General features: G+C 61.0%; 47 protein-coding genes and 2 tRNA genes (2 of these 49 running past the window's edge). 35 read left to right on the forward strand and 14 right to left on the reverse strand.

Features of this window, described 5'->3' with window-relative positions:
- A protein-coding gene (gene cytX / locus BMZ46_RS13835; protein WP_074689621.1) for a putative hydroxymethylpyrimidine transporter CytX crosses the window boundary here: on the forward strand, positions 1-736 show its 3' portion. Its footprint begins 557 nt before the window's first position; the window shows 736 of its 1293 coding nt (coding positions 558-1293); its start codon lies off the left edge, out of view; the stop codon is at positions 734-736.
- On the opposite strand, the gene BMZ46_RS13840 is transcribed toward cytX, so the two are convergent.
- Positions 705-1451 carry an RsiV family protein gene (locus tag BMZ46_RS13840; RefSeq protein WP_074689622.1) on the reverse strand — a complete coding sequence of 249 codons (747 nt, stop codon included), beginning with the start codon at positions 1449-1451 and terminating at the stop codon, positions 705-707. The two genes, cytX and BMZ46_RS13840, sit on opposite strands and share 32 nt — an antisense overlap.
- 221 nt (positions 1452-1672) lie before the next feature.
- Between BMZ46_RS13840 and BMZ46_RS13845 the strand changes: the two genes are divergently transcribed.
- The 9 genes from BMZ46_RS13845 (at position 1673) to BMZ46_RS13885 (ending at position 10979) form a co-directional block, all read left to right on the forward strand.
- Positions 1673-2290 carry an NUDIX domain-containing protein gene (locus BMZ46_RS13845; RefSeq protein WP_007952223.1) on the forward strand — a complete coding sequence of 206 codons (618 nt, stop codon included), beginning with the start codon at positions 1673-1675 and terminating at the stop codon, positions 2288-2290.
- Positions 2281-2733, forward strand: coding sequence for a DUF1249 domain-containing protein (locus BMZ46_RS13850; RefSeq protein ID WP_039766596.1), 453 nt, complete (start codon positions 2281-2283; stop codon positions 2731-2733). The genes BMZ46_RS13845 and BMZ46_RS13850 overlap by 10 nt, the downstream gene beginning before the upstream one ends.
- A 105-nt stretch (positions 2734-2838) precedes the next feature.
- On the forward strand, positions 2839-3654 hold the full coding sequence (cpdA, locus tag BMZ46_RS13855; RefSeq protein WP_074689623.1) for a 3',5'-cyclic-AMP phosphodiesterase: 816 nt from the start codon (positions 2839-2841) through the stop codon (positions 3652-3654).
- A 96-nt stretch (positions 3655-3750) separates the two neighbouring features.
- Complete coding sequence (locus BMZ46_RS13860; RefSeq protein WP_039766600.1) at positions 3751-4359, forward strand: YqiA/YcfP family alpha/beta fold hydrolase; 609 nt, start codon at positions 3751-3753, stop codon at positions 4357-4359.
- A 42-nt stretch (positions 4360-4401) separates the two neighbouring features.
- Positions 4402-6309, forward strand: a complete 1908-nt coding sequence (gene parE / locus BMZ46_RS13865; protein ID WP_039766602.1) for a DNA topoisomerase IV subunit B — start codon at positions 4402-4404, stop codon at positions 6307-6309.
- Positions 6309-7298, forward strand: a complete 990-nt coding sequence (locus BMZ46_RS13870) for an esterase-like activity of phytase family protein (RefSeq protein WP_039766604.1) — start codon at positions 6309-6311, stop codon at positions 7296-7298. The genes parE and BMZ46_RS13870 overlap by 1 nt, the downstream gene beginning before the upstream one ends.
- Complete coding sequence (locus tag BMZ46_RS13875; RefSeq protein ID WP_039766607.1) at positions 7295-7819, forward strand: retropepsin-like aspartic protease family protein; 525 nt, start codon at positions 7295-7297, stop codon at positions 7817-7819. The genes BMZ46_RS13870 and BMZ46_RS13875 overlap by 4 nt, the downstream gene beginning before the upstream one ends.
- A gap of 7 nt (positions 7820-7826) precedes the next feature.
- Positions 7827-10091: a DNA topoisomerase IV subunit A gene (parC, locus tag BMZ46_RS13880; protein ID WP_039766608.1), complete on the forward strand. Its 2265-nt coding sequence runs from the start codon at positions 7827-7829 to the stop codon at positions 10089-10091.
- Positions 10092-10268: 177 nt separating this feature from the next.
- Positions 10269-10979 (forward strand): PqiC family protein, encoded by a 711-nt coding sequence (locus BMZ46_RS13885; protein WP_039766610.1) that lies wholly within the window; start codon positions 10269-10271, stop codon positions 10977-10979.
- 375 nt (positions 10980-11354) lie between these two features.
- Here the strand turns inward: BMZ46_RS13885 and BMZ46_RS13890 are convergent, their stop codons facing one another.
- The gene (locus tag BMZ46_RS13890) at positions 11355-12863 is read right to left on the reverse strand and encodes an AhpA/YtjB family protein (protein WP_074689624.1); all 1509 of its coding nucleotides are present in this window, start codon (positions 12861-12863) and stop codon (positions 11355-11357) included.
- A gap of 134 nt (positions 12864-12997) precedes the next feature.
- Here BMZ46_RS13890 and serB point away from each other — a divergent pair, with 134 nt between their 5' ends.
- On the forward strand, positions 12998-14212 hold the full coding sequence (gene serB, locus BMZ46_RS13895) for a phosphoserine phosphatase SerB (protein ID WP_039766615.1): 1215 nt from the start codon (positions 12998-13000) through the stop codon (positions 14210-14212).
- Between the two features lie 39 nt (positions 14213-14251).
- Here serB and BMZ46_RS13900 read toward each other — a convergent pair whose 3' ends face one another.
- Entirely contained in the window at positions 14252-16006 is a 1755-nt protein-coding gene (locus tag BMZ46_RS13900; protein WP_074689625.1) for a molecular chaperone, read from the reverse strand.
- A 222-nt stretch (positions 16007-16228) separates the two neighbouring features.
- Here BMZ46_RS13900 and BMZ46_RS13905 point away from each other — a divergent pair, with 222 nt between their 5' ends.
- Positions 16229-16630: a lectin OAA family protein gene (locus tag BMZ46_RS13905; RefSeq protein WP_039766619.1), complete on the forward strand. Its 402-nt coding sequence runs from the start codon at positions 16229-16231 to the stop codon at positions 16628-16630.
- 60 nt (positions 16631-16690) lie between these two features.
- Here the strand turns inward: BMZ46_RS13905 and asd are convergent, their stop codons facing one another.
- From asd to BMZ46_RS13920, 3 genes are read right to left on the reverse strand one after another with little or no spacing between them, the layout of a single operon-like run.
- Positions 16691-17551: an archaetidylserine decarboxylase gene (gene asd, locus BMZ46_RS13910; protein ID WP_074689626.1), complete on the reverse strand. Its 861-nt coding sequence runs from the start codon at positions 17549-17551 to the stop codon at positions 16691-16693.
- Positions 17552-17569: 18 nt separating this feature from the next.
- Positions 17570-18385: a rhodanese-like domain-containing protein gene (locus tag BMZ46_RS13915; protein ID WP_039766622.1), complete on the reverse strand. Its 816-nt coding sequence runs from the start codon at positions 18383-18385 to the stop codon at positions 17570-17572.
- A 39-nt stretch (positions 18386-18424) separates the two neighbouring features.
- On the reverse strand, positions 18425-19963 hold the full coding sequence (locus tag BMZ46_RS13920) for an HDOD domain-containing protein (protein ID WP_074689627.1): 1539 nt from the start codon (positions 19961-19963) through the stop codon (positions 18425-18427).
- Between the two features lie 167 nt (positions 19964-20130).
- Between BMZ46_RS13920 and motA the strand changes: the two genes are divergently transcribed.
- Together motA and motB are read left to right on the forward strand one after the other, a co-directional pair.
- Positions 20131-20982, forward strand: a complete 852-nt coding sequence (gene motA, locus BMZ46_RS13925; protein ID WP_007952169.1) for a flagellar motor stator protein MotA — start codon at positions 20131-20133, stop codon at positions 20980-20982.
- 3 nt (positions 20983-20985) lie between these two features.
- Entirely contained in the window at positions 20986-22038 is a 1053-nt protein-coding gene (gene motB, locus BMZ46_RS13930; RefSeq protein WP_074689628.1) for a flagellar motor protein MotB, read from the forward strand.
- Positions 22039-22094: 56 nt separating this feature from the next.
- Here motB and rsgA read toward each other — a convergent pair whose 3' ends face one another.
- On the reverse strand, positions 22095-23126 hold the full coding sequence (gene rsgA / locus BMZ46_RS13935) for a small ribosomal subunit biogenesis GTPase RsgA (RefSeq protein WP_039766628.1): 1032 nt from the start codon (positions 23124-23126) through the stop codon (positions 22095-22097).
- A 107-nt stretch (positions 23127-23233) separates the two neighbouring features.
- Between rsgA and orn the strand changes: the two genes are divergently transcribed.
- Complete coding sequence (orn, locus tag BMZ46_RS13940) at positions 23234-23776, forward strand: oligoribonuclease (RefSeq protein ID WP_065258764.1); 543 nt, start codon at positions 23234-23236, stop codon at positions 23774-23776.
- Between the two features lie 83 nt (positions 23777-23859).
- Positions 23860-24471, forward strand: a complete 612-nt coding sequence (locus BMZ46_RS13945) for a trimeric intracellular cation channel family protein (RefSeq protein WP_039766632.1) — start codon at positions 23860-23862, stop codon at positions 24469-24471.
- Here the strand turns inward: BMZ46_RS13945 and queG are convergent.
- Positions 24453-25532: a tRNA epoxyqueuosine(34) reductase QueG gene (gene queG / locus BMZ46_RS13950; protein WP_074689629.1), complete on the reverse strand. Its 1080-nt coding sequence runs from the start codon at positions 25530-25532 to the stop codon at positions 24453-24455. The genes BMZ46_RS13945 and queG overlap by 19 nt on opposite strands.
- A 63-nt stretch (positions 25533-25595) precedes the next feature.
- Here queG and BMZ46_RS13955 point away from each other — a divergent pair, with 63 nt between their 5' ends.
- The 12 genes from BMZ46_RS13955 (at position 25596) to BMZ46_RS14010 (ending at position 40581) form a co-directional block, all read left to right on the forward strand.
- Positions 25596-27095: a bifunctional ADP-dependent NAD(P)H-hydrate dehydratase/NAD(P)H-hydrate epimerase gene (locus tag BMZ46_RS13955; protein WP_074689630.1), complete on the forward strand. Its 1500-nt coding sequence runs from the start codon at positions 25596-25598 to the stop codon at positions 27093-27095.
- On the forward strand, positions 27083-27553 hold the full coding sequence (tsaE, locus tag BMZ46_RS13960; RefSeq protein WP_007950729.1) for a tRNA (adenosine(37)-N6)-threonylcarbamoyltransferase complex ATPase subunit type 1 TsaE: 471 nt from the start codon (positions 27083-27085) through the stop codon (positions 27551-27553). The genes BMZ46_RS13955 and tsaE overlap by 13 nt, the downstream gene beginning before the upstream one ends.
- Positions 27554-27604: 51 nt before the next feature.
- Positions 27605-28984: an N-acetylmuramoyl-L-alanine amidase gene (locus tag BMZ46_RS13965; protein WP_371855323.1), complete on the forward strand. Its 1380-nt coding sequence runs from the start codon at positions 27605-27607 to the stop codon at positions 28982-28984.
- Entirely contained in the window at positions 28981-30888 is a 1908-nt protein-coding gene (gene mutL, locus BMZ46_RS13970) for a DNA mismatch repair endonuclease MutL (protein WP_074689632.1), read from the forward strand. The genes BMZ46_RS13965 and mutL overlap by 4 nt, the downstream gene beginning before the upstream one ends.
- Positions 30888-31859, forward strand: coding sequence for a tRNA (adenosine(37)-N6)-dimethylallyltransferase MiaA (miaA, locus tag BMZ46_RS13975; protein WP_074689633.1), 972 nt, complete (start codon positions 30888-30890; stop codon positions 31857-31859). The genes mutL and miaA overlap by 1 nt, the downstream gene beginning before the upstream one ends.
- Before the next feature lie 93 nt (positions 31860-31952).
- A complete protein-coding gene (hfq, locus tag BMZ46_RS13980; protein WP_007902656.1) occupies positions 31953-32213 on the forward strand; it encodes an RNA chaperone Hfq in 261 nt (86 codons plus the stop codon).
- Between the two features lie 12 nt (positions 32214-32225).
- The gene (gene hflX / locus BMZ46_RS13985; RefSeq protein WP_074689634.1) at positions 32226-33527 is read left to right on the forward strand and encodes a ribosome rescue GTPase HflX; all 1302 of its coding nucleotides are present in this window, start codon (positions 32226-32228) and stop codon (positions 33525-33527) included.
- Between the two features lie 96 nt (positions 33528-33623).
- Positions 33624-34793, forward strand: a complete 1170-nt coding sequence (hflK, locus tag BMZ46_RS13990; RefSeq protein ID WP_039766653.1) for an FtsH protease activity modulator HflK — start codon at positions 33624-33626, stop codon at positions 34791-34793.
- Positions 34793-35662, forward strand: a complete 870-nt coding sequence (hflC, locus tag BMZ46_RS13995) for a protease modulator HflC (RefSeq protein WP_007950723.1) — start codon at positions 34793-34795, stop codon at positions 35660-35662. The genes hflK and hflC overlap by 1 nt, the downstream gene beginning before the upstream one ends.
- Before the next feature lie 313 nt (positions 35663-35975).
- The gene (locus tag BMZ46_RS14000; RefSeq protein WP_011332186.1) at positions 35976-37163 is read left to right on the forward strand and encodes an ATP phosphoribosyltransferase regulatory subunit; all 1188 of its coding nucleotides are present in this window, start codon (positions 35976-35978) and stop codon (positions 37161-37163) included.
- 54 nt (positions 37164-37217) lie between these two features.
- Complete coding sequence (locus BMZ46_RS14005) at positions 37218-38507, forward strand: adenylosuccinate synthase (RefSeq protein ID WP_039766659.1); 1290 nt, start codon at positions 37218-37220, stop codon at positions 38505-38507.
- 139 nt (positions 38508-38646) lie between these two features.
- The gene (locus BMZ46_RS14010) at positions 38647-40581 is read left to right on the forward strand and encodes a methyl-accepting chemotaxis protein (RefSeq protein WP_074689728.1); all 1935 of its coding nucleotides are present in this window, start codon (positions 38647-38649) and stop codon (positions 40579-40581) included.
- Positions 40582-40622: 41 nt separating this feature from the next.
- Here the strand turns inward: BMZ46_RS14010 and BMZ46_RS14015 are convergent, their stop codons facing one another.
- The 4 genes from BMZ46_RS14015 to BMZ46_RS14030 form a co-directional block, all read right to left on the reverse strand.
- The gene (locus tag BMZ46_RS14015) at positions 40623-42188 is read right to left on the reverse strand and encodes an ABC transporter permease (RefSeq protein WP_074689635.1); all 1566 of its coding nucleotides are present in this window, start codon (positions 42186-42188) and stop codon (positions 40623-40625) included.
- Positions 42188-43198, reverse strand: coding sequence for an extracellular solute-binding protein (locus tag BMZ46_RS14020; RefSeq protein ID WP_074689636.1), 1011 nt, complete (start codon positions 43196-43198; stop codon positions 42188-42190). Before BMZ46_RS14020 ends, BMZ46_RS14015 begins: the two co-directional genes overlap by 1 nt.
- Positions 43199-43389: 191 nt before the next feature.
- Positions 43390-43476 (reverse strand) — tRNA-Leu (locus tag BMZ46_RS14025).
- Between the two features lie 181 nt (positions 43477-43657).
- A tRNA-Leu gene (locus BMZ46_RS14030) sits at positions 43658-43744 on the reverse strand.
- 224 nt (positions 43745-43968) lie between these two features.
- Here BMZ46_RS14030 and rnr point away from each other — a divergent pair.
- The 7 genes from rnr (at position 43969) to dnaB (ending at position 51265) form a co-directional block, all read left to right on the forward strand.
- Entirely contained in the window at positions 43969-46599 is a 2631-nt protein-coding gene (rnr, locus tag BMZ46_RS14035) for a ribonuclease R (RefSeq protein ID WP_074689637.1), read from the forward strand.
- On the forward strand, positions 46596-47360 hold the full coding sequence (gene rlmB / locus BMZ46_RS14040; protein WP_039766671.1) for a 23S rRNA (guanosine(2251)-2'-O)-methyltransferase RlmB: 765 nt from the start codon (positions 46596-46598) through the stop codon (positions 47358-47360). Before rnr ends, rlmB begins: the two co-directional genes overlap by 4 nt.
- A 306-nt stretch (positions 47361-47666) precedes the next feature.
- Positions 47667-48095: a 30S ribosomal protein S6 gene (rpsF, locus tag BMZ46_RS14045; protein ID WP_007950702.1), complete on the forward strand. Its 429-nt coding sequence runs from the start codon at positions 47667-47669 to the stop codon at positions 48093-48095.
- Between the two features lie 28 nt (positions 48096-48123).
- Positions 48124-48354: a 30S ribosomal protein S18 gene (rpsR, locus tag BMZ46_RS14050; RefSeq protein ID WP_002551829.1), complete on the forward strand. Its 231-nt coding sequence runs from the start codon at positions 48124-48126 to the stop codon at positions 48352-48354.
- A 36-nt stretch (positions 48355-48390) separates the two neighbouring features.
- Positions 48391-49281: a YybS family protein gene (locus BMZ46_RS14055; RefSeq protein WP_039766674.1), complete on the forward strand. Its 891-nt coding sequence runs from the start codon at positions 48391-48393 to the stop codon at positions 49279-49281.
- A gap of 19 nt (positions 49282-49300) precedes the next feature.
- Positions 49301-49747, forward strand: a complete 447-nt coding sequence (gene rplI, locus BMZ46_RS14060) for a 50S ribosomal protein L9 (protein WP_003221136.1) — start codon at positions 49301-49303, stop codon at positions 49745-49747.
- Between the two features lie 120 nt (positions 49748-49867).
- Positions 49868-51265, forward strand: a complete 1398-nt coding sequence (dnaB, locus tag BMZ46_RS14065; RefSeq protein WP_011332193.1) for a replicative DNA helicase — start codon at positions 49868-49870, stop codon at positions 51263-51265.
- Between the two features lie 96 nt (positions 51266-51361).
- On the opposite strand, the gene BMZ46_RS14070 is transcribed toward dnaB, so the two are convergent.
- Positions 51362-53944: a hypothetical protein gene (locus BMZ46_RS14070; protein ID WP_254778414.1), complete on the reverse strand. Its 2583-nt coding sequence runs from the start codon at positions 53942-53944 to the stop codon at positions 51362-51364.
- 7 nt (positions 53945-53951) lie between these two features.
- Positions 53952-57671 carry the 3' portion of an NEL-type E3 ubiquitin ligase domain-containing protein gene (locus BMZ46_RS14075; protein ID WP_092163868.1) on the reverse strand. It continues 96 nt past the right edge of the window, so only the last 3720 of its 3816 coding nucleotides appear in the window; the start codon falls outside the window, past its right edge; the stop codon is at positions 53952-53954.

Consider the following 57671-nt stretch of genomic DNA (forward strand, 5'->3'; position numbering starts at 1 on the left):
GTTCGCCAAGGCTGACCTCGCCGCCTTGTGGGCACAGGCCGGGGATGGCTCGATGCCGCTCGCCGTGGGCTTCGACATCGCCATCGCGATGCCGCTGTCGTGGCTGCCGCTGATTGCCGACTACTCGCGTTTCGGCAAGAAGGCGAAGAACGTGTTCGGTGGTACGGCGATCGGTTTCTTCATCGGCAACTTCTGGCTGATGAGCCTCGGCGTGGCCTACACGCTGGCATTCGCGCCGAGCGGTGAAGTCAACGCGCTGCTGCTGGCACTGGCCGGCGCCGGTCTGGGGATTCCGCTGTTGCTGATTCTGCTGGACGAGTCGGAGAACGCTTTCGCCGACATTCACTCGGCAGCGGTTTCCAGTGGGATTCTGTTGCGTCTGAAAGTCGAGCATCTGGCGCTGGCCATCGGGGTGATCTGCACCCTGATCGCCTTGCTCGCGCCGTTGGCGCAGTACCAGAACTTCCTGTTGCTGATCGGCTCGGTGTTCGCACCGCTGTTCGGCGTGGTGCTGGTGGATCACTTCATCCTGCGCAAGCGCAGTGCTCAGGTGGCATCGGCCGCGTTGCGCTGGCCGGCGCTATTGGCCTGGCTGGGTGGCATCAGCACCTATCACTTGTTGGCCAATCTGTATCCGGATGTCGGCGCGACCCTGCCGGCGCTGGTGCTGGCAGGGCTGCTGCAACTGGTGCTCGGCCGGGCTTTCAGTTACGGCCGGGAAACAGCTCGGGCTTGAGAATGCCGTTCAGGCGCGGGTAAGGGATCTTCAGTTCGACGTGGCCCAGCGCATAAGGCGCGATGGTGGTCACGTCGTACTTGAGGATCACGCCGCCGTAGGTCAGCGCCACGTTCGGGGTTTTGACGAACGGCCAGCTCTTCACGAATTCCGGTTCCTGATCGAGCTTGGTGCTGATCAGCCAGCTGTTGTGCGCCACTTGCGCCGCTTTCCAAAATGCCTCTTCCTGACCCGGCAGCAGCATGTCCGCCAAGGTCAGCACCTTGTGTTGCTGACGCGAATAGTTGATGAAACCGCGTCCCGGCGTACCGTGGGCACCGCCGGTGTCCAAATAGCTCGAGGTTTCGATGATCACCAGACCGTCATGCTGCTCGCGTACTTTCGCCTGCAAATAGCTGCTGTTGCGCGGGCCGGCATTGGCCAGGAACTGCTCGCGATACGCTGCCAGCGTCGGCGCCACCGGGGCGTTCGGTGCGGTGCGGGTCATTTGCAGCAGGCGTTTTTCGATGATGCCGTCCAGCGCCGGTTCTGCCGGGAAGCGCAACGTATCGATGTTTACCAACGGACAGTCCTGGTTGGAACAACCGGGTTTCAGCGTTTCCGAGGCGTCGCGGGTGGTTTCCAGCGGCGTGCGCAGGTTGGGCTGGAACAGGCTGGCGCAGGCGCCCAGGGTCAGGGCGATGGCGGCCACGGAGGCAATTTTGAAAAGCGACATGGGCGTCCTTTCTGAAGCAGGGGAAGGCAAAAAGTTACCGCTTCGACTCTCAACGAAGCGGTCAGTTCGCCACTAAGCTAATTAGAGTGGGTTTCGCCTCCACCGTCCATCCCGCTGACAGCAAAGGGGCTGCATCAAACGTCACCGGCGCGTTAGGATGGCGCGAAGTCGAGGTCGCAGGTAAGGCGCCTCGTATTGGATTTGCAGTAAAGAGGATGCTCATGACCGATTTTGCCAAAGCCATTCCGACCGCCGTCGATATCGTGCGACGCGAGCAGTGCTACAAGGGCTTCTACAAGCTCGACCGTCTGCACTTGCGCCACGAACTGTTCGCCGGTGGCATGAGCCGCGAAATCAATCGTGAAGTGTTCGTGCGCCACGATGCGGTGTGCATGCTGCCCTACGATCCGCAGCGCGATGAAGTGGTGCTGATCGAGCAGTTTCGCGTCGGGGCTCTGGGCAAGGCGGACAACCCGTGGCTGGTGGAACTGGTCGCCGGTCTGATCGACAAGGACGAACAGCCGGAAGAAGTTGCTCACCGCGAGGCGCAGGAGGAAGCTGGGCTGGACATCAAAGCCCTGTGGCCGATGACCAAATACTTTCCATCGCCGGGCGGCAGCAACGAATTTGTGCATCTGTATCTGGGGCGTTGCAGCACCGAAGGCGCAGGCGGCCTGCATGGGCTGGAGGAAGAAGCCGAAGATATTCGCGTCACGGTCTGGGCCTTTGAAGATGCCTTGCAGGCCGTACGTGACGGACGGATTGCCAATGCGGCGAGCATCATCGCCTTGCAGTGGCTGGCGCTCAATCGCGCCGAAGTGAGGGGGCTATGGTCGTAAACAAGTTGCGCGATCGCTACCGCGTCGACCTCGCAGGGCTGCAAGCCGCCTGCGAGGCGAACTACGCGCGCCTGATGCGACTCTTGCCGGACATGCGCAGCGACCCCGAAGCGCGGCGCATCGCGGTAACCCAGGGCGACCAGATGCTCGGCGTGCTGACTCTGGAAGTGCTGCAGGCCTGTCCGTACACCACGACTCTGCAGGTGCGTCAGGAACACAGCCTGCCATGGCTGCCGGTGCCGCAACTGGAGGTGCAGGTCTATCACGACGCGCGTATGGCCGAGGTGATCAGTGCCGAGCATGCGCGACGCTTTCGCGGCGTCTATCCTTACCCGAATGCGGCCATGCACCAGCCGGACGAAAAAGCCCAGCTCAATCTGTTCCTGGGTGAATGGCTGAGTCATTGTCTGGCGTGCGGACACGAATACGCGGCAGTCCGATAACCAGCGCAAGTTGTGAACTGCGTCCGGTTCGCCGGTTTCTCTTTGTGGTGTCCCCCCGCATAATTGCCGCACCTATCCAGTCCCGCGATCCCGGGGGAGAACGCCTTGCCGAGCGTATCGACTTTGACCACCGCCGACACGGCGTTGCTGGTGCAACTCTCTGACAGCCATCTGTTCGCCGAGGCGGAAGGAACGCTGCTGGGCATGAACACCCGTGAGAGTCTGCAAAAAGTCATCGAGCTGGTGCTCGAGCAGCAACCGCGGATCGACCTGATCGTGGCCAGCGGCGACCTGTCCCAGGACGGTACGCTGGAGTCCTATCAGCTGTTTCGCCAAATGACGGCACAGCTCGATGCCCCCGCCCGCTGGATCCCCGGCAACCACGACGAACCGCAAATCATGGCGCAGGCGACGGTGAAGAGTGCATTGCTGGAGTCTGTGGTGGATGTCGGCAACTGGCGTGTGACCCTGCTCGATTCGGCGGTGCCCGGATCGGTGCCGGGGTATTTGCAGGATGACCAACTGCAATTGCTCGCCCGCTCCCTGAGTGAAGCGCCGGATCGCCATCATCTGGTGTGCTTTCACCATCATCCTGTGTCGATCGGTTGCGCCTGGATGGAGCCGATCGGCTTGCGCAATCCGGAAGCGTTTTTCGACGTGCTCGACCGTTTCCCGCAGGCCCGCGCCGTACTGTGGGGACATGTCCATCAGGAAATCGACCGCGAACGCAACGGCGTAAGGCTGATTGCCTCGCCGTCGACCTGCATTCAGTTCGAGCCAGGCAGTGAAGATTTCAAGGTCGGCGAGCAGGCACCGGGGTATCGCTGGTTGCGCTTGTTGCCGGATGGGCGGCTGGAGACCGGCGTGGAGCGTGTCACCGGTTTTGATTTTCAGGTGGATTACGGCTCCAACGGTTACTGATTGACGGATGCAGCGCTGATTTCCTCGGGTGCTGGCCCAACATCCCCTGACTCCCTGTAAACTCCGCTTTCTTCAGCCGACGCCCAGGGAGCTCAAATGTCCGGTTCGATTCTCTATATCCATGGTTTCAACAGCGCGCCGGCCTCGAAAAAGGCCTGTCAGCTGGTCGAGGTGATGGAGCGGCTGGGTTTGAGCGACCAACTGCGTGTGCCGGCGCTGCATCACCACCCACGCGAAGCCATCGGTCAGCTGGAACAGGCAATCGCCGAACTCGGCCGGCCATTGCTGGTGGGAAGCTCGCTCGGCGGCTACTATGCGACTCACCTGGCCGAGCGCCATGGCCTGAAAGCCCTGCTGGTCAACCCGGCCGTCAGCCCGCACCGGATGTTCGACGGACACCTGGGCACCCAGAAAAACCTGTACACCGACGAAACCTGGGAGCTGACCCACGACCACGTGACGGCCCTGGCCGAGCTGGAAGTGCCGGCGCCGCAGGATCCGCAGCGATATCAGGTATGGTTGCAGACCGGGGATGAAACGCTGGATTATCGCCTTGCCCAGCAGTATTACCGGGCCTGTGCCTTGCGCATTCAGGCCGGCGGCGACCACAGTTTCCAGGGATTTGTTACACGATTGCCGGCATTGCTCGGCTTTGCCGGGATTGGCGCCGATACCTATCAGGCAATCGATTTCACCGCACTGTGAAGTCTTGCCCCATTTTCATTGAATCACTGACGACGAGACCCTATGGCCACTCCCAGCGCTAGCTCCTATAACGCCGACGCCATCGAAGTCCTCTCGGGCCTCGACCCGGTGCGCAAGCGCCCCGGCATGTACACCGACACCAGTCGGCCGAACCACCTCGCCCAGGAAGTCATCGACAACAGTGTCGACGAAGCCCTGGCCGGCCACGCCAAATCGATCCAGGTCATCCTCCACGCCGACCACTCGCTGGAAGTCTGCGACGACGGCCGTGGCATGCCGGTTGACATCCACCCGGAAGAGGGTGTTTCGGGCGTTGAACTGATCCTCACCAAGCTCCATGCGGGCGGCAAGTTTTCCAACAAGAACTACCAGTTCTCCGGCGGTCTGCACGGGGTGGGTATTTCCGTGGTAAACGCCTTGTCGACCCAGGTGCGGGTGCGGGTCAAGCGTGACGGCAACGAATATGAAATGACCTTTGCCGACGGCTTCAAGGCCACCGATCTGCAAGTGATCGGCACCGTCGGCAAGCGCAATACCGGGACCAGCGTGTACTTCGCGCCGGACCCGAAATACTTCGACTCGCCGAAATTCTCCATCAGCCGCCTCAAGCATGTGCTCAAGGCCAAGGCCGTTCTGTGCCCAGGGCTGCTGATCAGTTTCGAAGACAAAGGCACCGGCGAAAAGGTCGAGTGGCATTACGAGGATGGCTTGCGCTCCTATCTGGTGGATGCGGTCAGCGAATTCGAGCGTCTGCCGGATGCGCCGTTCTGCGGCAACCTGGCCGGCACCAAGGAAGCGGTCGAGTGGGCCCTGCTTTGGCTGCCGGAAGGCGGCACTTCGGTCACCGAAAGCTACGTCAACCTGATCCCGACGGAGCAGGGCGGTACCCACGTCAACGGTCTGCGTCAGGGTCTGCTCGACGCGATGCGCGAGTTCTGCGAATTCCGCAGCCTGCTGCCGCGCGGCGTGAAGCTGGCACCGGAAGACGTTTGGGAGCGCATCGCTTTCGTTCTGTCGATGAAGATGCAGGAACCGCAATTCTCCGGTCAGACCAAGGAACGTCTGTCGTCCCGTGAAGCGGCGGCGTTTGTCTCCGGCGTGGTCAAGGATGCGTTCAGCCTGTGGCTCAACGCCAACCCGGAAACCGGTCTGGCCCTGGCGGAACTGGCGATCAGCAACGCTGGCCGGCGCCTGAAAGCCAGCAAGAAAGTCGAACGCAAGCGCATCACCCAGGGCCCGGCATTGCCGGGCAAACTGGCCGATTGCGCCGGGCAGGACCCGATGCGTTCCGAGCTGTTCCTGGTGGAAGGTGATTCCGCCGGCGGTTCGGCCAAGCAGGCGCGAGACAAGGAATTCCAGGCGATCCTGCCGTTGCGCGGCAAGATCCTCAACACCTGGGAAGTCGACGGCAGCGAAGTGCTGGCCAGCCAGGAAGTGCACAACATCGCCGTGGCCATCGGTGTCGATCCGGGCGCCGAGGACATGAGCCAGCTGCGCTACGGCAAGATCTGCATCCTCGCCGACGCCGACTCCGACGGTCTGCACATCGCAACCTTGCTCTGCGCCTTGTTCGTCCAGCATTTCCGCCCACTGGTGGATGCCGGTCATGTCTACGTGGCAATGCCGCCGCTGTACCGCATCGATCTGGGTAAAGAAATCTACTACGCCCTCGACGAAGCCGAGCGCGACGGGATCCTCGACCGTCTGGTGGCTGAGAAGAAGCGCGGCAAGCCGCAGGTCACCCGATTCAAAGGCCTGGGTGAAATGAACCCGCCGCAACTGCGCGAAACCACCATGGACCCGAACACCCGGCGCCTGGTGCAGTTGACCCTCGGGGACGACTTCGCCCAGACCTCGGAAATGATGGACATGCTGCTGGCGAAGAAACGTGCCGGCGACCGCAAGACCTGGCTCGAATCCAAGGGCAACCTCGCCGAGGTTCTGGCCTGATGCGGTTTGGCTGGGCCTTGGCGGGTGCGTTGCTGCTGGGTTCGATGACGGTGTCGGCAGAGCCTGTGCAAGAATTGCGCGTGCTCGCCGAACACCCGGTCGAAGGCATGCGCGGCGGCAACCTGTCGGGGCTGGCCTTGTGCGGCAATGACCTGTGGACCGTTTCGGACCGCGACGATGATCAGATCTACCGTCTCGATATCCGCGACCGGGTCTGGCAGGCTACGGCCGTACGCATCGATCCGCCGAAAGTGCCGGACAGCGGCTTGCCGTGGGGCATCAGTTCGCGCACCTGGGCGGCGTCGTTCATTCGGGGCGGGGATCTGGATTTCGAAGGCATCAGCTGTGACAGCGCAGGCAACCGCTACATCGTCAGCGAGGCCCACGCGGCCGTGCTGCAAGTGCCGCCGCAGGGGCCGTCGTCGTGGCTGAAAATCTCGCCGATGATGGTTCGCGAGGCGCGGGCCAGCGGCATGCTGCTGCAATTCAACGCGTTATTCGAAGGGCTGGCGATCAACCCGGCGGGCGATCAGATGTGGCTGGCTGCCGAGCGGCAAAGTCGCGGTTTGTTGCTGATCAAACGCCAGCAGACGGTGTGGGATTGTGACGGTCGCTGCGTGCTGCTCAGTGAAGGCGGCATGGAAATGCAACCGCCGCAGTTCCCGAAAGCCCGTCCGGTCAATCGGGATTTTTCCGATATCTCCCTGTTCAACGGCAAGCTGTTTACCCTTGAGCGCAACGCGTACCAGATCTGTCGTCGCGATGCGCAGACGGCCAGGGTCGAGCTCTGCTGGTCGTATGCGGCCGAGCTGTTGCAGGCCAATCGGCGTTATTCACAGAACTTCGGCCTGGAAGAGGCGCTGGTGGTCGATGCTCAAGGCGCCTGGATCGGCGTCGACAACAATTTCGGCCCTCGCGCCGACGGCGAGGTTCGCCCGATCATCTGGCGTTTCGCCGCGCCTGAGGGTGGCTGGAGCGCCAAGCCGTGAGCCAGCAACCGCCGGGCAAGCGCGCCGGTCGGGTGCTGATGATTCTGGCGTGGTGCGCGGCGCTGTTTCTGGCCACGCGGTTTTTCAGCCAGTGGGAAGAACGCCAGCGTAATCCCAATGTGGAAGTGGCTTCGCAGCAGGGCAACGGCTTTATCGAAGTGAAATTGATCGGCAACGCCCAGGGACATTTTGTCGCCAGCGGCCTGATCAACGGTCGGCCGGTGGAGTTCATGCTCGACACCGGCGCGACCGATGTGGCAATCCCGGCCGAGGTGGCGAAAGACCTCAGGCTGGAAGAAGGTTTCGGTGTGACCCTGAGCACGGCCAATGGCCTGAGCCAGGGCTATCGCACCCGTATCGACCGCCTGCAACTGGGCGACATCGTGCTGCGGGACGTCCGCGCACTGGTGGCGCCGGGGTTGCATGGCGATCAGGTGCTGCTCGGCATGAGCGCCCTGAACAAACTTGAATTTACCCAGCGCGGTGGCACCATGCTGCTGCGCCAGACAACGAACCGATGAGGCCCGCATGAGCGACTCCCTTGATCTCAGCCTGGACGGTGTAGAACGCCGCTCGCTGGCTGACTTCACCGAAAATGCCTACCTCAACTACTCCATGTACGTGATCATGGACCGCGCCCTGCCGCATATCGGCGACGGCCTGAAACCGGTACAGCGGCGTATCGTCTACGCCATGAGCGAGCTGGGGCTGGACGCCGATTCCAAGCACAAGAAGTCGGCGCGTACCGTCGGCGACGTGCTCGGCAAGTTCCACCCGCACGGCGACTCGGCGTGCTACGAAGCGATGGTGCTGATGGCCCAGCCGTTCAGCTATCGCTACACGCTGGTGGACGGCCAGGGCAACTGGGGTGCGCCGGACGATCCGAAGTCCTTCGCCGCCATGCGTTACACCGAAGCGCGGCTGTCGCGTTACTCCGAAGTGCTGCTCAGCGAATTGGGCCAGGGCACCGCAGACTGGGGCCCGAACTTCGACGGCACCCTGCAGGAACCGCTGGTGTTGCCGGCACGTTTGCCGAACATCCTGCTCAACGGCACCACCGGGATCGCCGTGGGCATGGCCACCGACGTGCCGCCGCACAACCTGCGCGAAGTCGCCACCGCCTGCGTGCGCCTGCTCGATGAGCCGAAAGCCACGGTCGAACAGCTCTGCGAACACATTCAGGGCCCGGACTACCCGACCGAAGCGGAAATCATCACCCCGCGCGCCGACCTGCTGAAAATGTACGAAACCGGCAAGGGCTCGGTGCGCATGCGCGCCGTGTACCACGTCGAGGACGGCGACATCATCGTCACCGCGCTGCCGCACCAGGTCTCCGGGGCCAAGGTGCTGGAACAGATCGCCGCGCTGATGCAGGCCAAACCATCGAAAGCCCCGCAGATCGCCGACCTGCGTGATGAATCCGACCACGAAAACCCGTGCCGCATCGTGATCATCCCGGTCAACAGCCGTGTCGATCACGAAGCGCTGATGCAGCACCTGTTCGCCAGCACCGAGCTGGAGTCGACCTACCGGGTCAACGTCAACATCATCGGTCTGGACGGCAAGCCGCAGCTGAAAAACCTCCGTGCGTTGCTGGTGGAGTGGCTGGAATTCCGCGTGCTGACCGTGCGTCGCCGCTTGCAATTTCGCCTCGACAAGGTCGAGCGTCGCCTGCACCTGTTGGACGGTTTGCTGATTGCCTACCTCAACCTGGATGAAGTGATCCACATCATCCGTACCGAGGAGCATCCGAAAGCCAAACTGATCGAGCGTTTTGCCCTCAGCGAAATCCAGGCCGACTACATCCTCGACACCCGTCTGCGTCAGTTGGCGCGACTGGAAGAGATGAAGCTGCGCGACGAGCAGGACGAACTGCTCAAGGAACAGGCCAAGCTGCAAGCCCTGCTGGGCAGCGAAGCCAAGTTGAAGAAACTTGTGCGCAGCGAACTGTTGAAAGATGCCGAAACTTACGGCGATGACCGTCGGTCGCCAATCGTCGAGCGCGCCGAAGCCAAGGCGCTGACCGAGCACGATCTGCTGCCGAACGAGAAAGTCACCGTCGTGCTGTCGGAAAAAGGCTGGATCCGTTCGGCGAAGGGCCACGATATCGACGCCACCGGCCTGTCGTACAAGGCCGGCGACGGCTTCAAGACTTCGGCGGCGGGGCGTTCGAACCAGTCGGCCGTGGTCATCGACTCCACGGGCCGCAGTTACTCGCTGGCCACCCACACCCTGCCATCGGCACGGGGCCAGGGTGAGCCGTTGACCGGCCGTCTGACGCCGCCGCCGGGCGCAACGTTCGAGTGTGTGCTGATGCCTGAGGAGGACTCGCTGTACGTGATCGCCTCCGACGCCGGTTACGGTTTTGTGGTGAAAGGTGAAGACCTGCAGGCCAAGAACAAGGCCGGCAAGGCCCTGTTGAGCCTGCCGAACAACGCCAAGGTGATCGCGCCGCGTCCGGTTGCCGATCGCGAACACAACTGGCTGGCCTCGGTGACGACCGAGGGTCGCCTGCTGATCTTCAAGATCAGCGATCTGCCACAATTAGGGAAGGGCAAAGGCAACAAGATCATCGGTATTTCCGGTGAGCGTGTGGCCAGTCGCGAAGAATATGTCACGGACATCGCCGTTCTTCCGGAAGGCGCCACCTTGGTGCTGCAGGCCGGAAAACGCACCTTGTCGCTGAAGGCCGATGACCTCGAGCACTACAAAGGTGAGCGTGGTCGCCGTGGTAACAAACTGCCACGTGGCTTCCAGCGAGTGGATGCGCTGCTCGTCGAAAACCTCAATTAGGCGTCCTAGACGCTCCGATCTACGATTTAACCCGTAGATCGGCGCTTTGGCGCTGGAGTCGGAACGCATATTCACGGATGATATGGCCTTTCCAAGCGCCGGCGTGGCCGAGCGTTATTCATATTTATTGAGTATTTTCACTGTGGTCAGCCTTGTGGCGGCCACCTGGACGGGATGATGACTTCTCTGCGCCCCCTTATTTTCCTGCTCGCCGGCGTTCTTGGTCTGGCGGGTTGCAGCGTTCACCAGCCGGTGTCGCTGTATCAGCTGGACAGCGGAAGTCCGGCCCAGCCTGCGCAAAGCGCGGGCATGGCAGTTTTGCTGGGCCCTGTGATCGTTGCCGATTACCTGCAACGGGAAACCCTGTTGCAGCGTCAGCCGGACGGCAGCCTGCAGGCCTCGACCGATGGTCGCTGGGCCGGTAGCCTTTCATCGGACATCGATCAGTTGCTGTTGCGTCAGGTTGCCGGGCATCTGGACAGTCAGCGCGTGGTGCTGGCGCCAGCGACCCTGGGCTTCACCCCGGATGTGCAGGTGCTGTTGACCATCACTCGTCTGGATTCCGGTGCCAAGCAACCGGCGATTCTGGACGCGCAATGGCGCCTGATCGACCGCCGTGGCCAGGTGCGTGACAACCGCATCGTCCATCTGCAGGAGCAACATGCCGGTACCACCGCCGCACAGGTGCAGGCGCAGGGCGTGTTGTTGCAGCGTCTGGCCGAGCAACTGTCGGTAGCGCTCAAACCGTTGGCCAATCAGCCACCGGTCGCCGAGGCGCCACGCAAGTCGGCACCGAAACCGGCAGCGCCGGCGGCGGAAGCCGAAAAGCAGCCGAAGATACCGATGGCTTCGCCGATTCGTACGGATATGGAAGTGTTTCGCTTCTAAGGCTGGAACGAGTCAGAACAGAGCCCGCCTTGTGCGGGCTTTGTTGTGTCTAGAGCTGTGAAAAGTCAAAAGCCCCTCACCCCCGCCCTCTCCCGGAGGGAGAGGGAGCCGACCGAGGTGTCTGGCGTTATCCATCGACCTGAAAGATCTTGGCGATTATGGATTTGGCGCAGTGCGGTCTTACGATTGTGGATTCGGCACGGCACGTTCAGGTCGGTGTAGATACCCAATATTCTCCTATCAGTCCCCTCTACCTCTGGGAGAGGGCTAGGGTGAGGGGGCTCCAAAGCCTGGCGCAATCACGAAAACGCCACGCACAAAAAAGCCCGCAGACAATCACTCATCTGCGGGCTTCTTCACATCAAGGGCAAGGCCTCAGGCCCGACGCTCATGCATCCGCGCCAGTTGCCGCTCAAGCATCGACGGATAAGGCTCCATCAACCGCTCCACGCAGCAAGCCCCCTCAGGGCTGGCAATCGGCCGGATTCGTGCGCGCTGGCGAATCAGCGCGTCGTCACCGATCTTGCGCTCCACCAGCAGCAGGTTGCGGCTGTGTTGCGACAGAGCCAGGGCGTCCTGGGCGGAGTCGGTCAGCAACAGGTCGATCTGGCTCAGGCCGAACAGCTCGTCGCCGAGGGTCAGGCCCAACTGCAATTGCAGGGTGATGCCGCTGTCGGCGACTTCGATCTGCAACTGGTGGCCCAGCGCCCGCAGCAGCTCGCCGCAGCAGATGGCGTTGGTCAGGTAATCGTCGCCGCTGTCTTCAGTGTGGAACAGCATCAGGGTGCTGCCGTCGTTCAGGGTTTCGATTTCGCCCTGGTACAACGAAGCAGCCTGCTCCAGACAGTCGCGATAGCGATCCTGCAACTCTTCCAGACGTGCGCGCGGCAAACGGCGCAGTTGTTCCTGCGAGCCCAATTGCACCGCCAGCACCGCCGTGTGTTGCGGCACGCTCGGGGTCGGTCGGCGCACGGCCGGTTGCGCGGTATCGCTCAGCGATTCGTCACGCAGATCGGCGAACGGGTCTTCGTCATCGTCGTCTTCAACGGTGCTGACCACATGGCGTGGCGCAGGCTTCTGCGCAGCCATCGGGCGGCTTTCGTCGAAACTCGGATCACGCAGGTTGCGCACTTCGAATTCCGGCTCGTCGTCCTCGAACTCGGGTTCCGGCTCGGGCTCCGGTTCGGCCGGCTCAGGGGCGTAGTTGGCGTGTAACTGGCGGGCAAGATCGCCGATCTCGTCCTGACGCTCGATACCCGGCGTGTATTCGTCGATCCGGCGCAGCCACACACGCAATTGCAGCAGCGGCGTGGAGATGTGCCGGCCCAGACGCAGGCTCAGGGCCAGGGACAGTGCCAGCAGGATTGCACTCAGGATGCCCATGCTTTGCAGGCTGATGGTCATCGGCTGCTGGAACTGATCCATGTCCAGGCTGATGCGCAGTTGCCCGGCGGTCACGTCCTGGAAGGTGATCTTGCTCTCGTACATGCCCTCGGCTTCGCCCAGCAGGCCGTGCTTGGGCCGCTGACCGGACTCGGCGAGGATGCGGTTGTCCACACTGTAGATGGCGGCGTGGGCCACCAGTTTGTTCTTGGTCAGGTTGTTGAGCAGCACGTTGAGGCTGAGGATGTCGTTGGACACCAGCAGTTCGGTGGCAGAGGTGGCGGTCTGCGTAGTCAGGCTTTCGCCCAGCGCATCGGCCTGCTCGTGCATGGCCTGCTTGAACTGCAGGCCCATCACGCAGGCATAGATCACCAGGGCCAGAGCGACCAGGATCACGTTATGGCTGGCAATGCGCAATGCAATCGGTACACGGCGGTGGCGCAGTGCACGGAAGATCAGCAGAAAGAAGTTATCGGTTTTAACTGGCGTGGGCCGGTTCACTGAGCTCGGCTCTTTTGTCCGTGAAGTTGACGCGCAGTATAGCGACAGGCCCTAGACCGGCAAAGCGCTGGCGGTGCCCGATGGTCACTGAAAGTGGGTAGAATGCGGTTTTTTTCCAGTTGCGGGGGTGCGCGTTGCGCGAAATCGTCCTGATTAACATCACGGGAGTCGACCGTCCGGGTCTGACAGCGGCCATTACCGGTGTTCTGGCCCAGGGTGGTGTGAATATCCTCGACATCGGTCAGGCGGTGATCCACGACATGCTGTCGTTCGGCATCCTCGTGGAAATTCCCGACTCCGAGCAAGGCAAGTCGGTGCTCAAGGACATCCTGTTCAAGGGTTATGAGCTCGACCAGCAGGTGCGTTTCACCCCGGTGTCCGAAGAGGATTACCAGCAATGGGTGGGCAATCAGGGCAAGAAGCGCCACATCGTTACCCTGCTGACCCGCAAGGTCACCGCCGGCCAGTTGCAGGCCGTGAGCTCGATCACCGCCAAATACGGCCTGAACATCGACCATATCGACCGTCTGTCGGGTCGCATGCCGCTGGACACCCCGGCCGACAAAGGCAAGGGCTGCATCGAGTTCTCCGTGCGTGGCGAAGCCGCCGATCCGCAGGCCCTGCGCGCCGAGTTCCTCAGCGTGGCTCAGGAGCTGAACGTCGACATCGCCTTCCAGGAAGATTCGCTGTTCCGTCGCAACCGTCGTCTGGCGGTGTTCGACATGGACTCGACCCTGATCGAAGCCGAAGTCATCGACGAACTGGCCAAAGCCGCCGGCGTCGGCGACCAGGTTTCGCAAATCACCGAGCGGGCAATGGCCGGCGAGCTGGATTTTCGCGCCAGCTTCAAAGAGCGTCTGGCACTGCTCAAGGGCCTGGATGTCAGTGTGCTCGATTCGATCGGCGCCTCGCTGCGCCTGACCGAGGGCGCCGAAACCCTGTTTGCCGAACTCAAGCGCCTGGGCTACAAGACCGCGATTCTGTCGGGCGGCTTCACCTACTTCGCCAAGCAATTGCAGGCCAAACTCGGTATCGACTACGTGTTCGCCAACGAACTGGAAGTGGTCGACGGCAAGTGCACCGGCGTGGCAATCGAGCCGATCGTCGATGCCCAGCGCAAGGCCGATCTGCTGAAGCAGCTGGCTGAAAAAGAAGGTTTGCGTCTGGAGCAGACCATCGCCGTGGGCGACGGCGCCAACGACCTGCCGATGCTGGCGATTGCGGGTCTGGGCGTGGCGTTCCGCGCCAAACCGCTGGTCAAGCAGTCGGCGAAGCAGGCGATATCGACCCTGGGGCTGGATGGCGTGCTGTACCTGCTGGGCTTCCGCGATCGCGACGGACAGCTCTGACGTCGGCGCAGGATCGCAGCCCTCGGCTGCGGTCCTGGCTCAAAGGGATTTCCACAACGAGTCGAAATCTTCCTCGCTTCCGCCATTCTGCGCGGCCTCCAGCGAGCGATAGGCAAACTGATTGAAGCTGTGGGTGCTGGCCACCCGCCGATCCAGCCCGGCGCGGTGCTCTTCACCCTGGGTGTTGATCAGCACTTTATTGCCCTCCTGAAACGGCAGCCGTGGCGCCAGTAACGTCGCCGGCAAGTCGATCGCACTGATTTCCGGCAATAACAACCCTCGAAGGTAATGGCTGTGATCATCCCGGGTGCGCACCAGCTGCAAGCCGCAGGGCTGAGCGTGGGGCGCCACCAGTTCGATACCCATTTGTGTACCGGCGCCGCGCACCTGGCGGATCCAGCGCACCACGGCAATGCTCCAGCCCTGATTGAGGCTGTCCTGAATCCCGACCATTTCCCCGGCCTGCAATTCGGCAGGCACTTCTTTTGGCCAGGCCAGGCAGTAACCGCCGGGGCTGTGGTTGATGACGGGCAAGGCATAAGTCGGATAATGCGGCGGGCTGTCGGTGCCGCTTTCGTCGTCGGCCAGCGGTTCGTAGCGGATTTCTTCGTAGGGCAGCAATTCCTCGGACGTACCCTGTGGCGCGGCATCGAACGCCTGGCTCCAGCTGTCCTTTTCGCCCTGAACCACTGCGCGGCTGAAATTTGCCGCCCGGGCGCCGGGGTGTTTGAGCAGTTCACTGAAGGTGCGTTCGCCGCCGAGGTAAAAGTGCAGGGCGCTCATGCCGACGCACACGGTCAGGTTGCCCTGGCCGACGGTGCGCTGAAAGCTGCGCTCGGCGGCTTCGCCCCAGGTCGCGTGCAGGTGTTGCAGGGTGTCGAGGGTCAGGCCGGCCGGCACGGGCAGCGGCGTCGTTGTGTCCTGATGCTGAAGGTGCGCCTCGATGGCATTCACCAGCGGTTGCGGATCAAAACCGAGCAACCCTGCCTGTTGCTCGCTGCGAAACTGCGAGCGGTAACGCGGGCCGGCGTCGATGTCTGCCGAGACCGCGAACAAGCCCGCGCCCGGATGGGCGGGCTGCAGCTTCAGCCACGCGCTCCAGGGTTCCACCACCTGGGCCAGGCGCGCGATCTGGTTCTGTCGCAACTGATTGCAGCGAGCGCTGCCCAGCAACAGGGCCGCGAGGTAGGTCTGCTCGACACTCAGATCTACGGTCAGACTGGCGAGGTCGTCGCGTACCCGGCGATGCTGCAGTTGCAGCTCGCAGGCGCAGCGAAACAATTGATGCAGTTCGAACCACAGCTGTTCCGGCGCCGGGCTGTACAACTGCGTGGCGCGAACCAGTTGCCCTTTCAGCGCGTGGGCCGCCCGCTGCAGCGCTTCGCTCACCAGGGCTGCACGATCCCGGGAGAACTTGGGCGCGATCCGCAGAATGATCTGTTTGTAACCGATGGCCAGCTGACTTTGCAGGGCCTGGCTCAGGTTGCTGATCTTGCGTGAACGCTCATCAAGCATGATCGCCTGATGCAGAAAATGCCGTTCCAGGTGCTGGCAGACGAAATACACCTCAGGCCGCAACAGCTCAAGCAAATGCAAGCGGTTGTCGCTGGGGGTCAGCAGTTGATTGAGTTCGTTGAGGCCTTGATACAGCAGGCGCGCGGTTTCGCCGATGTTGGCCTTGGGCAGGTCGGCGATCCAGCGTTTGAGGTCGCGCGGGGTGGCTTCACAGAAGGACAGGCGCAACTGCGTGGGCGTCGGGGCGCTCAGTGGTGGTCGGGATCGTGGCTCACTCATGCCGTGACAAGCTCCGGCGGCGAATAGGGCAATGCCCAAAACTCTAGCAGTTGTGGTCTGTTTCGCAGGTGTTTGTCAGGGTTTTTTACCGTTGGTCTACTGGCCTGGTGCCATTCCCGCAGGCGCTACTAGGCTGTCAGACGTGCGATCGGAAACGCACGGTTGCACGGCCTGCCGTCAACGTCGGGGCAGGTCTCCCGAAACTTCAAGGAGATGAGGTTCATGTCTAAATACGCAGTGGCAAATCAATGGGGCGGTAGTTCGGCACCTTGGCATCCGGGTGGAACCTGGGTGCTGGGCGCGCGGGACAACCAGAACGTCGTCGCGATCGAGATCAAGTCCGGCGACGGTGGCAAAACCTTTACCGGCACCATGACCTACGCCGGCGAAGGCCCTATTGGCTTCAAGGCTCAGCGCACTGGCCAGAACCAGTACAACGTCGAGAATCAGTGGGGTGGCAACGATGCCCCCTGGCATCCAGGTGGCAAGTGGGTGATCGGCGGGCGGGATAACCAGAACGTTATCGCGTTGAGCGTCACGTCGAGTGACGGCGGGAAAAACCTCAGTGGCACCAATACCTACGCCAACGAAGGGCCGATCGGCTTCCGTGGGCAGATAGAGTAACGGCGCCACCCAGGTCGTGTCCGCCCCTTCGCAGACGTGCGAAAGGGCGGATCAACCGGTTCAGGCGTTCGACATTGCCAAGGCCTGGCCCATCTGTACCGGCGAGCCGGCCTTCAGTTCTTCAACCCACTTCACCTGATCCGGCCCGAACAGCACGATCGCGGTCGAACCCAGTTTGAAGCGCCCCAGTTCCGCACCTTTTTCCAGATGGATCGGCGCACGGGCGGCTTCGTCGTAACGGAAGGTTTTCAGTTCGCGCTTCGGCGGCGTGACCAGACCGGCCCACACGGTTTCGATCGATGCCACGATCATCGCGCCCACCAGCACCACGGCCATTGGCCCGCGCTCGGTGTCGAAGATGCACGCTACGCGCTCGTTACGGGCGAACAGTTCCGGAACGTTTTCCGCGGTGGTCTGGTTGACCGAGAAGATCCGGCCCGGAATGTAGACCATTTCGCGCAGGGTGCCGGCCAGCGGCATGTGCACGCGGTGGTAGTCCTTCGGCGACAGGTAAACAGTCGCGAATTCACCGCCCATGAACGGCGCCGCATTCGCCGCATCGCCGCCCAGCAGTTCCAGCACGCTGAAGCTGTGGCCCTTGGCCTGGAAGATGCGGCCGTGTTCGATCGGGCCGAGCTGGCTGATCGCACCGTCGGCCGGGCTGAGGATCGCGCCCGGGGTCTGGTCCAGCGGACGTGCGCCGTCTTTCAGGGCACGGGTGAAGAAGGCGTTGAAGTGCTCGTAAGCGGTGACGTCTTCAACCAGTGCCTGCGACATGTCCACTTGATAACGCTTGGCGAACCAGGTGGTGAAGGCATTCTTGAACCAGCGCACGCGGCACTCTGCGACGCAGCCGGCCAGGCGCGACAGCAGGTGATGAGGCAGCAGGTACTGGCTGATGATAAACAAACGCTCTTTCATGACTGTCCTTAAAAATCCTTAAAGCTCGACGGGGGTGTCGGGGTGGTTGCCCCATTCGCCCCAGGAACCGGCGTAGCCCTTGACCCGCGGATAACCGAGGGCCTTGGCCACCAGATAAGTGAAACCGGACCGGTGATGGGTCTGGCAGTGGGTAATGATTTCTTTGTCTTTGGTGATCCCGAGGCTTTCCAGGATCTGCGGCATGTCGGTACGGATGCGCAGCTGGCGCGCCTGATCCATGCCCGCCGTCCATTCGAAATTGACCGCGCCGGGGATGTGTCCACCCTTGGCTGCCAGGACCTTCTCGCCGGAATACTCCAGCGGCCCGCGAGCGTCCCAGATGGCCAGGTCAGCGGCGCCGAGACGGCTTTGCAGGTACTCGCGGGTGGCGGTCGGTTCCTCGTGCAGGGTCAGGGCAACCGGGCCGCCCGCCGCCGGAGGAATCTGGATCGACATCGGCGAACCTTCCGCCAGCCACGCCGGCAGTCCGCCGTCGAGGTAGTGATACTTGTCGTGGCCGATCACGTCGAGCAGCCAGATGAAGCGCCCGGCCCAGCCGCCGCCTTCGTCGTCATAGACCACGTAGACCGCATCTTTGCGATGACCCAGCTCACCGAACAGTTCTTCGAGTTTTTCTTTGCTCGGCAACAGGCCCGGAGCCGGCGCCTGACCCAGCTGGGTGCGTTTCGGATCAACAAAACGTGCGCCGGGAATGTGTCCCTCGGCGTAGCGGGCGGCACTGGTCAGATCCACCAGAATCAGATCGCGGGATTCGAGGCGCGGCAGCAGGTCGCTCGGCTCGATCACCAGGGCCAGGCCAGAGAAATCAGACATGTGAGGTCTCCAGAGCACAAAGGGGAAGGATTGTAGCTGTCATTGGCCGCGCTGGCTAAAACTGTGCAGGGCTTTCTCGATGCACTGCGCGGTTTTGCCGAAAGCCTGCACAGTGATGTCGGCGAACGGCCCGCCACCCTGGTCGGCGACCACGATCATGATCACCCGGCCGTTGTTCACCAGCGAGCGCAGGAACAGGTGTTCGCCACGAAACAGCGCGCGCAGCGAGGGCGGCAGCAGGGCGGAAAACTGGGCGTTGTTGTCCGGGGTGATCCGCACTTGCGCCTGCTGCGTGAGCAAGCGTTGCAGCACCGAACTCTGGCTGACGACGAAATTCAGCGCAGCGGCTTCCTTCGGCAACCCCGAGGTTTGATGGACGCGCAGATTGGCGTGGCTGCGGTCGGCCATCAGGATCATCACCCGGCGCATGCCACTGGCGACCAGCGCATCGCGGGCGGCGACGGTCAGGCTCATGGCGTTGGTGAAGCGGCTTGGCACGGCCAGCAGCTCGGCGCATTGCCGGCGCCACTGGGTCAGGTCTTCAGCGGAAGGCGCCGCAGCCGGCAGCATTCCGGCAGGCAGGCGTCGGGCGCCCCAAGGCCACAACAGCGAAACCGCCGGGTGCCACAGGTCCGGCATGGAATGATGGCGAGCGCTGACGGCGGCCTGTTGGTGCAACTGCTGTTGCACCTCGTCCATCGAGATTTGCAGGTAGAGGCTGGTCAGGTACTGCCAGCGCTCACTGTGCGGACTGTCCCAGGCCTGTTGCGCCGATAGTGCCAGACCGTTGGCCAGCAGCACGGTATTGGCCGGTTGATTGAGCCAGCGACGCAGGGTCGGGTCGTCGTCGAGGCGATTTTGCTGGCGCAGCGGATGATCGACGTCGCGGGCAATGCGCAGGACTTTGACCAGTTCGCGCTGCTCGGTCAGCAGCAGCCGATAACCTTGCTGCACCCAGATCGGCAGACGCCAGGCTTCGACCAGCGCTTCGCCGATTCTCAGCAGGCGCACACCGAACAGCTGCTTTTCCACGACTCGCGCTGATTCTCCTTTGTGGATAACCCGCACTTCCCACTCTTCAAGCAATTGGGGAAAGGTCAGTGCCAACGGCCACAGCGGTGACAGAAACAGCAGGCTGCCCCAATGAATGTCCTGCCACAGGCGCGCGAGGCGGCTGGCGAAAAAACCGTTGGCCTGTTGCGTGGCGTGCTGGCTGATCATCTGCAATTGGCGCAAGGCCTGGGGAATTTGCGCGGCAGGTTCGGCAGGCAGGCGCGCCAGCAGTTCTTCGGTACGGCCAAGGCCGAGGCGATTGATCGCCACTTCGAGGTTTTCCGCCGGCGCAGTCATGTTGCCGTGGGTGTGGCGGTTGGCTTCGCGGATGATGCTCAGGGCCAGCGCCGGGCTGTCCTGCATCAGGTCGGCAATGTCGCGCAGCGAGCTGCGGTCATCGCGAATCGCCCGGCAGACCCGGTCATGGGCGTCTTGCGGCACCGGCAGGCGAACGCTGTCGAGCAGCTTCACCCAACCATCGAGTGTGGTCGGTTTCACGTGTGGGACGTTCGTTTCATTAGCCATGTCTGGACGAGATCTTCACTGACTGTAGACGCGCCCGGCATGGGCTAAATTGGCTTTTCGCCTGAACTGGCTATAGTCTGGCGCAGTTTTGCCGATAAGTAGAAGAAGAGATTTTTTAACTTCCGAATATGACCTTGAACCCGACTTAAACAAGTACCTTTCTACCTATGGCTAAAATTATCGGCATCATCGTCGTATTCGCGAGCGTGCTCGGCGGATACGTGCTTTCCCACGGCAAGATTGCCGCCCTGATCCAGCCCTTCGAGGTGATGATCATCGGCGGTGCGGCACTCGGAGCATTCCTCCAGGCCAACCCCGGCTACATGACGATGCACGTGCTCAAGAAATCCCTGAGCATGTTCAGTTCGCGTTTCAGCCACACGTTCTATCTGGAAGTGCTGGGCCTGATCTACGAGATCCTCAACAAGAGCCGCCGCGAAGGCATGATGGCCATCGAGGGCGACATCGAAGATGCCGCCGCGAGCCCGATCTTCGCCAAGTACCCGGCGGTACTGAAAGACGAGCGCATGACCGCGTTCATCTGCGACTACCTGCGCATCATGTCGTCCGGCAACATGGCTCCCCACGAGCTGGAAGGCCTGTTCGACATGGAACTGTACAGCCTGAAGGAAGACCTCGAGCATCCGTCCCACGCGGTGAACGGCATTGCCGACGCCATGCCGGGTTTCGGTATCGTTGCGGCGGTACTGGGTATCGTGGTGACCATGGCCTCCCTGGGTGAAGGCGATCAGAAATCCATCGGTCTGCACGTAGGTGCGGCACTGGTCGGTACCTTCTTCGGTATTCTCGCGGCGTACGGTTTCTTCGGCCCGCTGGCGCACTCCCTGGCCCACGATGCCAAGGAAGAGCTGAACGTTTACGAAGCCATCAAGGCCTCGCTGGTGGCTTCGGCTTCCGGCATGCCGCCATCGCTGGCTGTCGAGTTCGGTCGCAAGGTTCTGTACCCGGCTCACCGTCCAAGCTTTGCCGAGCTGGAACAAGCCGTTCGCGGTCGTTAAGTCATGGAAAATAACCAGCCGATAATCATCAAGCGCGTCAAGCGCATCGCCGGCGGGCATCACGGCGGGGCGTGGAAGATCGCCTTCGCCGACTTCGCGACGGCGATGATGGCGTTCTTCCTGGTGTTGTGGCTGCTGTCCACCGCGACCCCGGAACAGAAGATCGCCATCGCCGGTTACTTCAAGGACCCGGTCGGTTTCTCCGAGAGCGGCACGCCGTACATCATCGACCTGGGCGGTACGCCGACCCTGGCGCCGGAAAACACCCTCAACCCTGAAGTGAAGTCGCAACCGCAACCGGACAAGGTCACGGTCGACACCGAACAGGTTGAAGGCATGGCCGAACAGGTCGAGAAGGAACGCCTGGAACTGCTGCTGCAAGAACTGCAGAACAAGGTCGACGAGAACCCGCAACTGCAGAAGTTCAAGGACCAGATCCTCTTCGAGATCACGCCGAACGGCTTGCGCATCCAGATCATGGACGCCGAGAACCGGCCGATGTTCGACTCAGGTTCCGCACGGCTGAAGCCGTACTTCGAAGACATCCTGCTGGCCATGGCCGACACGATCAAAGCGGTGCCGAACAAGATCAGTATCAGCGGCCACACCGATGCCAAGCCTTATGTAGGCAATGGCGACTTCGGCAACTGGGAGCTTTCGGCCAACCGTGCCAACGCCGCCCGGCGTGCGCTGGTGGCGGGCAGTTATCCGGACTCGCAAGTGGCGCGTGTGGTGGGTTACGCCTCGTCGGCGCTGTTCGACAAGGAGAACCCGTTCAACCCGGTCAACCGCCGCATCGACATCGTGGTGCTGACCAAGAAAGCCCAGGCAGCCATCGAAGGTGCGCAAGGCGCCGACCCGTCGAAACCGACGGATCAAGGTCAGAACGGCGCCGCGCCGGCCACCCCGGTCGACCCGAACGCCTTGCCGGCGGATCAGCAACCGGTACCGGCCCACGAGTTGCGCGAACGGCTGAACCTGTTCGACGACCCGCTGCCGAAACCGACCGAGCCGGGCAGCGCGGCGCCAGCCCCGGCGCCTGCACCGAAACAGTGACCCACAAAAAAGCCGCGAGATGATCGCGGCTTTTTTGTGTCTGGGTACTTGAAAGTCTAGTAACCGTTTTCCGGCAGGCTGGCGATGATCGAGCGGTAGCTGTTCATTCGCTGCTGCTGCACGCGGCCGTCTTCCAGGGCCTTGAGCAGTGCGCAACCGGGTTCGCGATCGTGCTTGCAGTCGCGGAAGCGGCAGGTGCCGAGCAGGTCGTTGAACTCGATGAAACCGGCTTCGACGTCGGCGCGGCTGACGTGGCCGAGGCCGAATTCACGGATGCCCGGGGAGTCGATCAGTTCACCGCCGCCGGGGAAGTGGAACAGGCGTGCGGTGGTTGTGGTGTGCGTGCCCTGGCCGGACAGCTCGGACAGCGGGCCGACGCGGGTTTCGACTTCCGGCAGCAGACTGTTGACCAGCGACGACTTGCCGACACCGGACTGGCCGACGAACACGCTGATGCGTCCGTCGAGCTGCTTTTGCAATTGCTCCATACCGTTGCCGTGGTGCGCCGAGACTTCCAGCACCGGATAACCCAGTGTGCGGTAGACCGCCAGCAGCGCATTCAGCGCCGGGGCGTTCTGCTCGTCGATCAGGTCGAATTTGTTCAGCAGCAGCAACGGGCGGATGCCGGCATGTTCGGCGGCGACCAGATAACGGTCGATCAGGTTCGCATGAGGTTCGGGCAGCGGGGCGAAGACGATGACGATCATGTCGACGTTGGCGGCCACCGGCTTGAGCTGGCCACGGCTGTCCGGACGGCACAGCTCGGTGGTGCGCGGCAGTTGCGCGACGATCACGCCGATGCCCTGGTTGCCGGCGCGCCATACTACCCGGTCGCCGGTGACCAGCGCCGGCAGGTTGGCCCGCAGATGGCAGCGGAAGACCTGGCCGGCCAGCTCACCGTCAACGGCCTCGACCTCGACCTGCACACCGAAGTGGGCGATCACCAGGCCGTGCTGTTCCGGGCCGAGGTCGCCGCCTTCGAGCGCCTCGACAGCCGAGGACTCGCGTTTGGCGGCGCGGGCGGCGCGCTCGCCCTGAATCTTTTCGATGCGCCAGTTTTGACGACGATTGAGTTGGCGTTTGGCCATGGGTGTTCCGTCTGAAGAATGCAGCGATTAGGTAAAACGGCCGCGAGTTTAGCACGCCCGGCAGGCTGCCTAGGCTAAACTGCGCAGCATTGCTCAGGAGCCGAAAAATGCAAAACCCGCAGAATCTGATCTGGATCGACCTGGAAATGACCGGTCTCGATCCGGAAAACGACGTCATCATCGAAATGGCCACCATCGTCACCGACAGTGACCTGAACACCCTGGCCGAAGGCCCGGTGATCGCCATCCACCACAGCGACGAAGTCCTCGCCCGCATGGACGAGTGGAACACCCGCACCCACGGCAACTCCGGCCTGACCCAGCGCGTACGTGAAAGCCGCGTGAGCATGGCCGAGGCCGAGGCCGAGACCATTGCCTTCCTGGAAAAGTGGGTGCCGAAGGGCAAGTCGCCGATCTGTGGCAACAGCATCTGCCAGGATCGGCGCTTCCTTTATACCCACATGAAGTCGCTGGAAAGCTACTTCCACTACCGCAACCTCGACGTCTCCACGCTCAAGGAACTGGCCGCGCGCTGGGCGCCGGACGTGCGTGACAGTTTCAAGAAGGGCAGCACTCACCTGGCGCTGGACGACATCCGCGAATCCATTGCCGAGCTGCAGCATTACCGTAAGCATTTCATCAAGTTCTGAGATCGGCACCTACGCCGGGGTGCCCTCTTTTGGTGCCTCGGTGAAGTGAGTAGACTGCGCGCCTTCCTGCCAGGATCGCCACCATGTTGCTGATGCTCTACCTCGTCGCCATTACTGCCGAAGCCATGACCGGCGCCCTGTCTGCGGGCCGTCGCGGCATGGACTGGTTCGGCGTGGTGCTGATCGCCTGCGTCACCGCATTGGGCGGCGGTTCGGTGCGCGACGTGCTGCTCGGGCATTACCCGCTGACCTGGGTCAAACATCCGGAATATCTGGTACTGACGACGATTGCGGCGATGATCACCGTGTTTACCGCACGCTGGATGCGTCACCTGCGCTCGCTGTTTCTCGTGCTCGACGCGGTCGGTCTGGTGGCATTCACCCTGATCGGCTGCATGACCGCCCTGGAAATGGGCCACGGCATGCTGGTGGCTTCGGTCAGCGGCGTGATCACGGGTGTGTTCGGCGGCATCCTGCGCGATATCTTCTGCAACGACATCCCGCTGATCTTCCGCCGCGAACTCTACGCCAGTGTCTCGTTCGCTGCGGCGTGGTGCTACATGCTCTGTCTGTTCCTCAATGTGCCGAGCGAGCAGGCGATTCTGATCACGTTGTTCGGTGGCTTTCTATTGCGGCTGTTGGCGATTCGCTTCCATTGGGAAATGCCGAAGTTCGTCTATAACGACGCGCCTTGACGGTCGGCGTGCTGTTTCAAAGCCCATTCCACATGTTCTCGCACCAGCTCTGACGGGTATTCGCGCCGCGCCTTGAGTGCTTCCAGCACTGGAATGCTTGACGGTGCATTTCCCAGTCCCACCGCCAGATTTCGCAGCCAGCGCTCGTAACCGGCCCGACGTAGCGGCGAACCCTCGGTGCTGCTGAGGAATTTGTCTTCATCCCACATAAACAGTTCGGCCAGTTCTGCGTTGTCCAGATTGTGCCGTGGCTTGAAATCGCTTTCGCCGGACGGGCGGGCGAAGCGGTTCCACGGGCAGCAGATCTGGCAATCGTCGCAGCCGAACACACGGTTACCGATCAGCGGTCGCAGATCTTCGGGGATGGCGTTCTTCAGTTCGATGGTCAGGTAGGAAATGCAGCGTCGCGCGTCCAGCACGTACGGGCCTACGAAAGCGTTGGTCGGGCAGATGTCGAGGCATGCGGTGCATCGGCCGCAATGTTCGGTGCTATGCGGTTCATCCACCGGCAACGGCAGATCGACGAACAGTTCAGCGAGAAAGAAATAACTGCCGGCCTTGCGATTGAGCACCAGAGTGTTTTTGCCGATCCAGCCCAGCCCGGCCTGCTCGGCGATGGCTTTTTCCAGCACCGGGGCGCTGTCGACGAAGGCTCGGAAACCGAACGGGCCGATTTCGGACTGAATCCTGTCCGCCAGTTGTTGAACGCGTTTACGGATCAACTTGTGATAATCGCGGCCCAAGGCGTAACGCGAGATGTAGGCTTTTTCCGGTTTGCCCAGCAATTGCGCCATTTGTGTGTCGCCCGGCAGGTAGTCCATGCGCAGCGACACCACACGCAGGGTGCCCGGCACCAGTTCTTCGGGGTGCGAGCGTTTGCTGCCGTGGGCGCCCATGTACTCCATTTCGCCGTGGTAGCCGGCCTCGAGCCAGCGTTGCAGGTGCTGTTCATGCTCGGCCAGGTCCAGACCGCTGATGCCGACTTGCTGGAAGCCCAACTCGCGGCCCCAGTCCTTGATGGATTGGGCGAGGGCGGGAAGATCGGTGGTGATGGCGGACATGAGGCGAGAGAAACCGGAGCTGAGGTGCGTATAATTCTGCCAGACATCGGAGCCCGAAGACGCATGCCGCACACTAAAGATCAATTACCCGACGTGCTGTACCGTGCCGCGCAAGTGCGCGAACTCGATGCACGGCTGATCGCCGCCGGCACGCCGGGCTTCGAATTGATGCAGCGTGCCGCCCATGCCACGTGGCGCGCGCTGGTGCGCCAATGGCCGGCCGCGAATGAAATGACGGTGCTGGCCGGACACGGCAACAACGCCGGCGATGGTTATCTGGTGGCGGCGCTGGCCCATCGGGCGGGTTGGCAGGTTCAGGTGCTGGCTGTCGGTGAGCCGCAGCGTTTGAAGGGCGATGCCGCTGTGGCGCACGCCGAAGCTGTGGCCGAGGGTGTATCGATTGCCCCATGGGATCTGTCCTGCGAGTTGCGCGGCATCGTCGTTGACGCGTTGCTCGGCACCGGCCTGAGCGGCGAAGTGCGTGAGCCTTATGCCGCTGCGATTGCGGCGATCAATGCCAGCGGGCTGCCAGTGGTGGCGGTCGATATCCCTTCCGGATTATGCGCCGACACCGGCCATGCGCTGGGTGAAGCGGTGCACGCCGACCTCACCGTGACTTTTATCGGGCTGAAACTCGGGCTGTTCACGGGCGAGGCGGTGGATCATGTCGGCGAACTGCTGTTTAACGACCTGCAGGCCACGGCCGAAAATTTCAGTGACATTTCTGCCGTCGCTCAACGGCTCAACGCGATTAACCTGCCGCGTCCGGCTGCCCGTGCGCCGGCTGCCCACAAGGGGCGTTTCGGCCATGTGCTGCTGATCGGCGGCGATCACGGCTTTGGCGGGGCGATCCTGCTGAGCACCGAAAGCGCGTTGCGCAGTGGTGCCGGGATGGTCTCGGTCGCGACTCGCCCGGAACATGTGCCGGCGGCGCTGAGCCGGGTACCGGAAGCCATGGCGCTGGGCACTTCTTCGGCCAATCAACTGATGGGGCTGCTGGACAAGGTGTCCGTGCTGGTGGTCGGGCCGGGGCTTGGGCAGGCCAGTTGGGGGCGAGCGCTGTTGTCGGCCGCTGCCAATGCAGCGCTGCCTCAAGTATGGGACGCGGATGCGCTGACCCTGCTGGCCTCGGGTTTTGTCAGTTTGCCCAAGGATTGCGTGATCACGCCGCATCCGGGGGAAGCAGCGCGTTTATTGGGGATCAGTACAGCCGAAGTGCAGGCTGATCGTCCGGCGGCCACGCTGGCGTTGAGCAAAAAATATACAGCGGTGGTGGTGCTCAAAGGCGCGGGCAGTCTGATTGCTCATCCCGATGGTCGTCTGGCGCTGTGTCATCAAGGCCATCCGGCGATGGCCACTGCCGGGCTCGGCGATGTGCTGGCGGGCCTGATCGGCGCACTGCTGGCCCAGGGCATGGACGGTTTTGACGCCGCGAGTCTGGCAGTCTGGCTGCACGCCAACGCCGGTCTGCAACAAGGTAAATTCGGCCGTGGGCTGGCGGCCAGTGATCTGATTCCAGCCATTCGTCAGTTGTTGGAGGAGCATGCACCGTGTCTGAAGTAACCCTGTACCTGGCCGATGAACAGGCCATGAGCGACTTTGGCGCACGCATCGCCCGTATCACCCAGGGCCATGGCCTGATCTTTCTCGAAGGCAATCTCGGGATGGGCAAAACCACGCTGTCGCGGGGCATCATTCGCGGTCTGGGGCACGTGGGGGCGGTGAAAAGTCCGACCTTCACCCTGGTCGAGCCCTACGAGATCGGTGACGTCCGGGCGTTTCACTTCGACCTGTATCGTCTGGTCGATCCGGAGGAACTGGAGTTTCTCGGCATCCGCGACTATTTCGAAGACGACGCCCTGTGCCTGATCGAATGGCCCGATAAAGGTGCAGGCTTTTTGCCAAAGCCTGACCTGACCATTACCATTAGCCCGCAAGACAGCGGACGTTCGCTGACCATTTTATCCCAGGGCTCGCGCGGCGAGGCCTGGTGTGCCGCTTTGGCATTGGAAACCAATTGAATGATGGGGTTAGGTATGCGCTTTCGCGCGTTGGTGGCTGCCGTTGGACTGATGTTGATGGCAGTAACCGTCAACGCTGTGGCCGAGACGAAGGTCAACAGCGTGCGCCTGTGGCGGGCGCCGGACAACACGCGACTGGTGTTCGACCTGACAGGCCCGGTGCAGCACAGCGTCTTCACACTGACCGCGCCGGATCGTCTGGTGATCGACATCAACGGCGCCACCCTCGGCGCGCCGCTGAATGTGCAGACCGCCAACACGCCGATCACTGCGATGCGTTCGGCCCAGCGCACGCCGACCGACCTGCGGGTGGTCATCGACCTGAAAAAAGCGGTCACTCCGAAAAGCTTCTCGCTGGCGCCGAACGCCCAGTATGGCAACCGTCTGGTGGTCGACCTGTTCGACAACCCGGCAGACGCGGCACCACCGCCTGCGCCGACGCCGTCGGTCGCTACCGTACCGGCGGTGCCTGTCACGCCGGCTGAACCTGCGATCAAACTGCCACCGGCCCCGGCCGGAAAGCGCGACATCATCGTGGTCATCGACGCCGGTCACGGCGGTGAAGACCCGGGAGCATCGGGTTCTCGCGGCCAGCGCGAAAAAGACGTGGTACTGCAGATCGCCCGCGAGTTGCAGCGTCAGGTCAACGGCATGAAAGGCTTCCGCGCCGAACTGACCCGTACCGGCGACTACTTCATCCCGCTGCGCGGTCGTACCGAGATTGCCCGCAAGAAGGGCGCCGACCTGTTCGTCTCGATCCACGCCGACGCTGCGCCGTCTGCGGCCGCGTTCGGTGCGTCGGTGTTTGCCCTGTCTGATCGTGGAGCCACCTCGGAAACCGCCCGTTGGCTGGCCGACAGCGAAAACCGTTCCGACCTGATCGGTGGTGCCGGCAACGTCAGCCTCGACGACAAGGACCGGATGCTGGCCGGCGTTCTGCTCGACCTGTCGATGACCGCCTCGCTGACCTCCAGCCTCAACGTCGGCCAGAAGGTCCTGACCAACATTGGCCGGGTCACCCCGCTGCACAAGCAGCGCGTGGAACAGGCCGGATTCATGGTGCTGAAATCGCCGGACATCCCGTCGATCCTGGTGGAAACCGGCTTCATCTCCAACGCCAACGAAGCGAGCAAACTCTCGGCAGCGAGCCACCAGCAGGCGCTGGCGCGCTCGATCAGCAGCGGCGTGCGTCAGTTCTTCCAGCAGAATCCGCCACCGGGCACTTACATCGCCTGGCTGCGTGATTCGGGCAAGATCGCTCAGGGACCGCGTGATCACCGGGTAGGTCCGGGTGAGACCGTGGCGATGATTGCCGTGCGTTATCAGATTTCGCCGGCCACACTGCGTAGTGCCAACAATCTGAAAAGCGATGATCTGAAAGTCGGTCAGCACCTGACCATTCCCGGCACCGAACTGGCGTCCAAAGAATGAACCAGGTCCTGAACGCTGCCCGCATTGAACTGCTCAGCCCGCGGCTGGCGAACCAGATCGCCGCCGGTGAGGTAGTCGAACGCCCGGCCTCGGTGATCAAGGAGCTGCTGGAAAACAGCCTCGACTCCGGCGCCAAGCGTATCGACGTCGATGTCGAGCAGGGCGGCGTCAAACTGCTGCGAGTGCGTGACGACGGCAGCGGCATTTCCGCTGATGACCTGCCGCTGGCCCTGGCCCGTCACGCCACCAGCAAGATCCGTAACCTGGAAGACCTCGAACAGGTGATGAGCCTGGGTTTCCGGGGCGAGGCTTTGGCTTCGATCAGCTCCGTGGCGCGTCTGACCCTGACCTCGCGTACCCGCGACGCCGATCAGGCCTGGCAGGTCGAGACTGAAGGCCGCGACATGGCGCCTCGCGTGCAGCCAGCGGCGCACCCGGTCGGCACGTCGGTGGAAGTCCGTGACCTGTTCTTCAACACCCCGGCACGCCGCAAATTCCTCAAGACTGAAAAAACCGAATTCGATCACCTGCAGGAAGTGATCAAGCGTCTGGCGCTGGCGCGTTTCGACGTGGCGTTCCATCTGCGCCACAACGGCAAGACCATCCTCAGCCTGCACGAAGCCCACGATGACGCGGCCCGCGCCCGGCGTGTAGCGGCGATCTGCGGTTCGGGCTTCCTCGAGCAGGCGTTGCCGATCGAAATCGAACGCAATGGCCTGCATTTGTGGGGCTGGGTCGGTCTGCCGACCTTCAACCGCAGTCAGGCGGACTTGCAGTATTTCTTCGTCAATGGCCGTGCGGTGCGCGACAAGCTGGTGGCCCACGCGGTGCGTCAGGCTTATCGCGATGTGCTGTTCAACGGCCGGCATCCGACGTTCGCACTGTTTTTCGAGGTTGATCCGGCAGCGGTCGACGTCAACGTGCACCCGACCAAACACGAAGTGCGCTTCCGTGACGGGCGCATGGTGCATGACTTCCTGTATGGCACCTTGCACCGGGCCCTCGGTGATGTGCGCCCGGAAGATCAGCTTGCCGGTGCGGTGACCACCGCGATCGTCCGGCCGACCGGCCTTGAAGCCGGTGAATTCGGACCGCAGGGCGAAATGCGTCTGGCGGCCAATGCGTTGCTGGAGCAGCCGCAAGCGCAGCCGGCGTTCAATACCTCGTCGGGCGCCAGTGCGGGCGGCGCTTATCAGTATCAATACACGCCGCGTCCGCAATCGACCGTGCCGGTTGCCGAGGCCCAGGCCGCGTATCGCGAGTTTTTTGCGCCGCTGCCTGAAGCGAATGCCAACGCGCTGCCGGCCGGTCAGGAAGACATCCCGCCGCTGGGTTATGCGCTGGCGCAGCTCAAGGGCATCTATATTCTGTCCGAGAACGCCCAGGGCCTGGTTTTGGTGGACATGCACGCCGCTCACGAGCGGATCATGTACGAGCGTCTGAAGATCGCCATGGCCAGCGAAGGCCTGAGCGGCCAGCCGCTGCTGGTGCCGGAATCGCTGGCGGTCAGTCAGCGCGAGGCCGATTGCGCCGAAGAACATGCGGCATGGTTCCAGCGCCTCGGTTTTGAATTGCAGCGCCTTGGCCCGGAAACCCTGGCCATCCGGCAGATCCCGGCCCTGCTCAAGCAGGCTGAAGCCAACCGTCTGGTGGGCGATGTCCTGTCGGACTTGATGGAATACGGTACCAGCGACCGGATCCAGGCACATTTGAACGAACTGCTCGGCACCATGGCCTGCCACGGCGCGATCCGCGCCAACCGCCGCCTGGCCCTGCCGGAAATGAACGGCCTGCTGCGTGACATGGAAAACACTGAACGCAGCGGTCAATGCAACCATGGCCGACCGACCTGGACCCAACTGGGCCTGGACGATCTGGACAAACTGTTCCTGCGCGGTCGTTGATGAGCCAGCTTCCTCCAGCGATTTTCCTGATGGGCCCGACCGCTGCGGGCAAGACCGACCTGGCCATCGAGCTGACCAAGGTGCTGCCGTGCGAGCTGATCAGCGTCGATTCGGCGCTGGTCTATCGCGGCATGGACATCGGCACCGCCAAGCCTTCCAAAGAACTGCTGGCCGAATTCCCTCATCGACTGATCGACATTCTCGATCCGGCCGAAGCCTATTCGGCAGCGGATTTCCGTCGTGATGCGCTGGAGGCCATGGCCGAGATCACCGCACGCGGAAAAATTCCGCTGCTGGTGGGCGGCACGATGCTCTATTACAAGGCTTTGATCGACGGTTTGGCGGACATGCCGGCGGCCGATCCCGAGGTTCGCGCGCAGATTGAAGAAGAGGCTGCACGCCTTGGCTGGCAAGCCCTGCACGAGCAACTGGCGGTCATCGATCCCGAGTCGGCGGCACGCATCCATCCGAACGATCCACAACGACTGAGTCGTGCGCTGGAAGTTTACCGGGTCAGCGGTCAGAGCATGACTTCGCTGCGCCTGCAACAATCTGCGCAAAGTGCTGAAGCGGCCGCATCGGGACTGCAACAATTGCCCTATACTGTCGCGAACCTGGCGATTGCACCAACTAATCGCCAGGTACTGCACGAGCGCATTAAACAAAGATTCACAAGTATGCTGGAACAGGGATTCATCGACGAGGTCGTAGCCCTGCGTAATAGAAGTGACCTGCATGCCGGGTTGCCGTCTATACGTGCGGTAGGCTACCGCCAGGTCTGGGACTTCCTGGATGGCAAGCTGACGTCGGCCGAGATGCAGGAGCGGGGCATCATCGCCACGCGCCAATTGGCCAAACGCCAGTTCACCTGGCTGCGCAGCTGGAAAGATTTACACTGGCTCGACAGTCTGGATTGCGACAATCTGCCACGCGCCTTGAAATACCTTGGGACGATCTCCATATTGAGCTGAGTCCTTGCAATTGCCGTCTATCCTTGGGGGTGTGGCGGCAAAAGCCATCTGTTTACCTATTTTTTATATTGAATCCTTAAAGGAGTGCGGCACATGTCAAAAGGGCATTCGCTACAAGACCCTTACTTGAATACTTTACGTAAAGAGAAGGTGGGGGTTTCCATCTACCTGGTGAACGGGATCAAACTGCAAGGCACGATCGAGTCGTTCGACCAGTTCGTTATCCTGCTGAAGAACACCGTTAGCCAGATGGTTTACAAACACGCTATCTCTACAGTCGTGCCGGTTCGTCCAATTCGTCTGCCAAGCGCAACCGAATCCGAAGCAGGTGACGCTGAGCCAGGTAACGCCTGATAGGAGTCTCCTTTGTTCTTTGAGCGCCACGGTGGTGGTGAACGAGTCATCCTCGTTCACTTGGATGGACAGGACCCTGAGGCGCGCGAAGATCCGCAGGAGTTTCAGGAACTGGCAAATTCGGCTGGCGCCGAGACCGTTGCGTTTTTTAACGTGCCGCGTCATCGGCCAACCGCCAAATACCTGATTGGCAGCGGCAAGGTCGAGGAACTGCGCGACCTGGTTCACGCCGAAGAAGCCGATCTGGTGATCTTCAATCACGTCCTCACGCCCAGTCAGGAACGTAACCTCGAACGTGTTTTCGAGTGTCGCGTGATCGACCGTACCGGTCTGATTCTCGATATTTTCGCCCAACGCGCCCGTACCCATGAGGGCAAGCTCCAGGTAGAACTGGCCCAGCTTGACCACATGAGCACCCGGCTGGTCCGCGGCTGGACTCACCTTGAGCGTCAGGGTGGCGGTATCGGCATGCGCGGCCCGGGTGAAACCCAGCTCGAAACCGACCGGCGACTGCTGCGGGTACGCCTGCGCCAGATCAAGGGCCGACTGGAAAAAGTGCGCAGCCAGCGCGAACAGTCGCGTCGCGGCCGCTCGCGTGCGGATATCCCTACCGTGTCTCTGGTGGGATATACCAACGCCGGTAAATCCACGCTGTTCAATAACGTGACCAAGTCCGACGTGTACGCTGCTGACCAGCTGTTCGCCACGCTCGACCCGACCCTGCGCCGTCTGGATCTGGACGACCTGGGGCCGATTGTCCTGGCCGACACCGTGGGTTTCATTCGCCATTTGCCGCACAAACTGGTCGAGGCATTTCGGTCTACGCTCGAAGAGTCGAGCAACTCCGACCTGCTGTTGCACGTGATCGATGCGGCCGAACCGGATCGCATGTTGCAGATCGAGCAGGTGATGGTGGTACTGGGCGAGATCGGTGCCCAGGACTTGCCGATCCTCGAGGTCTATAACAAACTCGATTTGCTTGAAGGCGTTGAGCCACAAATCCAGCGCGATGAAAACGGCAAGCCCCAGCGGGTCTGGTTGTCAGCCCGTGATGGCACCGGTCTGGAATTGCTTGAGCAAGCCATTGCTGAATTGCTCGGCAGCGATTTGTTCGTGGGTACCTTGCGTTTGCCTCAGCGGTTCGCGCGTCTGCGTGCACAGTTTTTCGAGTTGGGCGCGGTACAGAAAGAAGAATACGACGAAGAAGGTGTCAGCTTGCTGGCCGTTCGATTGCCACGCTCGGAGCTCAATCGACTGGTCAGTCGTGAAGGCGTTGTGCCGACGGAGTTCATCGAGCAACACACTTTGCAATAAAAGCCTGACAAAGCGGTTGTGCCGCAACGGCAGGCATTCTGTAGCATTGGTCGGCGCGCCGTGGGTGCGTCTTTGCTTTATCAGATGGAGAGCGCTATGGCTTGGAATGAGCCGGGTGGCAACTCGAACAATCAGGATCCTTGGGGTGGCAAGCGTCGCAACAACGGCGACCGCAAGGGGCCGCCGGATCTCGACGAGGCCTTCCGAAAGCTGCAGGAAAGCCTGAACGGGTTGTTCGGTGGTGGAAAAAAACGCGGTGATGACGGTGGTGGCTCGGGCAAGAGCGGCGGCTTCGGCGGCCTGCTCGGCATCGGCCTGGTCGTGCTGGCGGCCGTCTGGCTGTACAGCGCGGTGTACGTCGTGGACGAGCAGGAGCAGGCCGTGGTGCTGCGCTTCGGCAAGTACTACGAGACTGTCGGTCCCGGCCTGAACATCTACTTCCCGCCGATCGACAAGAAGTACATGGAGAACGTCACGCGTGAGCGTGCCTACACCAAGCAGGGCCAGATGCTGACCGAAGACGAGAACATCGTCGAAGTGCCGCTGACCGTGCAGTACAAGATCAGCAACCTGCAGGACTTCGTGCTGAACGTCGACCAGCCGGAAATCAGCCTGCAACATGCGACCGACAGTGCGCTGCGCCATGTGGTGGGTTCCACCGCGATGGACCAGGTGCTGACCGAAGGTCGTGAGCTGATGGCCAGCGAGATCAAGGAGCGTCTGCAACGTTTCCTCGATACCTATCGCACCGGTATCACCGTTACCCAGGTCAACGTACAGAGCGCAGCGGCACCGCGTGAAGTGCAGGAAGCCTTCGATGACGTGATCCGCGCCCGTGAAGACGAGCAGCGTTCGCGCAACCAGGCTGAAACCTACGCCAACGGCGTGGTGCCGGAAGCCCGTGGTCAGGCCCAGCGCATCCTCGAAGATGCCAACGGTTACCGTGACGAAACGGTCTCGCGCGCCAAGGGTGAGGCAGATCGCTTCACCAAACTGGTCGCCGAGTATCGCAAGGCGCCCGAGGTCACTCGCCAGCGTCTGTACCTGGACACCATGCAGGAAGTCTTCAGCAGCACCAGCAAGGTGCTCGTGACCGGCAACAAGAACGGCCAGAGCAACCTGCTTTACCTGCCGCTGGACAAGATGATTCAGAACAGCTCGGGCAGCAATGCACCGGTCACCGGTTCGGCTGCCGCCAGTAACAACACGGACGTCACGCCGCATGTCACTGACGTGCCGCAGTCGCGTACAAGGGAGACCCGCTGATGAGCAATAAATCGCTGATCGCCCTGATCGTTGGCGTTGTTGTGGTATTGGTTGGCTGGAACTGCTTCTACATCGTCGCTCAGACCGAGCGCGCGGTGTTGCTGCAATTCGGTCGCGTGGTTCAGGCTGATGTTCAGCCAGGTCTGCATGTGAAGGTTCCTTACGTTAACCAGGTGCGTAAATTCGACGCACGTCTGATGACGCTGGATGCACCGACACAGCGTTTTCTGACGCTGGAAAAGAAAGCCGTGATGGTCGATGCCTACGCCAAGTGGCGCGTGAAAGATGCCGAGCGCTTCTACACCGCAACGTCCGGCCTCAAGCAGATCGCCGACGAGCGTCTGTCCCGTCGACTGGAATCGGGTCTGCGTGACCAGTTCGGTAAGCGCACCCTGCACGAAGTCGTGTCCGGTGAGCGTGATGCACTGATGGCTGACATCACCGCATCGCTGAACAAGATGGCGGAAAAAGAGCTGGGTATCGAAGTGGTCGATGTCCGGGTCAAGGCCATCGATCTGCCGAAAGAAGTGAACCGCAGCGTGTTCGAACGTATGAGCACCGAGCGTGAGCGTGAAGCTCGCGAGCACCGCGCCAAGGGTAACGAGCTGGCCGAAGGCATCCGTGCCGACGCCGATCGTCAACGCCGTGTGCTGCTGGCTGAAGCCTATCGTGAATCCGAAGAGATTCGCGGTGACGGTGATGCCCAGGCCGCTGCGATCTACTCCAAGGCCTACGGCCAGGATCAGGAATTCTACGGTTTCTACCGTAGCCTGCGTGCCTACCGTGAAAGCTTCGCGAACAAATCCGACGTCCTGGTCCTCGACCCAAGCAGCGACTTCTTCCGTTACCTGGAAAAGTCCAAGCCTTGATACGACGTTGACCTGAATCATTCCGCCCGGCGGCTAATACCTCGGGCGGGGTGATCCTTTGGGAAAACGTGTGTATGATGCGGCAGCCGGGAAATTCCCGGCTTTTTTGCGTCTGCACGTTTGATTGCTGTTTTTGTTGCAGAAGATCGGGTTGAATGGCCCGACAGTTTTTCGAGGAAAGTGATGGGCGAAGCCGGTAACAGGCCTTTCGCCGCGTCGTTCATGCGCGTGCGTTTTGAACGGGCCGGTCATTTTCTGCTTCACTCAAGGCTCGCCCTCGGGCTGGCCGCCCGGATCTAAGGGGAATGGCGTAATGGCAACGGTAGACCGCTGGCTGCTGCCAGATGGCATCGAAGAAGTACTGCCACCGGAAGCGGCGCGCATTGAAGTTGCGCGTCGTCAGGTGTTGGATCTGTTCCAGAGCTGGGGTTACGAGTTTGTCGTGACTCCCCATATCGAGTACCTGGAATCCCTGCTGACCGGCGCGGGCCAGGACCTGGATCTGCGTACCTTCAAGGTCATCGACCCGCAATCGGGCCGGCAGATGGGTTTCCGTGCCGACATCACGCCGCAAGTGGCGCGCATCGATGCGCACACCCTGCGGCGCGAAGGCCCGAGCCGTCTGTGCTACGCCGGCAGCGTGCTGCATGCCCAGCCGCGTGCCTTGTCGTCCTCGCGCAGCCCGATCCAGCTGGGCGCCGAGTTGTACGGCGATGCCAGCCCGAGCAGCGACGTCGAAGTCATCAGCCTGATGCTGGCCATGTTGCAACTGGCCGATGTGCCGGACGTGCACATGGACCTCGGGCATGTCGGCATCTATCGCGGTCTGGCCCAGGCGGCTGGCCTGTCGGGTGAAGTCGAGCAGCAGTTGTTCGATGCGTTGCAACGCAAGGCCATCGACGAGGTCATTACCCTGACCGAAGGCCTGCCGGCCGATCTGTCCGGCATGCTGCGTGCGCTGGTCGACCTGTGCGGCGGCCGTGAGGTGCTGAGCGCTGCCCGCGAGCGTCTGGCCAATGCGCCGGCACCGGTACTGGCGGCACTGGAAGATTTGCTGGCAATCGCCGAGCGTCTGTCGGTGCGCTTCCCGGAGCTGCCGCTGTACTTCGACCTCGGCGAGCTTCGCGGTTATCACTACCACACCGGTGTGGTGTTCGCGGTGTTCGTGCCAGGTGTTGGCCAGTCCATCGCCCAGGGCGGTCGCTACGACGACATCGGCGCCGACTTCGGTCGCGCCCGTCCGGCTACGGGCTTCTCCACCGATTTGAAAACCCTGGTGACCCTGGGGCGTGCTGAGATCGAGCTACCGTCTGGCGGTATCTGGATGCCTGACAGTACGGATGCGGCACTCTGGCAGCAGGTTTGCCAGTTGCGCAGTGAGGGTCAGCGTGTCGTTCAGGCGTTGCCTGGACAACCTTTGGCCGCCGCCCGTGATGCGGACTGCGACCGGCAATTGATCCAGCAGAACGGGCTTTGGCAAGTATCGCCACTGGCTTCTTGAGTTTTCCTGCCGGCTGACGCCGGCACCAAGTTTGCGCGAATGAGGACAAGTGTTATGGGTAAGAATGTCGTAGTCCTGGGCACCCAATGGGGTGATGAGGGCAAAGGCAAGATCGTTGATCTGCTGACCGAACATGCTGCCGCCGTAGTGCGCTACCAGGGTGGCCACAACGCCGGTCACACTCTGGTGATCGACGGTGAAAAAACCGTCTTGCACCTGATCCCGTCGGGCGTGCTGCGCGAAGGCGTGCAGTGCCTGATCGGCAACGGCGTGGTGGTTGCACCTGACGCCCTGCTGCGCGAGATCACCAAGCTGGAAGAGAAAGGCGTACCGGTGCGCGAGCGCCTGCGCATCAGCCCTTCCTGCCCGCTGATCCTGTCCTTCCACGTGGCGCTGGACCAGGCCCGTGAAAAGGCCCGCGGCGAGCTGAAGATCGGTACGACCGGTCGCGGCATCGGCCCGGCTTACGAAGACAAGGTTGCACGTCGCGGTCTGCGTGTCGGCGACCTGCTCAACATGCCGCGCTTTGAAGACAAGCTGCGTGAGCTGGTGGACTACCACAACTTCATGCTGGTCGGTTACTACAAAGAGGCTGCCATCGAGTACGAAAAGACTCTGGCCGAGTGCAAGGAATACGCCGAGCTGCTCAAGCCGCTGATGCTGGACGTGACTGCCGAGCTGCACGACCTGCGTCGCGCCGGCAAAGACATCATGTTCGAAGGCGCCCAGGGTTCGTTGCTCGACATCGACCACGGCACCTACCCGTACGTGACCAGCTCCAACACCACCGCGGGTGGCGTGGCGACCGGTTCGGGCGTTGGTCCGATGTTCCTGGACTACATCCTGGGCATCACCAAGGCTTACACCACTCGCGTAGGTTCGGGCCCATTCCCGACCGAGCTGTTCGACGAAGTCGGTGCGCACCTGGCCAAGCAAGGTCACGAATTCGGCGCTACCACCGGCCGTGCCCGTCGTTGCGGCTGGTTTGACGCCGTTATCCTGCGTCGCGCTATCGATGTGAACAGCATCTCGGGCATCTGCCTGACCAAGCTAGACGTACTCGACGGTCTGGAAACCATCAACATCTGCACCGGCTACAAGGATGCACAAGGCAACGCCGTTGCTCCGACTGACGCTGACAGCTACGTGGGCCTGCAGCCTGTGTACGAAGAAGTGCCAGGCTGGAGCGAGTCGACCGTGGGTGCCAAGACCCTGGAGGAGCTGCCGGCTAACGCTCGTGCCTACATCAAACGCGTTGAAGAGTTGATCGGCGCGCCGATCGACATTATTTCGACGGGGCCGGACCGAAACGAAACTATCGTTCTGCGTCATCCGTTCGCTTGATAAGTCGTTGATGTAAAAAACAAAGGCCCCTTCATCGGGGCCTTTGTCGTTTATGCCCGTTGGACGGCATGACCTTTGCTGTGATTCTGTCTACAAGAGTGCCATCAAATTAATGGCGTCAGAAGTAGAGGGATTCAAAGTGTCAGCCGTTCTCTCACTGTTACAAAGCCGTTTGTTGCGGCCTGTGTTCGTTACCCTTGGTATCGCCCTTTTGGTGCAAGTGCTGGTGGCCGTCGCCCTGACGCGGAGCACCGTGACCGCGCTGGAAGCCGATCTCGGCACTCGCCTGGGCGCCGATAGCCAGAAGTTGTCCGGAGAGCTGGAGCAGGCCGGGCGCGAAGTCACGTCGAGTCTCGACAACCTCTCCTCGAGTACCCGTCAGCGTCTTACCGCCGGTCTTTCCTCGCGTCTGAAGGAGGAGCAGTCGCAGCTGCGTGCGACGTTGGAAAAAGACCTGAAGGATTCGGCCAATGACATGGCTCAGTTGCTGGCCTCCGTGGCGCCCCGTGCCATGTGGGACAGCGACGTACCGACCCTTTCCGAATTCGCCCGCCGGGCCCAGCGTAATCCCAACGTGCTGTTCGTGGTGTATGACGACGCCACCGGCCAGCATCTGACTCGCTACCTCAACCGCGAAAACCCGATCAACAAGGCCCTTTTGGAAAAGGGTCAGGGCGAGCGGGCGCTGGATAAAGTGCTGGATGCGGCGAAGAACGATCCGTCGGTCTACTACCTTGAAGCTTCGATCAATCCCAATGGCGTGGAAATCGGCAAAGTGCTGATGGGCGTCTCGACCGCCTCGGTTGAAACCGATCTGGCGGCGCTCGATCAGCGCTTCACGGCGTTGATTGCCAGCAGCGATCAACTGGTCGGCGACAGCCTCAAAGGCGCTGCTGCCGACAGTGCCACCGCCATGCAGGCTCGCCTGCAATCGGCGCAGTCCACGGCTGCCGAAATGAAGGCCAACACCACCAGTACCGTACAGGACGCTGCAGCAACTCTGCGCTGGCGTATCGGTATGGGCCTGGCGCTGGTCGGTGCCGGGGTGCTGTTGCTGCTGGCGGTGGTGCTCGGTCATCGAGTGGTCAATCGCCTGAAAATGCTCAACGCTGCCATGGATGATCTGGCAGCCGGCGAGGGCGATCTGACCAAGCGCGTGCAGATCAACAGCAAGGACGAAATCGGCGACATGGCTTCGGCGGTCAATCGCTTTGTGGACAAGTTGCAGCCGATCGTGCGCGAGGCCGGGGATGTGGCTCAGCGCACCGGTGTGGAAATCGGCGCCATGACCCTGCGCAACGCCGGGGCCGACGCAGCGGCCGGGATGCAGCGTGATGAAGTGGCCGAAAGTCTGCGGGCGCTGTCGCAAATGGCCGATGAGGCTCAGTCGGAAAGCCATGCGATGCAGGCGGCGTTGAAGCAGGTGGTCGATATTCGTCAGGCCACTGACGAGAACACTCGCACCTCGGCCAAGGTCGGCAGCCTGATCGAGGCGCTGGCGGGGCAGGTCGACACCGGGGCGAAAGTCATCGAGCGGCTGGCGCAGCAGAGCGAACAGATCGAAGTGGTGCTGACCGTGATTCACGGCATCGCCGAGCAAACCAACCTGTTGGCGCTAAACGCTGCCATCGAAGCGGCCCGGGCCGGCGAGACCGGTCGCGGGTTTGCAGTGGTGGCGGACGAAGTCCGAGCGCTGGCGAGCAAGACCCAAAGCTCCACCGGAGACATTCAAGCGCACATCGTGGCTCTGCAGCAGGGCGCCCGTGAAGCGGTCGAGGCGATCGGTCAGGCCGGGCGTCAGGCCAGCGAAGGTTTGCTGGTGCTGCGTGACAGTGCGCGGTTGCAGCAATCGGTGCAGGCGTCGGTCGAGCAGGTGCATGCGGCGATTGGCCTGGCGACTCAGGCAGCGGCGCATCAGGCGCAAGGCGCGCAGGCTGTGCGGGGGCGCGTCGAAACGATTCATGCCCAGGCCGAGAAAGCCGCACAGGCGGTCGTCGAGACCACGGCCAGCGGCAAGGTGCTGGATGGTCTGGCGGCGCAACTCAAGGCCAGTCTGGGGCAGTTCCGAGCTTGATGTAGCGGGCAAAAAAATCGCAGCTTCGGCTGCGATTTTTTTTATCGGCTCAAATACATCCGGGTTGTCAGCAGGTAGACGGGCAATCCCGACACCACAATCAACAACGCCGCATAAGGCGCCGCCGCTGCGAACTCGACATTTGCGGTATGCGCCCAGACTTCAGTCGCCAATGTGTTGAGCCCGGTCGGACTCAGCAGCAATGTAGCCGTCAGTTCTTTCATGGCATCCAGAAACACCAGCGCAAACGCTGCGCCCAGTGCCGGGAAGATGATCGGTAAAGTCACCCGGCAGAACGCCGTGAACGAAGAGGCGCCGAGGGTGCGGGCGGCTTCTTCGAGTTGCGGGGCAGCCTTGTTCAACGCCGTGCGGATCGGCGCCTGAGCCAGCGGCAGAAACAGCAGCGCATACGCAATCAGCAATAGCGCGGAAGTCTGGTACAGCGCCGGCACGTAATGCAGGGCGAAATACACCAGCGTCAACGCGATTACCAATCCCGGCAGGGCGTGCAGCAGATAGGGCAGGCGTTCGGCCCAGATCGCCAGTTGGCCCTTGTAGCGCACCACCAGCAGTCCGACCGGCACCGCCAGCACCAGACACAATCCAGCGCCACCGAGCGAAAGTGCCAATGAGGACAGCAAGGCTTCAGTGATCGCCGCAACCGGGAATGCCGCTGACGATCCCACGGCGAGCCAGTAGGCCAGCATGCCCAGCGGAATCCCGCTGCCGACAATCGCCAGCATCAGGCAATACAGCTGACCGGCAATCGCCCAAGGGCCCAGTCGCACTTGTTCAGCTCGACGCGCCGCACCTTGGCCGGTACGTACATGTCGTCCCTTGCCGCGCACCCGCAACTCCAGCCACAACAGCATCAGGCACAGCGCCAGCAATACCGCCGACAGCATCGCCGCGTTGGCATTGCTGAATTCCAGTTCGAATTGCTGATAGATCGCAGTGGTGAAGGTTTGCAGGCCAATGATCGACAGTGCGCCGAACTCCACGAGCATGTGCAATGCGATCAGCAACGAGCCGGCCAGCAGCGAAGGCCAGAGCAGCGGCAGGGTGACGCGGAAAAACACGCCCCAGCGATTCTGACCCAGCGTCCGTGCCGATTCTTCAAGAGATGGATCAAGATTGCGCAGCGTGGCGGCTACCGGCAGGAAGATCAGCGGGTACTTCGACAGGCTCATCACCAGGATCGCCCCGCCGAGTCCTTCGAACTGTGCGCTGAGCGAAACCCAGGTAAAGCTGCTGACGAATGCCGGCACCGCGAACGGCAGGCAAAGAATCACGCCCCACAGCCGTCGGCCCGGCAGATTGCTGCGCTCCAGCAGCCACGCCAGCGACAGGCCGATCACGCCGCAAGTCACGGTCACGCCAACCATCAGCGCCAGCGTGTTGCGCAGCAGGCCGAACACATAGGGGCGCCACAGCAAGTGCAGCGCTTCGGTCCAGCCCGCCTGCCAGGCTTTGATCCCGACGTAGGCCAGCGGCAACAGGCTCATGACCACCAGCAACAACACCGGCAGCACCAGCCAGATCGACGGCCGTTTGCGCCGTGGTACGTAACCCCCGCGTGTAGCGGGGGCGGATAACGATGCGGTCATCAGTTCAGGCCAACTTCGCGTTCCAGCTCCAGCGCCTCTTCGGCATTACCCAGATCGGCCGGCGTGACATCCGGCGCTTCCAGTTCGCTGAACGGCTTGAGGCCGCGATCCGATTCCATGCCTTTGTGCAGCGGGTATTCGGCGGTGGTCTGGGTGATCACGCGCTGGCCTTCTTCGCTGGCCATGTAGGCGAGAAATTGCTGGGCTTCTTTTGGATGTTTGCTGGATTTCAGCACGGCTGCGCTGGACACGGTGATCAGGCCGCCGACATCGCCGCCGGTGAAGTAATGCAGTTTGGAATCAAGCTGGCCTTTCTCCCGCTGCAGGGCGAACCAGTAGTAGTTGTTCACCAGCACGGTGGCGACTTCGCCGTTTTCCACAGCCTTGAGGGCGACCATGTTGTTGCTGTAGGTCTTGCCGAAGGCACGCAGACCGGTCAGCCATTCTTCGGCGGCTTCGCGACCGTGCTTTTTGATGATGGCCACGGCCTGTTCCTGGAACGCGCCGCTGGTCGGGACGAAGCCGACCTTGCCTTGCCACTGCGGATCGGCGAAATCCAGCACCGATTTGGGCAGATCTTTTTCGTCGATCAGTTTCGGGTTGAAGGCCACCACGCGAACCCGGGCGGTGACGCCGATCCAGGTGCCGTTGCCGGCGACATATTCTTTCGGCAGAACAGCCAGGGTCGCGTCGTCGGCCTTGGCCAGCAGCCCTTGCTCGCCGAGGTTGTTCAGCGGCGGGGATTCTTCGGTGTAGATGACGTCGGCGGGGGAGCGGTCGCCTTCTTCGATGATCTGGCTGGCCAGCTGATTGCTGCTACCTTTGCGGACATTGACGTGAATGCCGGTCTTGGCTTCGAAGGCTTTGGCGATCGCGTCGCCGACTTCCTTGTGTTGACCGTTGTAGAGCGTCAGGGAAACCTTGTCGGCAGCCTGGGTGAGGGGAGTGGCGAGTGCCAGGCCGAGCAGGGTGAAGGTCAAGCCGCGGCGCAGGGTATTTCGAAACATCATTCGCAGGGTTCCTCACTGTCGCATTGCAAAAACTTGCAACAATGATAAACGATATTGTTTCTCAAGTGCGCCTTGCGGGGAGGGGGTGGGTCTGATAGGCGTTGGGATTCAGGTTTTCCAAACCCCGGAAACGCAAAAACCCGCTTTCGCGGGTTTTTGTGAGATTCAAGATCGTGATCTTGAATTTGAATTGGTGCCCAGAAGAAGACTCGAACTTCCACGACCGTAAGGTCACCAGCACCTGAAGCTGGCGTGTCTACCAATTTCACCATCTGGGCTTCATCTTCAGCGTCGCCGCTGTTGATGTGGCGCACTATACGGAGCGCCTTTTGATCTGTAAACCCCTGATTTGATTTTAATAAATCATTTTCAGAAAAATGCGGGGCGCAGAATGCGAAAAACCCGCTTTCGCGGGTTTTTGTGTGAGTCTTGAAACTGATCTAGTCTCAAACTCGAAATTGGTGCCCAGGAGAAGACTCGAACTTCCACGACCGTAAGGTCACCAGCACCTGAAGCTGGCGTGTCTACCAATTTCACCACCTGGGCATCTCGTCAACGTGTGTGCGTCGTCGATGGCGCGCACTATACGGAGCGACTTTTTAACTGTAAACCCCTGCCGGCAAAAAAAATGATTTTTTTTACCAGCGGTGTTCAAAACGGCTTTCGAACGTCGATAGAGGGCTTTAGAAAGGCCTTTATAGTCTGAAATTTCCCGTTTGATGGCGCCTATGCCAAACTAACCCGCATATAGACAAGGTGAAAACTCTCTAATGGCCGATTGGCAGTCCCTCGATCCCGAGGCCGCTCGTGAAGCGGAAAAATATGAAAACCCTATTCCCAGCCGCGAACTGATCCTTCAGCACCTTGCTGATCGAGGTTCGCCTGCTGCCCGCGAGCAACTGGTCGAAGAATTTGGTCTGACCACAGAAGACCAGATCGAAGCCCTGCGCCGCCGCCTGCGCGCCATGGAGCGCGATGCTCAACTGATCTATACCCGCCGTGGCACGTATGCACCAGTCGACAAGCTCGACCTGATCCTCGGTCGCATCAGTGGTCACCGGGACGGCTTCGGCTTCCTGGTGCCGGATGACGGCTCCGACGACCTGTTCATGAGCCCGGCGCAAATGCGTCTGGTGTTCGACGGCGACCGTGCCCTGGCGCGTGTTTCCGGCCTGGACCGTCGCGGTCGTCGCGAAGGCGTGATCGTCGAAGTGGTGTCCCGTGCCCACGAAAGCATCGTCGGCCGCTACTTCGAAGAAGGCGGTATCGGCTTCGTCGTCGCGGACAACCCGAAGATCCAGCAGGAAGTGCTGGTGACGCCGGGCCGTAACGCCAACGCCCAGATCGGTCAGTTCGTCGAGGTGAAAATCACCCACTGGCCGACTCCGCGCTTCCAGCCGCAAGGCGACGTGATCGAAGTCGTCGGCAACTACATGGCGCCGGGCATGGAAATCGATGTCGCCCTGCGCACCTACGACATTCCGCACGTCTGGCCTGAAGCCGTTCTGAAGGAAGCCGGCAAACTCAAGCCGGAAGTCGAAGAAAAAGACAAAGAGAAGCGCGTCGACCTGCGCCATCTGCCGTTCGTCACCATTGACGGCGAAGATGCCCGCGACTTTGACGACGCGGTCTACTGCGAAGCCAAGCCAGGCAAGCTGCGCCTGTTCTCCGGCGGCTGGAAGTTGTACGTGGCGATTGCAGACGTTTCCAGCTATGTGAAGATCGGTTCGGCTCTGGATAACGAAGCCCAGGTGCGCGGCAACTCGGTGTACTTCCCCGAGCGCGTGGTGCCGATGCTCCCGGAGCAGCTCTCCAACGGCCTGTGCTCGCTGAACCCGCACGTCGATCGTCTGGCCATGGTTTGCGAGATGACCATCTCCAAGTCCGGCGAAATGACCGACTACTGCTTCTATGAAGCGGTGATCCATTCCCACGCCCGTCTGACCTATAACAAGGTCAGTGCGATGCTGGAAACGCCGAAGGCGACCGAAGGGCGCAAGCTTCGCGGTGAATACACCGACGTCCTGCCGCACCTCAAGCAACTCTACGCGCTGTACAAGGTATTGCTGGCTGCCCGTCATGTGCGTGGCGCGATCGATTTCGAAACGCAGGAAACCCGGATCATCTTCGGTTCCGAGCGCAAGATTGCCGAAATCCGTCCGACTACCCGTAATGACGCGCACAAGCTGATCGAGGAATGCATGCTGGCGGCCAACGTGGCCACCGCTGAGTTCCTGAAAAAGCACGAAATCCCTGCACTGTACCGCGTCCACGACGGCCCGCCACCGGAGCGTCTGGAAAAGCTGCGCGCGTTCCTCGGCGAACTCGGCCTGTCCCTGCACAAAGGCAAGGATGGTCCGTCGCCGAAGGACTATCAGGCACTGTTGGCCAGCATCAAGGATCGTCCGGATTTCCACCTGATCCAGACCGTGATGCTGCGCTCCCTGAGCCAGGCGGTGTACAGCGCCCAGAACGAAGGCCACTTCGGCCTGAATTACGAAGCTTATACCCACTTCACCTCGCCGATCCGTCGTTACCCGGACCTGCTCACGCACCGGGCGATCCGCAGCGTGATCCATTCGAAACAGGACACCCCGCACGTTCGCCGTGCCGGTGCGATGACCATTCCGAAGGCGCGCATCTATCCGTACGACGAAGCAGCGCTGGAGCAACTCGGCGAGCAGTGCTCGATGAGCGAGCGCCGTGCCGACGAAGCGACCCGCGACGTAGTGAACTGGCTCAAGTGCGAGTTCATGAAGGACCGCGTGGGCGAATCGTTCCCGGGCGTGATCACTGCCGTGACCGGTTTCGGGCTGTTCGTCGAACTGACCGATATTTACGTCGAAGGTCTGGTGCATGTTACGGCGTTGCCGGGTGACTACTACCACTTCGACCCTGTGCACCACCGCCTGGCGGGCGAGCGCACCGGTCGCAGCTTCCGTCTTGGCGATACCGTTGAGGTGCGGGTGATGCGCGTCGATCTCGACGAGCGCAAGATCGACTTCGAGATGGCTGAAAAAACCATCAGCGCGCCGATCGGCCGCAAAAAGCGTGGCACCGAGACGACCGCTCCTGCAGCGAAGGTTGTGGAAGAGAAGGCTCCGGCAAAATCCGCCAGCCGTCGCCCGGCCAAGGAAAAAGCCGTCGAGGCTTATCGTCCGAGCGATGCCGTGGCGAAAAACGCCGAACTGCGCAAAAGCCGTGAAATGAAGAAGGCCTTGCTGGCCGACGCCAAAAACGGTGGTAAAGCGGCGTCCGGGGGAAAGACCGGACGGTCGGTGCCTGACAAGGCTTCCGGCGGCAAGCCAGCCAAACCGAGCAAACACCGTAAAGGCCCGCCGAAAGCGGGTTCCGCTCCAGCCAAAAGTGGCGGGGCGCGTAAACCGAAGGCGAAGTCATGAGTCAGTTGGAAAAAATCTACGGCGTTCACGCGGTAGAAGCGTTGCTGCGTCACCACCCTAAACGCGTCAAGCAGATCTGGCTGGCCGAGAGTCGCAACGATCCGCGGGTGCAGACGCTGATCGAGCTGGCCAACGAAAACCGGGTCCAGATCGGTCAGGCCGAGCGCCGCGAAATGGACGCCTGGGTCGAAGGCGTGCACCAGGGCGTGGTGGCGGACGTCAGTCCGAGCCAGGTCTGGGGCGAGGCGATGCTCGACGAGCTGCTCGATCGCACCGAAGGCGCGCCGCTGTTGCTGGTGCTCGACGGCGTGACCGACCCGCACAACCTCGGCGCCTGCCTGCGTTCGGCGGATGCTGCCGGTGCGCTGGCGGTCATCGTGCCAAAAGACAAGTCGGCCACCCTGACCCCTGTGGTGCGTAAAGTGGCTTGCGGCGCGGCGGAAGTGATTCCTCTGGTGGCGGTGACCAACCTTGCGCGCACCCTGGAAAAGCTTCAGCAGCGCGGGTTGTGGATTGTCGGCACGGCGGGTGAGGCCGAAGTCAGCATCTATGACCAGGATCTGACCGGTCCGACCATCCTGATCATGGGTGCCGAAGGCAAAGGCATGCGTCGTCTGACCCGTGAGCATTGCGATTATCTGGTGCACCTGCCGATGGCCGGTAGCGTCAGCAGTCTCAACGTCTCGGTTGCGACCGGCGTGTGCCTGTTCGAGGCCCAGCGCCAGCGCGGTGCCAAGGCCAAGGCGGCTAAAAAGGCTTAAGCCTCACGGCGTCATAAATGTGGGAGCGAGCCTGCTCGCGAAGCGGAGTTACATTCAGCATCATTGTTGGATGTTAAGCCGCCATCGCGAGCAGGCTCGCTCCCACAGTGTTTTCTGGTGTGGCAGAAAGTGTGACTGTTCAAATAATCACCAATTGCCTTGCGCCTCTTCAGTCCCTTCTCTACAATTGCGCCCCTTGCTGTGGCGGCAGGCATGCATGTGCCCCGCGCCAGCAAGTCCATAAGTGTCATTCACTCCTTGTCTGACCGTTTTTGAGCGGCAGGCTACAACCCGTAAGGAGCATTCATGCGTCATTACGAAATCATCTTTCTGGTCCACCCTGACCAGAGCGAGCAAGTCGGCGGCATGGTTGAGCGTTACACCAAGCTGATCGAAGAAGACGGCGGCAAAATCCACCGTCTGGAAGACTGGGGCCGTCGTCAACTGGCCTACGCAATCAACAATGTTCACAAGGCTCACTACGTGATGCTGAACGTTGAGTGCACTGGCAAGGCCCTGGCCGAGCTGGAAGACAACTTCCGCTACAACGATGCTGTGATCCGTAACCTGGTCATCCGTCGCGACGAAGCCGTTACCGGCCAGTCCGAGATGCTCAAGGCTGAAGAAAACCGCAGTGAGCGCCGTGAGCGTCGCGAACGTCCTGAGCACGATGGCAGCGCCGATGGCGATGACAGCGATAGCGACAGCGACAACAGCGATAACGCTGACGAGTAATCCACGGACCTTTTAAGGAGCCTATCAAATGGCACGTTTCTTCCGTCGTCGTAAATTCTGCCGCTTCACCGCTGAAGACGTGAAGGAGATCGATTACAAAGATCTCAACACTCTGAAAGCCTACGTATCCGAGACCGGCAAAATCGTTCCAAGCCGCATCACCGGTACCAAAGCTCGTTATCAGCGTCAGCTGGCCACCGCTATCAAGCGCGCCCGCTTCCTGGCCCTGCTGGCCTACACCGACAGCCACGGCCGCTGAGACCGGGCAGTCGACAAGTAGCAAAGGATTGAATGCATGCGTGCCTTAGCTGAGTTCATCATGCGCGGCCGTATGCAGGCCACTCTCGTAGTGGCCGGGTGTGCAACATTGCCGTTGTTGTATTGGTTGGGTGCTGCCGCCGGGAGCCTGGTGCTTCTGCGGCGCGGATTGACCGACGCCCTGGGCGTCGTGTCGCTGGGACTGCTGCCGGCATTGATCTGGTGGTTGTATGCCGATGACCCACGGGCACTTCTGGTGCTGCTGGGGTCTTCGGGGCTTGCGCTGGTGTTGCGCGCAAGCGAGTCCTGGGTCCGTACGCTGCTGGTCAGCGTAGCCATGGGGCTGGTGTTTTCAGTGGTGCTCGGGGCGGCGTTCGCGCCCCAGATCGAGATGCTGGCGCAGGCCTTGGTAAAGGTCATGCCCGCGCTTCTCGGTGATGCCTACCAACAATTGTCGGTAGACGAGCAGGCGCGTTTCGCGTCGCTGATCGCACCGGTCCTGACCGGCCTGATTGCGGCCTTGTTGCAGATCGTCAGCGTGCTGAGCCTGATTGTCGGGCGTTATTGGCAGGCGTTGTTGTACAACCCGGGTGGTTTTGGTCGCGAGTTTCGCGCCATCCGGATCCCGCTGGGGCCGGCGATGTTGCTGCTGGCGTTGATGCTTCTGGGCCCGAATCTCGGTGCACAGATGGCCATGTTGACGCCGTTGTGCAGTGTACCGCTGGTGTTCGCCGGGCTGGCCCTGATTCACGGGCTGGTGGCGCAAAGGCGACTGGCCGGTTTCTGGCTGGTGGGGTTGTACGTGACGCTGTTGCTGTTCATGCAGCTGATCTATCCGTTGCTCGTGGTTCTGGCCATTGTCGACAGCCTGATTGATTTTCGCGGTCGGGTGTCGAAAGACACCGATAACGCGAACGGTGAAGGTTAAAAGTTAAGAGGATTTCCACATGCAACTGATCCTTCTGGAAAAAATCGCCAACCTGGGCAACCTGGGCGACAAAGTAAACGTTAAGGCCGGTTACGGCCGTAACTACCTGCTGCCTTTCGGCAAAGCCACCGCTGCGACCGCTGCCAACCTGGCTGCGTTCGAAGAGCGTCGCGCTGAGCTGGAAAAAGCCGCCGCAGACCGTAAAGCATCGGCTGAAAGCCGTGCTGCCCAACTGGCCGAGCTGGAAGTGACCATCACTGCCACCGCTGGCGACGAAGGCAAGCTGTTCGGTTCGATCGGTACTCACGACATCGCTGACGCACTGACCGCCTCCGGCGTTGAAGTGCAGAAGAGCGAAGTTCGTCTGCCGAACGGCACCATCCGCAACGTGGGTGAATTCGACGTGGCCGTGCACCTGCACGCCGAAGTTGAAGCCACCGTGCGCGTTGTCGTGGTAGCAGCTTAAGCAACACCCTGATCGACTGGCGGCTTGTCCGTCAGACGGTTAACATCGGGCACGATCCTGTTTACAGGTCGTGCCCTTTGTCTTTCTGCACTCCCTGCTTTTCCTGATTAAAAAGTGGCCATGAACGAAATCTCCGCTCCCGAGCAATACGATCTGCAAACTGCCGCGCTGAAGGTGCCGCCGCATTCCATCGAGGCCGAACAGGCTGTACTCGGTGGTCTGATGCTGGACAACAACGCCTGGGAACGCGTGCTCGATCAAGTCTCCGACGGCGATTTCTACCGACATGACCACCGTCTGATTTTCCGTGCGATCGCCAAACTGGCCGATCAGAACTTGCCGATCGATGTCGTGACCCTTGCCGAGCAACTGGACAAGGAAGGTCAGACTTCGCAGGTCGGCGGCCTTGGTTACCTTGGCGAACTGGCGAAAAACACGCCGTCCGTCGCCAACATCAAGGCTTATGCGCAGATCGTCCGCCAACGTGCGACGTTGCGTCAGTTGATCGGTATCAGCACCGAAATTGCCGACAGCGCCTTCAACCCCGAAGGTCGCACAGCCGAGGAAATCCTCGACGAAGCCGAGCGGCAGATCTTCGCGATTGCCGAAGCCCGGCCAAAAACCGGCGGCCCGGTGGGTGTGAATGACCTGTTGACCAAGGCCATCGACCGCATCGATACCCTGTTCAACACCGCCGACTCGATCACCGGCCTGTCCACCGGCTACACCGACCTCGACGAAAAGACCAGCGGCCTGCAACCGGCCGACTTGATCATCGTCGCCGGCCGTCCGTCGATGGGTAAGACGACTTTCGCGATGAACCTGGTGGAAAACGCCGTGTTGCGCAGCGACAAGGTGGTGCTGGTGTACTCCCTCGAGATGCCAGGCGAATCGCTGATCATGCGTATGCTGTCGTCCCTCGGTCGTATCGACCAGACCAAGGTACGTTCCGGCCAGTTGGAAGATGACGACTGGCCGCGCCTGACCTCGGCAGTCAACCTGCTCAACGACCGCAAGCTGTTCATCGATGACACCGCCGGCATCAGCCCGTCGGAGATGCGTGCCCGGACCCGGCGTCTGGTGCGCGAGCACGGCGACATCGGCCTGATCATGATCGACTACCTGCAGCTGATGCAGATCCCGGGTTCCAGCGGCGACAACCGGACCAACGAGATTTCCGAGATCTCCCGATCCCTGAAAGCCCTGGCCAAGGAATTCAACTGCCCGGTAGTCGCCCTGTCACAGCTCAACCGCTCCCTGGAACAACGTCCCAACAAGCGTCCGGTGAACTCCGACTTGCGGGAATCCGGAGCGATCGAGCAGGACGCCGACGTGATCATGTTCGTGTACCGGGACGAGGTGTATCACCCGGAAACCGAACACAAGGGCATCGCCGAAATCATCATCGGCAAACAGCGGAACGGCCCGATCGGCTTTATCCGTCTGGCGTTCATCGGTAAATACACCCGTTTCGAGAACCTTGCCCCGGGTAGCTATAACTTCGACGATGACGAGTAAGGACTAAGCGTTTCAACCGACTGCATCAGCCGGTTGAAACGGATGCTTCCGACAATCGTTGCTACAGGTCGGCTGAATTGTCAGAGAAGGGCGGTCCTATTTCGCCAGTTCAAATATTTTTCGTGCCGTTTTGCCGTCGAACGATTCACGCCAGATCGGGACGTGCGGCAAGCCGGCCTGCTCATCCTGGCGCTGGGACGAGGCGCCCCGTCTGGCCTGATCGAGCTTTTTGAGATGGGCACCCTTGACCGTGAAGTTCAGCGCGACGCTGTTCTTCCTGTCGTAGTGAAAATGGGCTTCCCACAAAGGTGAACCGTCGGATCGATCAGTGATGGAATAAACGTCCAGAAATGATTTGTTCTGGCCTTTGCCTACCGGCTGGCGATCAACAGTCCTGGTCGCGCCGAGCTCCGCGTGATCCAGCAGATAGTTCAGGCGCAGTATGTCCAGCACGTCCCGATCTTTGTACATCCGTATCAGGATCTTCTGTCCTTCGGCGGTCAATAAATTGCCAGCGTTTCGCAGACGACCGACCAGCCCCGTGATCTCGCGGTCCTCGGTTCCCTTGCTGTGGTGTTCAAGCAAACGTGCCTGCTCGTTGAGTCGGTCCGCCTCGGTACCCAGAAACTCGATGATTTCCGTCGGGTTGGTTTTTCCGGTTTCCTTGGCTCTTGCTTCGTCCTGATGAGTTTTGACTTCGGCCAACAAGCGGTTCGCTTCGCCAAGCAGCTGTAGCCTGGTCGTTGCGCCAATCGGCGGGCGTACGGGCAACCATTCACCTTCGCGTTTTTCGTATCGCTGAGGCAGATTGTTTGGGTGGAAAGGATCAGGCACCTTGAGGGTGACGTTGCCGTCTGGGGCAATTTCCTGTTCTCCCACCAGTACCTTGTAGGTGCCGCGCTGGCGGGTTCGAAATATTTTCCTTGGAGGAGGGGGAGGCGCCGCTTCCGCATGGACCGGTTGTGCAGGAACAAAATCGAAATCGATCTCCTGATCAAGACGGGGAAGCTCGGTATTGCGGTCAAAGGTGGCAAAGATCTCGGTCAGCGTGCTCTCGATTCTCTTCTCGAACAAATCGGTCAGCGCGATGATTTCTCTGAGGTGAGCAGTGTTTTCAGGCGTCTCGGAGGCCACTTGCGCTTCAAAACGGATCTTCTCTGCCTTGATCTGATCGAGGGCCAACAGCAGCGCGGGCGGTTGCTCTCGCCTGGGCACATTTTCCAGGTCTTCGCTGAACAGGCGGGCAGCCCGCGCCGATTGCATACCTGTGCCGGCAGGGTTTTCGGGGTTGTTCGCAAACAGGTACAGGTAGGCTATCAGCTTGTTGCAATTGACCTCGTCGGCTCCGTGAACGCTGCGGTTCATTTCGTCCAGTTCAACTGATCGCCTCGGTGCAACTTGTTTGATCTGATCCACCACCGTTTGACGGATGTCGAGCAGCTTGAGCTTCCTGTTGTAATGCCCAATGAGTTTCCTGTAACTATCGAGGTTGTAGGCCTGTACGCTGGGCTTGATTCGCAAATCCATTATTTGCAGGAGGCTGTTCAGGGCCACCACTCTGTCCATCCGGATTTTCTGCAAGCTCTGTGTGGTGAATCTTTCTTTGATTTGATGCTTCCAGTCCTCGTGGTCGATGAACCTTTTTGCAAAGTCATCATGCAGTCGGGTGTGCTTGAACAGGAGCAATTCAAGTTCGGCAAAGCTCAAGGTACGTTCGGCACTTCCAACGGGGAGGGCAAAAGCCTTTACCCAGAGAGCATTGGCGACATCGGTTGACTGGTTGATTGCTGCGTGAGCCGCCTCGAAGGGTTCCCATCCCACATGTTGGACCTGGGGTATCTGAACTCCCCGACGACGGTGCATTCCTCCCTTCAGACCCACGGATACTGCAAACCAGGCGTTCGCCTCGCCGCGGGAAATCGCCAGGGTTTCACCGGGCCGACTCGCGTTGTAGATATTTGTATCGTCGTTTGCCACGGGATCCGTGGGTTTGACAATGCGCCAGACCTTCTGTTGAGGAGAGGATGCATCGATATCCTGCATGACTTGATAGGCCTGATTTTCAATGACGACGTAACGCTTGCCTTCGAACGCGTATATCCCGTTGTCATCCGCCACCGCGTCAGTGAAGTCCAGAGAGGTACGGAAGTCTTCCAGGCGACGGCTGCTCAGACTGAAGGTCATCGACTCCGGATCGAGCATCGGGTACCAGAGCCTGCTGTCGGGGTCTTGCAGAAGCAGCGGGCCGGACGGGACTCGCTCACTGCTCAGCCTGGCGCGGTACAGGCCGCTCTCGCTGTCCAGGCCGACCAGAAAGATGCTGCCGTCGAGCATGTCGACAAACTGCCGTCCTTTGAACCACCTGAATCCCTGGGCATCGGGCTGAGGCAACTGGACATCAGACGCGATCCGGTATTCCTCCAGAGAGGGCCGCGTCGCTGGCATGTTTTGCGTTGTGTAAGGTATTTCGCTGATGTTCACTTGCGGCGCGGGTGCGATGGCATCCAGATCGATATCCGCCTGCGTTCTGCCCGACCCGCCGAGGCGTTCGCGATGATGGATCACCGGCGAGGAGAACCGAGTCGGATCGGCTCCGGGAAGCGACTCGTTTGCTCGGCGTGAAGGAGGTGTATGTACTTCTACGGTAGTGTTGCCCTTGGAGGGCGGTTTTACTGGCATGGGGTGTTCATCCTTGAATACTTGATTCAGTCGTCGGCGTCATTGCCTTGTTTGGCTGCGAACCCGAAACGTGCGAATCATCGGGAGCAGCGGGTTGGTCCAGCTCCTGACGGGTCAGGGTCTGCATCAATGTCGCTTCATCTATTGCCAGTTGTCCTTGCAGATCATCGCTTTTCGCCTGGTATTGCTCCATGGTCAGTTGTTTGGCTTCGAGGCTTTCATGCAGCTCGGCGAGTCGGGCCTGATAAGGCTCGCGCTGCTCTTCGAATTGCTGTCGATACTTGCTCGTCAGGTAGTCTTTCCAGAATTCGCGTGAAAGCAGAGCCTGGCGTTCCGCAGGCGAGTTATCCAGGTCAATCACGGCTTTATAAACCCCGCTCAGCATTTCGCGGGTAACGCGACCCATCCCGATGAAACTGACGTTTTCTGGCTGGCCCGGAAGTTCAAGGGAGTCCTTGAGCCCGAATCGATAGGCCAGTCTGATTTCGACCTCTTCCTGCAAACGCAGGACGTGCGGTCGTTTTTCCTCCTCGGAAACCTGCGGATCCCTGACGATTGCTTCGCTGCGCTGAATATCTTCCGCAGCGAGTCTGTCGACTTCCTGCAAACGGAGCAGACGGCGCGACAAATGCACCAGTTGCGGGCCCAGCGCGTGATCCCCGGCTTGTTTGCGGGCGCTGTAGACCATGGTCAGAACCTCGAGATTGCCAAAGGAGAAGGCCGCTCGATCGCAGCAGGCCGGTTCGCCGGCACGATCGAAAAGATCCCGACGCAATTGATCCGATTCAGCGCTGTTTTCACTGATCGAATCCAGAACGTTCCAGACCCTGCGCTGCAAATCCGGGTGTGCGACCGGGCCGGCGTTCAGGCGTTGCAACACGGTGAAGAAAGCTTGCGCCCCCTGTTGGCTGATCAATCTTTGCCACTGTTCCCGTTTCAGCGCAACCTGCTGTGCAGGCATGCCTTGAGTCCAGCGCAAGAGCCCGTCCGAAGGTGAATGCGCTGACGGAAGTGCGTTTCTGAGAAGAGTGTTTTCCAGGAATGCTTGTGTATTCAGCGACGGCTGGGCGCGAGTTATCGAGAGCAAGCGACTCAAGTCACCCGAGACCAGTCTCTGAGCAGCGACACGGTCGCGGAAACGCTGGATGCGCTCCAGGGAGACTTCTGACAGCGGGTTGCCACTCACGTCGGTCACACTGTTTACTCGAAGCTGCTGGAGCAGCAGTGCATCGGGAGGGTCGATGATTGCGTCCGGAATTGTCGTGATCCGATTGTCGTACAGCAGGATGTCTTCCAGCGCCGGTTGTGCCGATAGCCCGGGCGGCCAGGTATCAATGCTGGTGTTGCCCAGGTTCAGCGAGCGCATATCCGTGATTGCGCTGAAGTCCGGAGTGATGCCCAGTGGATTATCGTTGAGCATCAATGCTCGCAGCGTTACGCGTTCGGAGAGTATGCGAGCTGTTTCCGGCGTCAGCGTGATCCGATTGTTTTGCAGGGACAGCCGCGTCATGGCATGCATTTGTCCGATCGCGGCAGGAAGCTCGCGTAACTGGTTGTTCGACATGTCCAGCCAGCGGACATGCTGAAACCTCGCCAGGAAACCATCCGGGGAAACGCTCAGGTTCATGCCGCTCAGTTTCAGTGAACCGACATGACTGAAATCAACGTCGTTCAGATCCGGTACGCTGTCCAGGCGTAAACCGTTCAGTTTCAGTTCCAGGCCTATGGGCGTTCCATCGGCGGCGTACTTTTGCGGTGTTTCACGTCTCCAGCAAGCGAGTATTCGTGTTTTCGCCCTGTAACGATCGCCCAGTCTGTCGGGATCGAGTTGCATCTGGTTTGCCCGCACGTAGCGCTGCCGGGAACCGCCACCGGAAAACGACCAGGCATTCAACTGACTTTCCAGGGTCTGAAACTCTCGTTCGAGCCGTGTAATTGTGGCTTCCGTATCCGGCCCCAGGCCGCTCAGGAATTCTCGGGCCTCGTGGATGCTTTTATGGGGGTGGATGTTCTGAAGTCGCTTTACCAACGGGCTGGGAAGAATGAAGGCATCTTTGACGGTGTAGATCTCGTTGATGGGATATCGATTCGAGGCGAGCTCCCAGAAGCGGTCGAAATGCTGCCAGTAGCCCTCGGAGAACTGATTGCCGTCCAGCAGTGTGACGGCATTGATCCGGACTTGGGTGAGCCCTTGTTCACCGCTTGGGTCGAGCAGCTCGGGCGGGACCTCGCGCAATCGGTTGGAGCGCAGGTCGATCTGGTCCATTTCGGTTTGAGTCCGTAATCCCGCTGGCCACTGATCGATTCCTGTATGGCTGAGATTGAGATTTCTCAGCTCGGACATGTTGCTGAAGTCAGGTGTCATGCCCAGGGGGTTACCCGACAGATCAAGTTGCTTGAGCCTGACCATGCTGCCGAGTGCTTGCGCACCTTTTTGATCCAGCACAATCCGGTTGGAGTGCAGATCGAGCATGGTCAGTTCGGGCATCGCGCGGATCGAGTCAGGAACTGCGGTGAGCCCCGATTCGACAATGCTCAGGCGGGTAAGTCGTGGGAAATGTGTCAGAAAGTCATCGCCGGTGCCTGGCCAGGCTATGCCTTTGATTTTCAAAACCTCGATATGCCCAAAACTCACCTTCAGGGGCGGAAGTGCTCCTCCTCCGCCCTCCGGCAGCCAGAGAATCGTGCCTGATTCTCGGCGCCAGCAACGCAGGATGTGATCGTTTACACGAACTGCCCAGTGCTTGTGGGCCTGTGAAGCCTCGGCGGTTTGCTGGATCCAGGCCACCAGATCCTCTTTCAGAGTCGCTAATTCGGCCTCCAGTCGTTTCAGTCCACCTTCGACATCCTTTCCCAGTGAATCCATGGCGGCTCTGAGCCCCGGCTCATCAAGGGCCGGGTAAAGCTTGCGAAGACGCCCCAGATGCGTTTGCAGGAACCGGCCGAGCGCGGCGTTCAGTTGAGCGCCGGACGGATTGCCTGAGGTGTTTCCCCGTCCCGGAAACATCCCCCCTGCGCCGCCGACGACCAGTCCGCTCCAGCCGATCCGCTCATCATAGAAAACAGCTTCCGACCTGCCCGGGCGCGTGGCGACATATCGGTTGTGCTCGTCCCGGGCCACCGCATCCTGGGGCCGGACGATGCGCATCACCTGAAGGTTCGGCGAGGATGCCTCCACATCATGCATGGCCTGATAAGCCTGATTGTCGATGACCAGGTAGAGCTTGCCTTCGAAACGATGCAATCCATCGCTGTCAGGCACCTGGTTAGAAAAGTCCAGAGAGGTACGGAAGTCTTCCAGGCGACGGCTGCTCAGACTGAAGGTCATCGACTCCAGATCGACCATCGGGTACCAGAGCCTGCTGTCGGGGTCTTGCAGAAGCAGCGGGCCGGACGGGACTCGCTCACTGCTCAGCCTGGCGCGGTACAGGCCGCTCTCGCTGTCCAGGCCGACCAGAAAGATGCTGCCGTCGAGCATGTCGACAAACTGCCGTCCTTTGAACCACCTGAATCCCTGGGCATCGGGCTGAGGCAACTGGACATCAGACGCGATCCGGTATTCCTCCAGAGAGGGCCGCGTCGCTGGCATGTTCTGCGTTGTGGAAGGTATTTCGCTGATGTTCACTTGCGGCGCAGGGGTGATGGCATCCAGATCAATATTCGTCTGCGTTCTGCCCGACCCGCCGAGGCGTTCGCGATGGTGGATCACCGGCGAGGAGAACCGAGT

It is taken from the genome of Pseudomonas sp. NFIX49 (assembly GCF_900115915.1).
Classification (GTDB): domain Bacteria; phylum Pseudomonadota; class Gammaproteobacteria; order Pseudomonadales; family Pseudomonadaceae; genus Aquipseudomonas; species Aquipseudomonas pharyngis.

Bases quoted from the DNA above. Each gene is read 5' to 3' on its own strand.
- BMZ46_RS14055 (WP_039766674.1), top strand. From the start codon at position 48,391: ATGCGTGCCTTAGCTGAGTTCATCATGCGCGGCCGTATGCAGGCCACT.
- rpsF (WP_007950702.1), top strand. From the start codon at position 47,667: ATGCGTCATTACGAAATCATCTTTCTGGTCCACCCTGACCAGAGCGAG.
- BMZ46_RS13845 (WP_007952223.1), top strand. From the start codon at position 1,673: ATGACCGATTTTGCCAAAGCCATTCCGACCGCCGTCGATATCGTGCGA.
- rplI (WP_003221136.1), top strand. From the start codon at position 49,301: ATGCAACTGATCCTTCTGGAAAAAATCGCCAACCTGGGCAACCTGGGC.
- parC (WP_039766608.1), top strand. From the start codon at position 7,827: ATGAGCGACTCCCTTGATCTCAGCCTGGACGGTGTAGAACGCCGCTCG.
- rlmB (WP_039766671.1), top strand. From the start codon at position 46,596: ATGAGTCAGTTGGAAAAAATCTACGGCGTTCACGCGGTAGAAGCGTTG.
- BMZ46_RS13840 (WP_074689622.1), bottom strand. From the start codon at position 1,451: ATGTCGCTTTTCAAAATTGCCTCCGTGGCCGCCATCGCCCTGACCCTG.
- BMZ46_RS13920 (WP_074689627.1), bottom strand. From the start codon at position 19,963: ATGGCTAATGAAACGAACGTCCCACACGTGAAACCGACCACACTCGAT.
- hflK (WP_039766653.1), top strand. From the start codon at position 33,624: ATGGCTTGGAATGAGCCGGGTGGCAACTCGAACAATCAGGATCCTTGG.
- rsgA (WP_039766628.1), bottom strand. From the start codon at position 23,126: ATGGCCAAACGCCAACTCAATCGTCGTCAAAACTGGCGCATCGAAAAG.
- BMZ46_RS13885 (WP_039766610.1), top strand. From the start codon at position 10,269: ATGACTTCTCTGCGCCCCCTTATTTTCCTGCTCGCCGGCGTTCTTGGT.
- BMZ46_RS13850 (WP_039766596.1), top strand. From the start codon at position 2,281: ATGGTCGTAAACAAGTTGCGCGATCGCTACCGCGTCGACCTCGCAGGG.
- orn (WP_065258764.1), top strand. From the start codon at position 23,234: ATGCAAAACCCGCAGAATCTGATCTGGATCGACCTGGAAATGACCGGT.
- asd (WP_074689626.1), bottom strand. From the start codon at position 17,551: ATGAAAGAGCGTTTGTTTATCATCAGCCAGTACCTGCTGCCTCATCAC.
- parE (WP_039766602.1), top strand. From the start codon at position 4,402: ATGGCCACTCCCAGCGCTAGCTCCTATAACGCCGACGCCATCGAAGTC.
- BMZ46_RS13965 (WP_371855323.1), top strand. From the start codon at position 27,605: ATGTTGATGGCAGTAACCGTCAACGCTGTGGCCGAGACGAAGGTCAAC.
- BMZ46_RS13900 (WP_074689625.1), bottom strand. From the start codon at position 16,006: ATGAGTGAGCCACGATCCCGACCACCACTGAGCGCCCCGACGCCCACG.
- motB (WP_074689628.1), top strand. From the start codon at position 20,986: ATGGAAAATAACCAGCCGATAATCATCAAGCGCGTCAAGCGCATCGCC.
- BMZ46_RS13905 (WP_039766619.1), top strand. From the start codon at position 16,229: ATGTCTAAATACGCAGTGGCAAATCAATGGGGCGGTAGTTCGGCACCT.
- hflC (WP_007950723.1), top strand. From the start codon at position 34,793: ATGAGCAATAAATCGCTGATCGCCCTGATCGTTGGCGTTGTTGTGGTA.
- queG (WP_074689629.1), bottom strand. From the start codon at position 25,532: ATGTCCGCCATCACCACCGATCTTCCCGCCCTCGCCCAATCCATCAAG.
- BMZ46_RS14005 (WP_039766659.1), top strand. From the start codon at position 37,218: ATGGGTAAGAATGTCGTAGTCCTGGGCACCCAATGGGGTGATGAGGGC.
- BMZ46_RS14020 (WP_074689636.1), bottom strand. From the start codon at position 43,198: ATGATGTTTCGAAATACCCTGCGCCGCGGCTTGACCTTCACCCTGCTC.
- miaA (WP_074689633.1), top strand. From the start codon at position 30,888: ATGAGCCAGCTTCCTCCAGCGATTTTCCTGATGGGCCCGACCGCTGCG.
- BMZ46_RS13860 (WP_039766600.1), top strand. From the start codon at position 3,751: ATGTCCGGTTCGATTCTCTATATCCATGGTTTCAACAGCGCGCCGGCC.
- dnaB (WP_011332193.1), top strand. From the start codon at position 49,868: ATGAACGAAATCTCCGCTCCCGAGCAATACGATCTGCAAACTGCCGCG.
- BMZ46_RS13955 (WP_074689630.1), top strand. From the start codon at position 25,596: ATGCCGCACACTAAAGATCAATTACCCGACGTGCTGTACCGTGCCGCG.
- BMZ46_RS13915 (WP_039766622.1), bottom strand. From the start codon at position 18,385: ATGTCTGATTTCTCTGGCCTGGCCCTGGTGATCGAGCCGAGCGACCTG.
- mutL (WP_074689632.1), top strand. From the start codon at position 28,981: ATGAACCAGGTCCTGAACGCTGCCCGCATTGAACTGCTCAGCCCGCGG.
- BMZ46_RS14015 (WP_074689635.1), bottom strand. From the start codon at position 42,188: ATGACCGCATCGTTATCCGCCCCCGCTACACGCGGGGGTTACGTACCA.
- BMZ46_RS14070 (WP_254778414.1), bottom strand. From the start codon at position 53,944: ATGCCAGTAAAACCGCCCTCCAAGGGCAACACTACCGTAGAAGTACAT.
- motA (WP_007952169.1), top strand. From the start codon at position 20,131: ATGGCTAAAATTATCGGCATCATCGTCGTATTCGCGAGCGTGCTCGGC.
- rnr (WP_074689637.1), top strand. From the start codon at position 43,969: ATGGCCGATTGGCAGTCCCTCGATCCCGAGGCCGCTCGTGAAGCGGAA.
- rpsR (WP_002551829.1), top strand. From the start codon at position 48,124: ATGGCACGTTTCTTCCGTCGTCGTAAATTCTGCCGCTTCACCGCTGAA.
- BMZ46_RS13870 (WP_039766604.1), top strand. From the start codon at position 6,309: ATGCGGTTTGGCTGGGCCTTGGCGGGTGCGTTGCTGCTGGGTTCGATG.
- BMZ46_RS14000 (WP_011332186.1), top strand. From the start codon at position 35,976: ATGGCAACGGTAGACCGCTGGCTGCTGCCAGATGGCATCGAAGAAGTA.
- BMZ46_RS13945 (WP_039766632.1), top strand. From the start codon at position 23,860: ATGTTGCTGATGCTCTACCTCGTCGCCATTACTGCCGAAGCCATGACC.
- hfq (WP_007902656.1), top strand. From the start codon at position 31,953: ATGTCAAAAGGGCATTCGCTACAAGACCCTTACTTGAATACTTTACGT.